Origin of the sequence: Streptomyces tendae, assembly GCF_014650435.1 — a bacterium.
Taxonomy (GTDB): domain Bacteria; phylum Actinomycetota; class Actinomycetes; order Streptomycetales; family Streptomycetaceae; genus Streptomyces; species Streptomyces tendae.
Genome location: NZ_BMUY01000018.1, coordinates 1 through 55243, shown reverse-complemented (window position 1 = coordinate 55243; position 55243 = coordinate 1). Strand labels below are relative to the sequence as shown.

At 72.3% G+C, this 55243-nt stretch carries 56 protein-coding genes, 1 pseudogene and 1 riboswitch (1 of these 58 cut by a window edge); of the genes and pseudogenes, 29 read left to right on the top strand and 28 right to left on the bottom strand.

Translation table 11 applies throughout. From position 1 onward, the window contains the following. The 3 genes from IE258_RS34860 to pitH form a co-directional block, all read right to left on the bottom strand. Positions 1 to 970, bottom strand: the 5' portion of a protein-coding gene (locus IE258_RS34860) for a cobalamin biosynthesis protein (RefSeq protein WP_189749825.1). The gene continues 20 nt to the left of window position 1, outside the view; only the first 970 of its 990 coding nucleotides appear in the window; the start codon lies at positions 968 to 970; its stop codon lies beyond the left edge, outside the window. Between the two features lie 107 nt (positions 971 to 1077). Beyond that, positions 1078 to 1219: riboswitch (cobalamin riboswitch) on the bottom strand. Positions 1220 to 1369: 150 nt separating this feature from the next. Then, positions 1370 to 1591: a hypothetical protein gene (locus IE258_RS34855; RefSeq protein ID WP_087810058.1), complete on the bottom strand. Its 222-nt coding sequence runs from the start codon at positions 1589 to 1591 to the stop codon at positions 1370 to 1372. Positions 1592 to 1625: 34 nt separating this feature from the next. Next, complete coding sequence (gene pitH / locus IE258_RS34850) at positions 1626 to 2882, bottom strand: low-affinity phosphate transporter PitH (RefSeq protein ID WP_159326473.1); 1257 nt, start codon at positions 2880 to 2882, stop codon at positions 1626 to 1628. Between the two features lie 224 nt (positions 2883 to 3106). Here pitH and IE258_RS34845 point away from each other — a divergent pair, with 224 nt between their 5' ends. From IE258_RS34845 to IE258_RS34835, 3 genes are all read left to right on the top strand, one after another. Further along, positions 3107 to 3760: a class II aldolase/adducin family protein gene (locus tag IE258_RS34845; protein WP_229892618.1), complete on the top strand. Its 654-nt coding sequence runs from the start codon at positions 3107 to 3109 to the stop codon at positions 3758 to 3760. Between the two features lie 124 nt (positions 3761 to 3884). Further along, a complete protein-coding gene (locus tag IE258_RS34840; RefSeq protein WP_189749822.1) occupies positions 3885 to 5012 on the top strand; it encodes an alpha/beta hydrolase in 1128 nt (375 codons plus the stop codon). Positions 5013 to 5220: 208 nt separating this feature from the next. After that, positions 5221 to 6639: a hypothetical protein gene (locus IE258_RS34835; protein ID WP_189749820.1), complete on the top strand. Its 1419-nt coding sequence runs from the start codon at positions 5221 to 5223 to the stop codon at positions 6637 to 6639. A gap of 33 nt (positions 6640 to 6672) precedes the next feature. Here the strand turns inward: IE258_RS34835 and IE258_RS34830 are convergent, their stop codons facing one another. Next, entirely contained in the window at positions 6673 to 7086 is a 414-nt protein-coding gene (locus IE258_RS34830) for a VOC family protein (protein WP_189749818.1), read from the bottom strand. Between the two features lie 205 nt (positions 7087 to 7291). Between IE258_RS34830 and IE258_RS34825 the strand changes: the two genes are divergently transcribed. The 3 genes from IE258_RS34825 (at position 7292) to IE258_RS34815 (ending at position 10408) form a co-directional block, all read left to right on the top strand. Beyond that, the gene (locus IE258_RS34825; protein WP_159326469.1) at positions 7292 to 8890 is read left to right on the top strand and encodes an ABC-F family ATP-binding cassette domain-containing protein; all 1599 of its coding nucleotides are present in this window, start codon (positions 7292 to 7294) and stop codon (positions 8888 to 8890) included. Between the two features lie 336 nt (positions 8891 to 9226). Next, positions 9227 to 9448, top strand: a complete 222-nt coding sequence (locus IE258_RS34820) for a helix-turn-helix domain-containing protein (RefSeq protein WP_003976983.1) — start codon at positions 9227 to 9229, stop codon at positions 9446 to 9448. A 156-nt stretch (positions 9449 to 9604) separates the two neighbouring features. Further along, positions 9605 to 10408 (top strand): enoyl-CoA hydratase/isomerase family protein, encoded by an 804-nt coding sequence (locus tag IE258_RS34815; RefSeq protein WP_159326468.1) that lies wholly within the window; start codon positions 9605 to 9607, stop codon positions 10406 to 10408. Positions 10409 to 10445: 37 nt separating this feature from the next. Here the strand turns inward: IE258_RS34815 and IE258_RS34810 are convergent, their stop codons facing one another. Continuing rightward, complete coding sequence (locus tag IE258_RS34810) at positions 10446 to 11261, bottom strand: nucleopolyhedrovirus P10 family protein (RefSeq protein ID WP_189749817.1); 816 nt, start codon at positions 11259 to 11261, stop codon at positions 10446 to 10448. An 87-nt stretch (positions 11262 to 11348) separates the two neighbouring features. Here IE258_RS34810 and IE258_RS34805 point away from each other — a divergent pair, with 87 nt between their 5' ends. The 5 genes from IE258_RS34805 to amaP all read left to right on the top strand — a co-directional run bounded on the left by IE258_RS34805 (position 11349) and on the right by amaP (position 13727). Next, positions 11349 to 11831, top strand: a complete 483-nt coding sequence (locus tag IE258_RS34805; RefSeq protein ID WP_159326466.1) for an Asp23/Gls24 family envelope stress response protein — start codon at positions 11349 to 11351, stop codon at positions 11829 to 11831. A gap of 69 nt (positions 11832 to 11900) precedes the next feature. Further along, positions 11901 to 12086 (top strand): hypothetical protein, encoded by a 186-nt coding sequence (locus IE258_RS34800; RefSeq protein ID WP_127896794.1) that lies wholly within the window; start codon positions 11901 to 11903, stop codon positions 12084 to 12086. Further along, positions 12083 to 12466 (top strand): hypothetical protein, encoded by a 384-nt coding sequence (locus tag IE258_RS34795; protein WP_159326465.1) that lies wholly within the window; start codon positions 12083 to 12085, stop codon positions 12464 to 12466. Before IE258_RS34800 ends, IE258_RS34795 begins: the two co-directional genes overlap by 4 nt. Beyond that, on the top strand, positions 12463 to 13143 hold the full coding sequence (locus IE258_RS34790; RefSeq protein ID WP_189749815.1) for a DUF6286 domain-containing protein: 681 nt from the start codon (positions 12463 to 12465) through the stop codon (positions 13141 to 13143). The genes IE258_RS34795 and IE258_RS34790 overlap by 4 nt, the downstream gene beginning before the upstream one ends. Next, entirely contained in the window at positions 13140 to 13727 is a 588-nt protein-coding gene (amaP, locus tag IE258_RS34785; RefSeq protein ID WP_189749814.1) for an alkaline shock response membrane anchor protein AmaP, read from the top strand. Before IE258_RS34790 ends, amaP begins: the two co-directional genes overlap by 4 nt. Positions 13728 to 13761: 34 nt before the next feature. On the opposite strand, the gene IE258_RS34780 is transcribed toward amaP, so the two are convergent. From IE258_RS34780 to IE258_RS34745, 8 genes are all read right to left on the bottom strand, one after another. Further along, a complete protein-coding gene (locus IE258_RS34780) occupies positions 13762 to 14517 on the bottom strand; it encodes an SDR family oxidoreductase (RefSeq protein WP_189749812.1) in 756 nt (251 codons plus the stop codon). 5 nt (positions 14518 to 14522) lie between these two features. Further along, complete coding sequence (locus tag IE258_RS34775; protein WP_189749811.1) at positions 14523 to 16310, bottom strand: glycoside hydrolase family 15 protein; 1788 nt, start codon at positions 16308 to 16310, stop codon at positions 14523 to 14525. Between the two features lie 64 nt (positions 16311 to 16374). Continuing rightward, positions 16375 to 17166, bottom strand: a complete 792-nt coding sequence (locus IE258_RS34770; protein WP_189749809.1) for an SURF1 family cytochrome oxidase biogenesis protein — start codon at positions 17164 to 17166, stop codon at positions 16375 to 16377. 68 nt (positions 17167 to 17234) lie between these two features. Beyond that, positions 17235 to 17468, bottom strand: a complete 234-nt coding sequence (locus tag IE258_RS34765; RefSeq protein WP_051777537.1) for a metallothionein — start codon at positions 17466 to 17468, stop codon at positions 17235 to 17237. A 96-nt stretch (positions 17469 to 17564) separates the two neighbouring features. Next, complete coding sequence (locus IE258_RS34760; protein WP_189749807.1) at positions 17565 to 18557, bottom strand: DEDDh family exonuclease; 993 nt, start codon at positions 18555 to 18557, stop codon at positions 17565 to 17567. 104 nt (positions 18558 to 18661) lie between these two features. Beyond that, positions 18662 to 19669, bottom strand: a complete 1008-nt coding sequence (locus IE258_RS34755) for a CopD family protein (protein WP_189749805.1) — start codon at positions 19667 to 19669, stop codon at positions 18662 to 18664. 50 nt (positions 19670 to 19719) lie between these two features. Continuing rightward, the gene (locus IE258_RS34750; RefSeq protein WP_189749804.1) at positions 19720 to 20283 is read right to left on the bottom strand and encodes a hypothetical protein; all 564 of its coding nucleotides are present in this window, start codon (positions 20281 to 20283) and stop codon (positions 19720 to 19722) included. A 93-nt stretch (positions 20284 to 20376) separates the two neighbouring features. Next, the gene (locus IE258_RS34745) at positions 20377 to 21915 is read right to left on the bottom strand and encodes a S8 family serine peptidase (RefSeq protein ID WP_189749802.1); all 1539 of its coding nucleotides are present in this window, start codon (positions 21913 to 21915) and stop codon (positions 20377 to 20379) included. A gap of 349 nt (positions 21916 to 22264) precedes the next feature. On the opposite strand from IE258_RS34745, the gene IE258_RS34740 reads away from it, so the two are divergent. From IE258_RS34740 to moaA, 3 genes are all read left to right on the top strand, one after another. Beyond that, positions 22265 to 22639 (top strand): DUF485 domain-containing protein, encoded by a 375-nt coding sequence (locus IE258_RS34740; RefSeq protein ID WP_159330285.1) that lies wholly within the window; start codon positions 22265 to 22267, stop codon positions 22637 to 22639. Further along, positions 22636 to 24270: a monocarboxylic acid transporter gene (locus tag IE258_RS34735; protein ID WP_109032050.1), complete on the top strand. Its 1635-nt coding sequence runs from the start codon at positions 22636 to 22638 to the stop codon at positions 24268 to 24270. The genes IE258_RS34740 and IE258_RS34735 overlap by 4 nt, the downstream gene beginning before the upstream one ends. 168 nt (positions 24271 to 24438) lie before the next feature. Continuing rightward, entirely contained in the window at positions 24439 to 25428 is a 990-nt protein-coding gene (gene moaA / locus IE258_RS34730) for a GTP 3',8-cyclase MoaA (RefSeq protein WP_229892616.1), read from the top strand. Positions 25429 to 25439: 11 nt separating this feature from the next. Here moaA and IE258_RS34725 read toward each other — a convergent pair whose 3' ends face one another. Then, positions 25440 to 25670: a hypothetical protein gene (locus IE258_RS34725; protein ID WP_189749800.1), complete on the bottom strand. Its 231-nt coding sequence runs from the start codon at positions 25668 to 25670 to the stop codon at positions 25440 to 25442. A 222-nt stretch (positions 25671 to 25892) separates the two neighbouring features. Further along, positions 25893 to 26291, bottom strand: a complete 399-nt coding sequence (locus IE258_RS34720; protein ID WP_189749799.1) for a DUF3099 domain-containing protein — start codon at positions 26289 to 26291, stop codon at positions 25893 to 25895. Positions 26292 to 26553: 262 nt separating this feature from the next. Between IE258_RS34720 and IE258_RS34715 the strand changes: the two genes are divergently transcribed. Further along, a complete protein-coding gene (locus tag IE258_RS34715) occupies positions 26554 to 26835 on the top strand; it encodes a GlsB/YeaQ/YmgE family stress response membrane protein (protein WP_003977004.1) in 282 nt (93 codons plus the stop codon). 88 nt (positions 26836 to 26923) lie between these two features. Here the strand turns inward: IE258_RS34715 and tyrS are convergent, their stop codons facing one another. The 3 genes from tyrS to IE258_RS34700 all read right to left on the bottom strand — a co-directional run bounded on the left by tyrS (position 26924) and on the right by IE258_RS34700 (position 31186). Continuing rightward, positions 26924 to 28192: a tyrosine--tRNA ligase gene (gene tyrS / locus IE258_RS34710; RefSeq protein ID WP_189749797.1), complete on the bottom strand. Its 1269-nt coding sequence runs from the start codon at positions 28190 to 28192 to the stop codon at positions 26924 to 26926. Between the two features lie 79 nt (positions 28193 to 28271). Then, positions 28272 to 29666 (bottom strand): metallopeptidase TldD-related protein, encoded by a 1395-nt coding sequence (locus IE258_RS34705; protein ID WP_189749796.1) that lies wholly within the window; start codon positions 29664 to 29666, stop codon positions 28272 to 28274. Continuing rightward, positions 29663 to 31186, bottom strand: a complete 1524-nt coding sequence (locus tag IE258_RS34700) for a TldD/PmbA family protein (RefSeq protein ID WP_189749795.1) — start codon at positions 31184 to 31186, stop codon at positions 29663 to 29665. The genes IE258_RS34705 and IE258_RS34700 overlap by 4 nt, the downstream gene beginning before the upstream one ends. A 275-nt stretch (positions 31187 to 31461) precedes the next feature. Here IE258_RS34700 and fabG point away from each other — a divergent pair, with 275 nt between their 5' ends. After that, a complete protein-coding gene (fabG, locus tag IE258_RS34695) occupies positions 31462 to 32166 on the top strand; it encodes a 3-oxoacyl-[acyl-carrier-protein] reductase (protein WP_061445492.1) in 705 nt (234 codons plus the stop codon). Positions 32167 to 32171: 5 nt separating this feature from the next. Further along, a complete protein-coding gene (gene fabI / locus IE258_RS34690; protein WP_159330297.1) occupies positions 32172 to 32939 on the top strand; it encodes an enoyl-ACP reductase FabI in 768 nt (255 codons plus the stop codon). Positions 32940 to 33026: 87 nt separating this feature from the next. Here the strand turns inward: fabI and IE258_RS34685 are convergent, their stop codons facing one another. Next, entirely contained in the window at positions 33027 to 33719 is a 693-nt protein-coding gene (locus tag IE258_RS34685; protein ID WP_189749794.1) for a FadR/GntR family transcriptional regulator, read from the bottom strand. Between the two features lie 58 nt (positions 33720 to 33777). Here IE258_RS34685 and IE258_RS34680 point away from each other — a divergent pair, with 58 nt between their 5' ends. The 4 genes from IE258_RS34680 (at position 33778) to IE258_RS34670 (ending at position 36396) form a co-directional block, all read left to right on the top strand. After that, positions 33778 to 35136 (top strand): CynX/NimT family MFS transporter, encoded by a 1359-nt coding sequence (locus IE258_RS34680; RefSeq protein WP_189749792.1) that lies wholly within the window; start codon positions 33778 to 33780, stop codon positions 35134 to 35136. A 142-nt stretch (positions 35137 to 35278) separates the two neighbouring features. Then, a complete protein-coding gene (locus IE258_RS41810; protein WP_037836969.1) occupies positions 35279 to 35395 on the top strand; it encodes an SGM_5486 family transporter-associated protein in 117 nt (38 codons plus the stop codon). Between the two features lie 183 nt (positions 35396 to 35578). Continuing rightward, positions 35579 to 35785 (top strand): hypothetical protein, encoded by a 207-nt coding sequence (locus tag IE258_RS34675; RefSeq protein WP_127896696.1) that lies wholly within the window; start codon positions 35579 to 35581, stop codon positions 35783 to 35785. Positions 35786 to 35877: 92 nt separating this feature from the next. Next, complete coding sequence (locus tag IE258_RS34670) at positions 35878 to 36396, top strand: SixA phosphatase family protein (RefSeq protein ID WP_159330301.1); 519 nt, start codon at positions 35878 to 35880, stop codon at positions 36394 to 36396. A 105-nt stretch (positions 36397 to 36501) separates the two neighbouring features. Here IE258_RS34670 and serB read toward each other — a convergent pair whose 3' ends face one another. Both serB and IE258_RS34660 read right to left on the bottom strand, forming a co-directional pair. Continuing rightward, positions 36502 to 37746 (bottom strand): phosphoserine phosphatase SerB, encoded by a 1245-nt coding sequence (serB, locus tag IE258_RS34665; RefSeq protein ID WP_189749790.1) that lies wholly within the window; start codon positions 37744 to 37746, stop codon positions 36502 to 36504. Positions 37747 to 38088: 342 nt separating this feature from the next. Then, on the bottom strand, positions 38089 to 40107 hold the full coding sequence (locus IE258_RS34660) for a streptophobe family protein (protein ID WP_189749789.1): 2019 nt from the start codon (positions 40105 to 40107) through the stop codon (positions 38089 to 38091). 240 nt (positions 40108 to 40347) lie between these two features. Between IE258_RS34660 and IE258_RS34655 the strand changes: the two genes are divergently transcribed. Then, complete coding sequence (locus IE258_RS34655; RefSeq protein ID WP_189749787.1) at positions 40348 to 42939, top strand: ABC transporter ATP-binding protein/permease; 2592 nt, start codon at positions 40348 to 40350, stop codon at positions 42937 to 42939. Between the two features lie 125 nt (positions 42940 to 43064). Here the strand turns inward: IE258_RS34655 and IE258_RS34650 are convergent, their stop codons facing one another. The 3 genes from IE258_RS34650 to IE258_RS34640 all read right to left on the bottom strand — a co-directional run bounded on the left by IE258_RS34650 (position 43065) and on the right by IE258_RS34640 (position 45972). Next, complete coding sequence (locus IE258_RS34650) at positions 43065 to 43784, bottom strand: transglycosylase SLT domain-containing protein (protein ID WP_189749786.1); 720 nt, start codon at positions 43782 to 43784, stop codon at positions 43065 to 43067. A 353-nt stretch (positions 43785 to 44137) separates the two neighbouring features. Then, positions 44138 to 45277, bottom strand: a complete 1140-nt coding sequence (locus IE258_RS34645; protein WP_189749784.1) for an S-adenosylmethionine:tRNA ribosyltransferase-isomerase — start codon at positions 45275 to 45277, stop codon at positions 44138 to 44140. Next, positions 45277 to 45972, bottom strand: a complete 696-nt coding sequence (locus tag IE258_RS34640; RefSeq protein WP_189749783.1) for an SDR family NAD(P)-dependent oxidoreductase — start codon at positions 45970 to 45972, stop codon at positions 45277 to 45279. Before IE258_RS34640 ends, IE258_RS34645 begins: the two co-directional genes overlap by 1 nt. Positions 45973 to 46190: 218 nt before the next feature. Between IE258_RS34640 and IE258_RS34635 the strand changes: the two genes are divergently transcribed. The 3 genes from IE258_RS34635 (at position 46191) to chpE (ending at position 48396) form a co-directional block, all read left to right on the top strand. Continuing rightward, positions 46191 to 47336, top strand: coding sequence for a GAF domain-containing sensor histidine kinase (locus IE258_RS34635; protein WP_159330309.1), 1146 nt, complete (start codon positions 46191 to 46193; stop codon positions 47334 to 47336). Beyond that, complete coding sequence (locus tag IE258_RS34630; RefSeq protein ID WP_189749781.1) at positions 47329 to 47970, top strand: response regulator; 642 nt, start codon at positions 47329 to 47331, stop codon at positions 47968 to 47970. The genes IE258_RS34635 and IE258_RS34630 overlap by 8 nt, the downstream gene beginning before the upstream one ends. 177 nt (positions 47971 to 48147) lie before the next feature. Next, complete coding sequence (gene chpE / locus IE258_RS34625; RefSeq protein ID WP_030184918.1) at positions 48148 to 48396, top strand: chaplin ChpE; 249 nt, start codon at positions 48148 to 48150, stop codon at positions 48394 to 48396. A gap of 170 nt (positions 48397 to 48566) precedes the next feature. On the opposite strand, the gene IE258_RS34620 is transcribed toward chpE, so the two are convergent. Beyond that, entirely contained in the window at positions 48567 to 49349 is a 783-nt protein-coding gene (locus tag IE258_RS34620; protein WP_189749779.1) for an Rv1486c family protein, read from the bottom strand. 153 nt (positions 49350 to 49502) lie between these two features. On the opposite strand from IE258_RS34620, the pseudogene IE258_RS34615 reads away from it, so the two are divergent. The 3 genes and pseudogenes from IE258_RS34615 to IE258_RS34605 all read left to right on the top strand — a co-directional run. Beyond that, positions 49503 to 50033 (top strand): annotated as a pseudogene (locus IE258_RS34615) (ABC transporter ATP-binding protein); the annotation flags it as partial. Positions 50034 to 50355: 322 nt separating this feature from the next. Continuing rightward, the gene (locus IE258_RS34610; RefSeq protein ID WP_052841785.1) at positions 50356 to 50787 is read left to right on the top strand and encodes an NfeD family protein; all 432 of its coding nucleotides are present in this window, start codon (positions 50356 to 50358) and stop codon (positions 50785 to 50787) included. Between the two features lie 192 nt (positions 50788 to 50979). Beyond that, positions 50980 to 51939, top strand: a complete 960-nt coding sequence (locus IE258_RS34605; RefSeq protein WP_189749776.1) for an SPFH domain-containing protein — start codon at positions 50980 to 50982, stop codon at positions 51937 to 51939. A gap of 134 nt (positions 51940 to 52073) precedes the next feature. Here the strand turns inward: IE258_RS34605 and IE258_RS34600 are convergent, their stop codons facing one another. From IE258_RS34600 to IE258_RS34590, 3 genes are all read right to left on the bottom strand, one after another. After that, positions 52074 to 52580 (bottom strand): HNH endonuclease, encoded by a 507-nt coding sequence (locus IE258_RS34600; protein WP_159330319.1) that lies wholly within the window; start codon positions 52578 to 52580, stop codon positions 52074 to 52076. Between the two features lie 156 nt (positions 52581 to 52736). Next, the gene (locus tag IE258_RS34595; RefSeq protein WP_189749774.1) at positions 52737 to 53276 is read right to left on the bottom strand and encodes a YbhB/YbcL family Raf kinase inhibitor-like protein; all 540 of its coding nucleotides are present in this window, start codon (positions 53274 to 53276) and stop codon (positions 52737 to 52739) included. A 50-nt stretch (positions 53277 to 53326) separates the two neighbouring features. Further along, on the bottom strand, positions 53327 to 54109 hold the full coding sequence (locus IE258_RS34590) for a sporulation protein (RefSeq protein ID WP_189749773.1): 783 nt from the start codon (positions 54107 to 54109) through the stop codon (positions 53327 to 53329). A 146-nt stretch (positions 54110 to 54255) separates the two neighbouring features. On the opposite strand from IE258_RS34590, the gene IE258_RS34585 reads away from it, so the two are divergent. Then, positions 54256 to 54897: a DNA-3-methyladenine glycosylase gene (locus tag IE258_RS34585; RefSeq protein ID WP_189749771.1), complete on the top strand. Its 642-nt coding sequence runs from the start codon at positions 54256 to 54258 to the stop codon at positions 54895 to 54897. The last annotated feature ends 346 nt before the right edge of the window (positions 54898 to 55243 follow it).

Below are 55243 nucleotides of genomic sequence, written 5' to 3'. Positions count from 1 at the left end.
TGACGCCCCGCTCCCGAATGGAGGCCGAGGCTCCGCGCGCGAGCAGCCGTGCGCCCGCGCACACCCCCAGCGCCAGCCAGCCCACACGCCGGGAGAGCCGTACCGCCCGGTCGATGTCGTCCGAACCGGCCCGGACGGCGCGTCCCGCGGCGCCGTTGAGTACCGGCCGGTGCTCGATTCGCCCGCCGTAGGAGAGCGTCCCGCCGAGCCGGACGCCCAGGGCGCCGGCGAACGTGGCCTCCACGGGCCCGGCGTTGGGGCTCGGGTGCTGTGCGGCGTCCGCGCGCCAGGCCCGTACGGCGCCCCGCGGATCGCCACCGGCGACGGTGGTCAGTACGGCGGTGAGGCGGGCGCCGGGCCAGCCCGCGAGGTCGTCCAGGCGGGCCGAGGCCCAGCCGTAGCGGCGGTACCGGGGCGACCTGTGGCCGACCATGGCGTCCAGCGTGTTGACGGCCCGGAAGCCGAGGAGTCCGGGCACGCCCGCCACGGCGCCCCACACCAGGGCGCCCACGACCGCGTCCGAGGTGTTCTCGGCGACGGACTCGACGACGGCCCTGGCGACGCCGTCGGCGTCCAGAGCCTGCGGGTCCCGCCCGCACAGGTGCGGCAGCCGCGCCCGCGCCGCCTCCACGTCCCCGGCCTCCAGGGCCCGGCCGATCGCGGCGGCCTCGCGGGCGAGCGAGGTGCCGCCGACGACGGCCCAGGTGGCCGCACCGGTCAGTGCGACGCGGGCGGCGGGGGAGCGGCGCACGGCGTGCGCGGCGGCCGTACCGAGGGCGGCGGCACCACCGGCGCACACGGCGGTGTGCAGGGCGCCCCAGCCCCGGTGGTCCCGCCACAGCACTCGTTCCACGGCGCCCGCGGCACGGCCGAACGCGGCGACCGGGTGTCCGCGGCGAGGGTCGCCGAGGAGGAGGTCGCCGAGGAGGCCGGCGGCGGCGCCGTACGCGAAGACGCGTCCGGCACGCACGGGTTCAGCCGGTCACACGGTCGGGGAGGCACCTGGTACGGGGTGTCGAGCGGTGGCGGCAGCCGGGCATCGCGTCATGTCCTCACTCAGGGTGTCCACGCCCTGGTTCGAAGAGTCCGGCGGTGAGAGTTCCTGGCTCCCGGGGTTCCTGTTCCCCGGTCACAGTGGCGGGACCGCGCCGGATTCGCACCGGGCTTCCTCTCCTGCCGCCGTAGATGGCTCCGGAAGTCCACCACGGCCCGCGAACACCCGTCAACCTGGCGTTGACCTGCGACGGGGGAGTGTGCGAAGGCCCACACACGAGTGGTGTGCGCCGGCACGCGAAAGGGCGGGGCGCGGAACGGTTCGAGTCCGTTCCGCGCCCCGCCCCGGCGAGTGCGCCCGTGAACCGGGCGGCGCTCAGGCGACGATGAGATAGATGCCGTAGCCCACCGCCGCCGTGCAGGCCGCGAAGCAGGCGTACGCACCGGTGACCGCGAGGGCCGCGGAGCCGCCCTCGGCGGCGGCCCGCTCCTGGCGGGAGAGGCCGACGATGCCGAGGGTGAACAGGCCCACCAGGGCCACCGTGGCCACGAGGCTGACGCCGAAGACGGAGCCCAGGGCTGCCCAGTCGATGCTCATGGAGGTTCGCTTCCTTCGTACCCGGGACGCGGGTTCAGACGGTGGTGGCGGCCGACGGGGCCTTGGGGTCGGGCGTGGTGGCCGGGGCCGGGACGGTGGCCGCCAGGTCCTCGGTCACGCCCGCCGGGGGCGGCGACACGGCGGCCATCGCCGTGGTGACCACACCGGCCGGCTCGGCGGCGCCCACCGTGTCGTCGTCGACGACGTTGGTGTGGTCGACGATCTCGCGGCGCGAGATCCGCCAGATCGCGAAGCTGGACGCGACCAGGAACACCGCGACGAGGGCCGTGCCCCAGTCGCCGAGGCGGCAGACCCACTCGGCGAGCGCGGCGACCAGGGCCGCGGCGGGCAGCGTCAGGCCCCAGGCGACGAACATCCGGGTGGCAGTGGACCACCGGACCACGCCGCCCTTGCGGCCGAGGCCCGCGCCCATCACCGCACCGGAGACCGAGTGCGTGGTGGACAGGGAGAAGCCGAGGTGGGAGGAGGCCAGGATGACCGTGGCGGCACTGGTCTGGGCGGCGAAGCCCTGCTGCGGCTGGAGGTCGGTCAGGCCCTTGCCCATGGTGCGGATGATGCGCCAGCCGCCCAGGTAGGTGCCGAGCGCGATGGCCAGGCCCGCGCCCAGGATGACCCACACGGGCGGGTCGGAGTCGGGGGCGAGCGACCCGCCGGCGATCAGGGCGAGGGTGATGATGCCCATGGTCTTCTGGGCGTCGTTGGTGCCGTGGGCCAGCGAGACCAGACCGGCGGAGGCGATCTGACCGGCCCGGTAGCCCTTCGCGGCGGCCTTGCCGTCGGCCTTGCGGCCCAGCGAGTACGTCATCCGGGACGCGAGCATCGCCGCGACGCCGGCCACGATCGGGGCGGCGATCGCGGGCAGGAGCACCTTGGTGACGAGCACGTCGCCGTTGACCGCGCCGATGCCGGCCGAGGCGACGGCGGCACCGATCAGACCGCCCATCAGGGCGTGCGAGGAACTGGACGGGAGCCCGACCAGCCAGGTCAGCAGGTTCCAGAGGATCGCGCCGACCAGTGCGGCGAAGATGACCTCGGGACGGATGCCGGTCTCGTCGACGAGACCCTTGGAGATCGTGTTGGCGACCTCCACGGAGAGGAAGGCGCCTACAAGGTTGAGGACGGCGGACATCGCCACCGCCACCTTGGGCTTGAGCGCACCGGTCGAAATGGTCGTTGCCATCGCGTTCGCGGTGTCGTGGAAACCGTTCGTGAAATCAAACGCGAGTGCGGTTACCACCACAATCGCGAGGATCAGCGAGAAGCTTTCCATTTACCCAGGCAATCGTTCGAGGTCGTTGGCGCGACGAACGTAGGTAACCAGGGTGAACGGAAGATGAACTGGGCAGGGCGTCACGGTGACCGGAAGTGGGGCCGGAACCTCCCTCTGCGTGCCCGCTTCGGCGCTCTCCGGAGACGTCCCTGGCAGGATCACCGCGAGGCCGTCCGTCGACGGGCCACGAGGGGCGCGCGGGCGTCCGGGAGGAGACGGTGACTGTGACGCGATCGAGCGAGGAAGCGGCCTGGGAGGAACTCGTCGCGACGGCCCGGCGGACGGTCGCGGACGGGCTGGTCGTCGGCACCTCTGGCAACGTCTCGGTGCGCGTCGGCGACACGGTCCTGGTCACCCCCTCGGGCGTGCCCTACGACCGGCTGACCCCGGGCGACGTGACCGGCGTCGACCTGGACGGCCGGCAGGTGCTCGGCGCCCTCGTACCGACCAGCGAACTGCCCATGCACCTGGCGGTGTACCGCGCCGACCCCGCGGCCCGGGCCGTCGTCCACACTCACGCCGTGCACGCGACGGCCGTCTCGCTGCTCGTCCCCGAACTCCCCCCGGTGCACTACATGACCGCCGCGCTCGGCGGCCCCGTCCGGGTCGCCCCCTACGCGGCCTACGGCACCGACGAACTCGCCCGCGGCATGCTCGACGCCCTCGCCGACCGCACCGGCTGCCTGCTGCGCAACCACGGCACGATCACCTACGGCACCCGTCTCGACCAGGCATACGACCGCACCGCCCAGCTCGAGTGGATGTGCCGCCTCTGGCTGACCGCCGCCTCGGTGCCGGGCCACTCGCCCTCCCTGCTGACACCGGCCCAGCTGACGGAGGTGGCCGAACGCCTGCGCGGATACGGGCAACGGAGCTGACGCGGGGGTGTCGGAGGTGCGTGCCGGACGACTGCCGGGGTACCGGCTACAGGACACGGAGGTCCCGTCACCCCCTGTCACCCGTCCACTGGCCGCCCGAGGACTGCACCAGGAGACTGGCCCCATGCGCACTGTCACCGCAACGGCAGCCGCCGTCACCGCAGCTCTGGCGACCGGAATCGCCGGCGTCGCCGCCGGCCGGCTCGCCAGCGACGCCGCGCTCAAGGCGCCCCCCGGCCGGCCCCTGCCCACCGAGCCCCGGCTCACCGTGCACGGCACCGCCGCCGGACAGATCACCCTCACCCGGGACCTGGCCGCACTGCGCCCCGGCCGGTACGGACTCGCCGGTGACGGCTCGCACGCGGTCGTCGGCCCGGTCCTCGACACCGCCGAGCACGGCGCCGACACCGTCGTACGCCGCCTCGAACGCGTCACGCACGGCACCCTCGCGACCGGCGACCGGGCCTGGTTCACCCCGAACCTGTACGTCGGGAACCCGGGCACGGCCCTCGACCTGGAGCACGCCGACGTCGAGGTCCCGGGGGAACTCGGTCCGCTCCCGGCCTGGTTCCTGCCCGGCGCCCGCCCGACCTGGATCATCGCCGTGCACGGCCTGGCCGCCACCCGCGAACACGCCCTGAACCTGATCACCCCCCTGCACCGCCGCAACGTGCCGGTGCTCGCCCTCGCCTACCGCGGCGACGTCGGCGCACCCCCCTCGCCCGACGGCCTGCACCACTTCGGCGAGACCGAGTGGCGCGACGTGGACGCGGCCGTCCGCTACGCCCTCGACCACGGTGCCCGCCAGGTCGTCCTGCTCGGCTGGTCCACCGGCGCCACCATGGCCCTGCGCACCGCCGCGCTCTCCGGCGTGCGCGAGCGCATCGCGGGTCTCGTCCTGGACTCGCCGGTGCTCAGCTGGGAGATCACCCTGCGCGCCCTGGCCGCCGCCCGCCGCACCCCCGGCCCGCTCCTGCCGCTCGCCGTCCGGGCCGCGCAGGGCCGTGCCGGGCTGCACGCCGACCGGGACCCCGGCACGGCCGGTCTGCACCGCCCGGCCGTGCCCACCCTGATCTTCCACGGCCCCGGCGACGAGGTGGCCCCCTGGCGCCTGAGCCGCCGCCTCGCCGACACCCACCCGCGCCTGGTCGCCCTGCACACCGTCCGGGACGCCCCGCACGGCGCCATGTGGAACGCCGACCCCGCGGACTACGAGGAGACCCTGCGCCGCTTCATGACCCCGCTGGTGTGACCCCGTCCCGCGACCCCCTCCGTCCGACGTCGCGGCACCCCCGCCCCCGCCCCCGTCCCTGCCCCCGGTGAACCGGTTCCGTTTCGCGCCGTACCACTGGCCCGATCCGATGCCCGGACAGGGCGCCCGACCCCGGCGTCCACCGTCCCGGGAGGCCGTCGGGGCATTCCGTTTGGGTTTTCGGACCGTCAACCGGAAGACTGCACCCGTGACGTCCCGTATCCCGCGCGACTCCAGGCTCCGACTCGTCCGCCCGCGACCCCTGGCCGCCGCCCCCCAAGCGATGAATCAGCGGCGTCCACGCCGCCCCGCACCGCGCCCCCCGGAAGGCACACCGGCCCGGTCCGAACTGGCCCGAATGGCGCGCTCCGGCCTTGCCGACGCGGCCCGCGTCGCCCGCTGGGCCGACTCCGCACTCGGCCCCGGACGCGGCAGCGCGACCGCCGACGGCAAGGCAACCCTGTCCGACGCCACCGCCGACCACGCGGCCCGCGAACTGGGCCTGGCCGTGGCCAAGGTCCGCGCCGACTGGGACACCGCCCGCCTCGCCGGACTGGTCGAGGTGCACGGCGGCACCGCCCGCCCCGGCTGGCGGCTGCGCGCCTGGAACCGCGACGACAGCGCCGTGCTGCGCGGCTGGGTCGCCCTCTTCGACGCCTGGTCGCTCGCCCACCCCGAGCCCGCCGGGCAGGAGCCCGCCGCCGTCGCCGAGGTCGTCTCCGCGATGCCCCAGGTGCTCTCCTTCCTCCAGCTGTCCGCCGGGCCCGTCCCCGTGGCGCAGCTCCTGGACCTGCTGGAGCAGCGCGTCACCGAACTGCGCACCGAGCGCTGCGAAGTGCCCTACGGCCCCCGGCTCGAACCCGGCACCCCGGGCGCCGAGCCGGACCCGGTCCCGGCCACCGACACCCCGCTCGCCCCCCTGCTCGACTGGGCCCTGCACGCCCTCGCCTCCGTCGGCGCCCTCACCTGCGGCGACGGACACGCCACGCTCACCCCGCTCGGCAGCTGGGCGGTCTGGGTCAAGCTGGAGCAGATCTGCGTCGCCGCGCAGAGCCCCGCCGGCAACATCGAGCAGTCGGCGGAGGACATGCTCCGCGGCTGCGCACAGCTGCGCCCCAACGCCGCCCGCGCCGAGTACCGCGCCTGGCTCGCCGCCCGCCCCGTCGGCAGCGCCGTCACCGAACTGCTCGGCGCCGCCCGCGGCGAGGACGCCCTGCTGCGCGGCCTCGCCTTCGAGGCGCTGCGCGTCGTCGGGGCCCCCGCCGAGCCCGACGTCCGCGGCGTCCTCGACGAGCCGACGCTCAGGCCGTACGCCCTGCTGTGGCTGGCCGAGCACGACGGCATCGACCCCGAGGACGCCCACGAGGTCCTCACCCGCCCGGAGGCCACCTGGCTGTGGGTCGACACCGCGGCCGCCGTCGCCGACCACGGGGAGGCCCCGCTGCTGGTGCGGCACCTGGAGTCGGCGGTGCAGGCCACCGTCCCGGCCCTGCTCGACGAGGTCCGCGCGGTCGGCCACCCCCGCACCGTGCAGGTGCTGGTGGCGCTCGCCGCCGCGCACCCGGACCCCGCCCTGGCCAAGGCCGTGCGCCGGGCGGCCTTCCAGGTCCACACCGGGGGCAGCTGACCGGGCCGGGCCCGACGGGCGGAGCGCCGGAGGCTACCCGCGTACCTCCGGCGCGTACGTCCCGAAGCTCCAGACGTTGCCCTCCAGGTCACGGGCCATGTAGTCCCGCGAGCCGTAGTCCTGGTCGGTCGGGGGCATCAGGATCTCCGCGCCGTGCTCCACGGCCCGCCGGTGGTGGGCGTCGACGTCCGCCACCACCACGTACACCCCCGTGGTGCCGCCGCTCCCCATCGCCTCGTCGAACCGGCCGCCCTTGCCCTTCGAACCGAGCATGACCGCGCCGTTGCCCTGGACCAGCTCGGCGTGGGCGACCGAGCCGTCCCCGTCCTCGTACACCGCGAGTTCGGTGAAGCCGAAGGCATCGGTGAGCTGCCGGACCGCCGCCTTGGCGTCCGCGTACTGGAGCGTCGGGTAGATGCTCGGGCGCCCGCCCGCGTCGTCTGCCATGCCGATCACTTCCTCGTGAGCCGGTGGCCCATGGTGCTTTGGGCCCGTTCGCCCAGTCTTGCACCGGCCGCTGACAACGCTCGCGGGGAAAAGTGGTTGCACGCCCCCGTTAGACTGGCCCCATGGCCATTCTCCTCGTGCACTAGAGCGGCGGGAACCTCCACAGCCGCCCACCCCGCCAATCCACCCGCCCAGGAGTCTGACCGTGATCTCCGCCTCCGGCATCGAGCTGCGCGCCGGTGCCCGCGTCCTCATCGAGAGCGCCACCTTCCGCGTCGCCAAGGGCGACCGCATCGGTCTGGTCGGCCGCAACGGCGCCGGCAAGACCACCCTCACCAAGGTCCTGGCCGGCGAGGGCCAGCCCGCCGCCGGTGCCGTCACCCGCTCCGGCGAGGTCGGCTACCTCCCGCAGGACCCGCGCACCGGCGACCTCGACGTGCTCGCCCGCGACCGCATTCTGTCCGCCCGCGGCCTCGACGTCCTGATCCGCAAGATGCGCGAGAACGAACAGCGCATCGCCACCGGCCAGGGCGCCACCCGCGACAAGGCGCTCAGGCAGTACGAGCGCCAGGAGACCGAGTTCCTCACCAAGGGCGGGTACGCGGCCGAGGCCGAGGCGGCCACCATCGCCGCCGCGCTGAACCTGCCCGACCGGGTGCTCGGCCAGCCGCTGCACACCCTTTCCGGCGGTCAGCGGCGCCGCATCGAGCTGGCCCGCATCCTGTTCTCGGACGCGGACACCCTGCTGCTCGACGAGCCGACCAACCACCTCGACGCGGACTCGATCATCTGGCTGCGCGACTACCTGAAGACCTACCGCGGGGGCTTCATCGTGATCTCCCACGACGTCGACCTGGTCGAGACGGTCGTCAACAAGGTGTTCTACCTGGACGCCAACCGCTCCCAGATCGACGTCTACAACATGGGCTGGAAGCTCTACCAGCAGCAGCGCGAGGCCGACGAGAAGCGCCGCAAGCGCGAGCGCGCCAACGCCGAGAAGAAGGCCGCCGCCCTGCACTCGCAGGCCGACAAGATGCGCGCCAAGGCCACCAAGACGGTCGCCGCGCAGAACATGGCCCGCCGCGCCGACAAGCTGCTCTCCGGCCTCGAGGCGGTCCGCCAGTCCGACAAGGTCGCCAAGCTCCGCTTCCCCGAGCCCTCACCCTGCGGCAAGACCCCGCTCACCGCCGAGGGCCTGTCCAAGTCGTACGGCTCCCTGGAGATCTTCACCGACGTCGACCTGGCCATCGACAAGGGCTCCCGGGTCGTCATCCTCGGCCTCAACGGCGCCGGCAAGACCACGCTGCTGCGCCTGCTCGGCGGCGTGGAGAAGCCCGACACCGGCCAGGTGATCGAGGGCCACGGCCTCAAGCTCGGCTACTACGCGCAGGAGCACGAGACCCTCGACCCCGAGCGCTCCGTCCTGGAGAACATGCGCTCGGCCAACCCCGACCTGGACCTGGTCGAGGTCCGCAAGACCCTGGGCTCGTTCCTGTTCTCCGGCGACGACGTCGACAAGCCCGCCGGTGTCCTCTCCGGCGGCGAGAAGACCCGGCTGGCGCTGGCCACCCTCGTGGTGTCCTCGGCGAACGTGCTGCTCCTGGACGAGCCCACCAACAACCTCGACCCGGCCAGCCGCGAGGAGATCCTGGGCGCGCTGCGCACCTACAAGGGCGCCGTCGTCCTCGTCACCCACGACGAGGGCGCCGTCGAGGCGCTCCAGCCGGAGCGGATCATCCTGCTGCCGGACGGCGTCGAGGACCTGTGGGGCGCCGACTACGCGGACCTCGTCGCCCTCGCTTGATCGAATGGATGATCCACTGGTTATGGATCATTCGGCCGATCCGTGATCCACCATCTGTGTGAGATCTCCTCATCAAGAGGTGTGTCCTACATCGATTTCACGGCCGGACCCCCATGTGCCGGGGGTCCGGCCGCGGTGCCTTTCTGACCTGGAACGACGTGGAGAAACCCGTTCGGTCGAAGGCGTCCAATTCTTTGGAATCACGGATTCCGTATGTGGGGAACCGCTCCTGTCGTCACAACCTTGTCTCATCGACCTTGCCGAATGGGTGGCCATGAGGGCCGGGAGGGGTGATCATGAGGAGTACCAGAGCGCACTTCCCATGAGGAGGCACGGGTGGCCGAGACTCTGAAGAAGGGCAGCCGGGTTACCGGCGCCGCGCGCGACAAGCTCGCGGCAGACCTGAAGAAGAAGTACGACGCCGGTGCGAGCATCCGGGCGTTGGCCGAGGAAACCGGCCGCTCGTATGGCTTTGTGCACCGCATGCTCAGCGAGTCGGGCGTCACGCTCCGAGGGCGTGGCGGGGCTACTCGGGGCAAGAAGGCCACGTCGGCCTGACGCCCCGGGCGGCCCCTCGGCTCCGAAAGTGACGGTGGCCACCCGGTCGGTCGTCCGACCGTCCGGGTGGTTACTGTGCAGTCACTTAGTCCTGCCGTCGCACGGCACCGCCCGGCGCGCGGCGGGGACGACGACCGCATCTTTCGGAGGCGCCCCATGGCTTCGCCCGTCCACGACCCCGGTCCCGCACTCGACCAGGACGGCGTGCGGCTCACCGTCGACGACGCCGTCGCCACGGTGACGCTGACCAACCCCGCCAAGCGCAACGCGCAGAGCCCCGCTCTGTGGCGGGCGCTCGCCGAGGCCGGTCGGCTGCTGCCCGGCTCCGTCCGCGCCGTGGTGCTGCGGGCCGAGGGCAAGTCCTTCTCGGCCGGGCTCGACCGGCAGGCGTTCACCCCGGAGGGCTTCGACGGCGAACCGTCGTTCATCGACCTCGCGCGGGGCGGCGACGCCGAGCTGGACGCGACCATCGCCGAGTACCAGGAGGCGTTCACCTGGTGGCGGCGCAGCGACCTCGTGTCGGTCGCCGCCGTGCAGGGGCACGCCATCGGGGCGGGCTTCCAGCTGGCCCTCGCCTGTGACCTGCGGGTCGTCGCGGACGACGTGCAGTTCGCCATGCGCGAGACCAGCCTGGGGCTGGTGCCGGACCTGACGGGCACGCACCCCCTGGTGTCCCTGGTCGGGTACGCCCGAGCGCTGGAGATCTGCGCGACGGGGCGCTTCGTCGCGGCCGAGGAGGCCGTGAGCACCGGCCTGGCCAACCTCGCCGTGCCCGCGGACCAGCTCGACCCCGCCGTGCACGACCTGGTCTCGGCGATCCTGGCCGCACCGCGCGACGCGGTCGTCGAGACCAAGGCGCTGCTCCAGGGCGCCCGGACGCGGGACTACGAGGCCCAGCGCACCGCCGAACGGGCCGCGCAGGGACGCCGGCTGCGCGACCTGGCGGGGCTCGGGGAGTAGGGGGAGCAGGCAGCGGGCGGGCCGGGACCGCGGCTGCTCAGTCGACGTCCGTCACCACCACGGCCACCGACGGACGGTCCGGCAGGGCCTCGGACACGACCTCGCGCACCCGCCGGGCCACCTCCACGGCCCGGTGGTCCGCGCGCACCGCAAGCTCCACCCGGACATGGCGGCGCGCCAGGGCCCCTTCCGGCGGGGGCGGCTCGGTCAGGTGCACCGGACGGCCCAGTACGCCCGTCAGCCGGGCCACGCCCGGCACCGCCGGCGCGACCCGGGTGACCCGCCCCTCGTCGCCGTCGCCGTCGCCTGCGGTGTCGGCACCGGTGTCGGGCACGCGGGCGCGGCCCGGCTCGGCAGCGGCGTCCGGCCCGGAGGCGGGGCCCGAAATGGAACCGGTGTCCGACTCGGAACGGGTGTCCGGCTCCGGGGCCGCCATCTCGTCGAGCAGGCCGGTCACCCGCAGGTCCACGTCCGCCACCACGAGGCCCAGCCGCCCGGTCGCCACCTGCGTCAGCACGGCACGCAGTCGCGCGGCCGTCGACGGCAGGGGTTCCGCGGCCGCGGCCGTCGGCTCCACGACCGCCGCGAAGCCGGCCGTCACCCGCAGCGGACCGGGCGGCAGCGCGCCCGGCGGAGGCGGCACGGCGGGCTCGCGGACGCCGTCCGGGTCGGCGGGTCCGATCCGCAGGTCACCCGGACGCACCCCCGCCACGTCCCGGGCCGCCGCCAGCAGCACCTCCCGTGCCGCACGCTCGGCGATCCACGCGCCGTCCTCCGGGCCGCCCAGCGGCAGCAGCCTGCCGAGACCCAACTGCTCCCGCACCGCCCGCGTCCACCTGTCCGCCGTCGTCATTCGTCCAGCCTGCCGCATCCATGGCGCGAGGCACCGCAACCCCGCCTAACGTGGGCACAGGACCACGACCGAAGGGGACGTACGGCGATGAGCGACATGGAGAGCCACCGGAGCGGGCAGGACACGATCGAGACCTCCGGGACGGCCAAGGGCCAGACGATGCGGCGCGGCGGCGGAGACCCCGGCACCCGGGGACGGACCACCATCGCCGACGGCGTCGTGGAGAAGATCACCGGAATGGCGGCACGGGACGTCGCCGGTGTGCACGCGATGGGCAGCGGGATGTCGCGCACCTTCGGCGCCGTGCGCGACCGGGTGCCCGGCGGGACCAAGTCCGGGGTGACGCGCGGGGTGAAGGCCGAGGTCGGCGAGAAGCAGACCGCCCTCGACCTGGAGATCGTCGTCGAGTACGGCGTGTCGATCGCGGACGTGGCCCGGGACGTGCGGGAGAACGTGGTGGCGGCGGTGGAGCGGATGACCGGCCTGGAGGTCGTCGAGGTCAACATCGCGGTCAGCGACGTGAAGCTGCCCGACGAGGAGGACGAGGAACCGGAGCCCCGGATCAGGTGACACGGACGACGGACGACGGACGAACGCTGACGGAACGGTGGATGAAACGGTGAACGAGGGGAGCGCGCCATGAGCATGGCCGTCGTCGGCATGATCGCCGGCATGGCACTGGGGTTCGCCGGATACTTCGGCGGATTCGGTGCCTTCCTGCTGGTGGCGGCCCTGGGGGCCGTCGGGTTCGTCGCCGGGCGCTTCCTCGAGGGGGACATGGACCTCGGTGACTTCTTCCGCTCCCGCGACGACCGGCGGCGGTGACCGGCGTGAGCGAGGGGGCCGGTGAGCTCCTCGAACCCCTGGCCCGCGTGGCGCCGGGCGAGCGCGGTGCCACGCGGATCGCCGACCGGGTCGTCGCCAAGGTCGCCGCACGGGCGGCGCGGGAGGCCCTCGGCCCGCTCCACCCGGACGCCGCACGGCCGTACGCCACCGTCGACGTCCACCACGACACCGCCAGGGTGCGGGTCCACCTGGAACTCGACTACCCGTGCGACATCGGCGCCCGCTGCGGCCGGGTGCGTCACCAAGTCGTCCAGCGGGTACGTGCGTTGGTGGGCATGGCGGTGCCGGAGGTCGCCGTCCAGGTGGAGCGGCTGCACCTGTCGGCGGAATACGGCGCGAGGCACGGGAGGACGCGATGAGCGAGCCCGGGGGCGCCGGGACCGGAGAGGGCAGCACCCAGCGGCTGCCCGTCGTGGAACGCGGCACGGAACCGGACGCGGGCCCTTCCCTGGAGAAGCACGGGCCCGACCTGCCGGCCGCGTCCGACGGCGGACGGGCCGGCCGCTTCTGGTCCGCGCGCCGGATCCCCGCCGGCCTCGTCGCGCTGCTGCTCCTGCTCCTCGCCGGGGCCTTCCTCTACGACGTCGTCGCCGTGCGCGCCGGCCGGTCCGCGCTCGGCTGGCGCCGCGACCTGGCCCGGCAGCTCGCCGAACGGCCCGTCGACGACACCTGGGTGCTGGTCGGCGCGGGAGTCGCCGCTGCCCTCGGGCTCTGGCTGCTCCTGCTGGCCCTCACCCCCGGGCTGCGCCGGGTGCTGCCGATGCGCCGCACCCACCCGGACGTACGCGCCGGGCTGCACCGGGACGCCGCCGCCACGGTGCTGCGCGACCGGGCCATGGAGGTCGCCGGGGTGCAGTCCGCGCGGGTGCGGGTGCGCCGCCGCAGGGCCCGCGTACGGGCGCTGTCGCACTTCCGGGAACTGGACGACGTACGGACCGATCTCGACGGCGTGCTCGACGACGCGGTACGCGGCCTGGGCCTGGCCCGGCCGCCCAGCGTGTCGTTGCGGGTGGTTCGTCCCGGACGGAAGGGGTGAGTGCGGTGCTCAGGACCGTGAACCGGGTGCTGACGGGACTGGCGGGTCTGGTGCTGCTGGGGATCGGCGGTGCGGTGCTGGCCGTCGGGTTCGACGCGCCCGCGCCCTCCTGGTGGGTCCACCAGGGGCCGCACGACGTGCTGCTGAGCAACGCAGAACGGACCCGGTGGCGGGACGCGGGCTGGTGGTGGCCGGTCGTCATCGCGGCACTCGCCGTCCTGCTGCTGCTCGCCCTGTGGTGGCTGGTCGCGGTGGTACGCCGCCGCAGGCTCACCGAGGTCCTCGTCGACACCGGGGACGGGGAGGGCGCCTCGCTGCGGGGCCGGGCGCTGGAGGACGTCCTCGCCGGCGAGGCGGACCGGGTGGACGGGGTCGAACGGGCCGGTGTCCGGCTCACCGGCCGCCGCGACGCCCCGGCGGCCCGCGTCCGGCTGCTGCTCGCCCCCCACGTGGACCCCGGCACCGCCCTGCACGACCTCACCACCCGGGCCCTGGCCCACGCCCGCCAGTCGGCCCACCTCACGTCCCTCCCCGCGGAGGTCCAGCTCCGGGGCGTCAAGCACGGGGCGGAGCGGGTCAGCTGAGGGCGAGGGCGCCCGGGTCCCCGTCCGGTCGGTCCTAGAACCCGTGCCGCACGCCGCCGTCCACCGGCAGCATCACGCCGGTGATGTACGACGCCGCGGGGGAGAGCAGGAACGCGGACGCGCGGCCGAACTCCTCCGGCGCACCGTAGCGGCGCAGCGGGATGCGGGACTCGGCGGCCGCCCTGGTCGCCTCCGGGTCGGCGGACAGCCCGTCCAGCTCGCGCACCCGGTCGGTGTCGACCCGGCCCGGCAGCAGACCGACGACGCGGATGCCGCGCGGGCCCAGCTCGTCGGCGAGGGACTTGGCGAAGCCCGCGAGCCCGGGACGCAGGCCGTTGGAGATGGTCAGACCGGGGATCGGCTCGTGCACCGAGCCCGACAGCACGAACCCGATCACCCCGCCGTCCGCCAGCTCGGCCGCCGCCGTCCGGGCCAGCCGCACCGCGCCGAGGAACACCGACTCGAACGCCGCCTGCCACTGCTCGTCCGTGGTGTCGGCGGCGAACCCGGGCGGCGGCCCGCCCACGCTGATCAGTACGCCGTCGAAACGGCCGAAGCGCTCCCGCGCGGTTGCGATCAGCCGCCCGGCGGCCTCCGGGTCGGCGTTGTCCGCGGCGACCCCGACCGCGTCCGGGCCCAGCTCCGAGGCCGCCTCGGCGACGCTCTTCTCGTCCCGCCCCGTGACGACCACCTTCGCCCCGTCGGCGACCAACTCGCGCGCGGCGGCGTTGCCCAGTCCCCGGGTGGCACCCGTGACGACGTACACCCGGTCCTTCAGTCCAAGATCCATGGCCCCTATCCTGCCCCCTCGTCCCCGAACAGGGCGAGGGCCGTGTTCACCAGGCCGACGTGACTGAATGCCTGCGGGAAGTTGCCGAGCTGGTGGCCGGAGACCGGGTCGTACTCCTCGGCCAGCAGTCCCACGTCGTTGGCGAGGCCCACCAGCCGCTCGAACAGCTCCCGGGCCTCCTTCGTCCGGCCGGTCGCGTGCAGCGCGTCCGCGTACCAGAACGAGCACACCAGGAACGTCCCCTCGCCGCCCGGCAGGCCGTCGACCTGGCGGCCCTCGGTGCTGTAGCGGCGGACCAGGCCGTCCCGGGTCAGCTCCGCGCCGATCGCGTCGACCGTGCCGACCACCCGCGGGTCGTCCGCCGGCAGGAAGCCCACGCGCGGCACGAGCAGCAGCGAGGCGTCCAGCTCCCGCGAGCCGTAGTACTGGGTGAAGGTGTTGCGCACCGGGTCGTAGCCCTTCTCGCACACCTCGCGGTGCACCTCGTCGCGCAGCGCCCGCCAGCCGTCGAGGTCGCCGCCGCCCAGCTCGGGATGCTCCTTGAGCGTGCGCACCGCCCGGTCCAGGGCCACCCACGTCATCACCTTCGAGTGCACGAACTGCCGCCGCCCGCCCCGCACCTCCCACAGCCCCTCGTCCGGCTCCCGCCACACCGTGGCCAGGAAGTCCATTAGGGCGCACTGCAGCTCCCACATCTGCGGCCTGGGACGCATCCCCGCCAGCCGGGCCAGCGACAGGGAGTCCATGACCTCGCCGTACACGTCCAGCTGGAGCTGGTTCACCGCGTCGTTGCCGATGCGCACGGGTGCGGAACCGGCGAAGCCGGACAGCCACGGCAGCTCGGACTCGGGCAGCCGCCGCTCGCCCGCGACGCCGTACATGATCTGCAGGTCCGCCGGGTTGCCCGCGACCGCGCGCAGCAGCCAGTCGCGCCAGGCCTCCGCCTCCTCCAGGTAGCCCGCCGACAGCAGGGCGCCCAGGGTGAGCGTGGAGTCGCGCAGCCAGCAGAAGCGGTAGTCCCAGTTGCGCACGCCGCCCGGCTCCTCGGGCAGCGAGGTGGTGGGGGCGGCCACGATGCCCCCGGTGGGCCTGTACGTGAGTGCCTTCAGCGTGATCAGGGAGCGGACCACGGCGTCCCGGTGCGGACCCTCGTACCGGCAGCGCGCCGCCCACTCGCGCCAGTCCTCGACGCTGTGCTCCAGCGACATGTACGGGTCGATCAGCGGCGGCCGGGGCTCGTGCGAGGGGTGCCAGGTCAGCACGAACGCGACCTTCTCACCCGCGGCGACCGTGAACTCGGCGTGCGTCCCGAAGTCCTGGCCCCAGCTGCGCACCTCGGGCTCGCTGCGCAGCCACGCCGAGTCGGGCCCGGCGACGGCCACCCGATGCCCGTCGGCCCTGCGCACCCACGGCACGATCGAGCCGTGGTCGAAGCGCAGCCGCAGCACGCTGTGCACGGTGACCTCACCGCTCAGACCCTCCACGATGCGGACGAGGTCGGGGGCCCGGTCGCGCTGGGGCATCAGGTCGGTGACGCGGACCGCACCGTCCTCGGTCTCCCACTCGGTGTCCAGGACGAGGGTGTCCCGCCGGTAGGCACGCCGCGTGCAGCGCTCCGCACCCTTGGGGGCGATGCGCCAGTGGCCGTTCTCCTCGTCGCCGAGCAGCTTGGTGAAGCAGGCGGCCGAGTCGAAGCGGGGCAGGCAGAGCCAGTCCACGGAGCCGTCCGTGGAGACCAGGGCCGCGGTCTGCTGGTCGCCGATGAGCGCGTAGTCCTCGATGTGGGGGTGCACGGGTTGACCTCTTCCCGGCCGGAGCCGGAGCAATCGGGTCCGCCCGCGCCCTCCCGCCGCGTGGCTACACCGTCGCGGGTTCCGGCTCCGCGGGCTCCACGTCCTCGACGGTCTCCCGGTCGCGCTTCTCCCGGCGGACCAGGAACCACCAGCCGACCGGTACGGCCGCGGCGAACAGCCACCACTGGATCGCGTACGCGAAGTTCAGCGCGGCGTTCTCGTTGCCGGGCTTGCCGATCGCCTTCGGGGTGTCGTTCTTCGGCTCGGGAGTCTTCAGGACCACGTACCCGCCGAGCACCCGGGCGTCCAGGCGCTCGGCCTGCTGCTCGCTGTTGATGAGCATGATCTGCCGGTCAGGGAGGCCCTCGAGGTCCTTGATGCCGCTCGCCTCGGTCGTCTCGTCGGGCATCAGCCGTCCGGTGAGGGTCAGCTCGCCCCGGGGCGGCGCGGGGATCTTCGGGAACGCGGTCTGGCTCGGGCCGTCCGAGGGGATCCAGCCCCGGTTGACCAGCAGGACCTTGCCGTCGTTCAGCACGAACGGGGTCAGTACGTGGTAGCCGATGTTGTCGTCGCCGTCGGTGCGGCGGCGGACGACGACCTCGCGGTCCGTGTCGAAGCTGCCCTTCGCGGTGACGGTGCGGTACCGCTCACGCGTGGTGATCTTCTTGCCGGGCGCGGTCAGCGACTCCACGGGCACCGGTGACGCCTCGAGCGCGTGCGCGACCAGGTCGTTCCGGGCGGTGCGCTCCTCGTAGCGGTGCATCTGCCAGAAGCCCAGCTTGATCATCGTGGGGATGAGCAGCACGGCGACCAGCGTGAGGATCACCCACTGGCGGGACAACAGGAAGCGGTACACCCCATGACCGTACAACCGGGTCATGGGGTGCGATGCGGCGGGTATGCGCTCACGCCCGGCGGGCGCGCTCAGACCTTGTCGACGATGCCCGCCCTCCCCTCCGCGCGGGCGCAGTGGGCGCCGCAGAACCAGTGGCCGTCGACCTCGACGCCCTGGCCGATGATCTGCACCCGGCAGTGCTCGCAGATCGGGGCCATCCGGTGGATCGCGCAGGAGAAGCAGTCGAAGACGTGCACCGCTCCCTGGGCGTGGACCTCGAAGGACATTCCGTAGTTGTTGCCGCAGACTTCGCATGTCGCCATGCGCCACAGGGTGGGCCGTCGCCGCGGACGCGGGCCGGTGGGCGCCGGGCGAGTCGCCCGGAATCACCCGTCCGCACGGCCCCGCGGCCCGCGCCCTCAGGGCTTGGCGTCCGCGGGCTCGACGTCCGCGAGCAGCTGCCCGAAAGCCGCCTCGTCCACCACCGGCGTGCCGAACTGGCGGGCCTTGACCACCTTGGACGTCCCAGAGTCCGGGTCGTTGGTGACCAGCAGGCTGGTCAGCCGGGACAGGCTGGTCGCGACGTGCAGCCCCGCCTCCACGGCGCGGTCCTCCAGCAGGTCGCGCTCGACGGAGGTGTCACCCGAGAAGGCGACCCGCATGCCCTGCTTGAGTCGTTTGCCCTCTTCGTACCGGCCGGGGTTGGGATAGGGGCATGCGGGCCTTTTGCGGGAGGGGCGCCAACTGCTCGGCCGGTAGCTCCCGTAGCCCGCCTGCTGCCCGATCCGGAGCGCGGGCCGGTCCGACCACTCGGTCAGCGGCCGGCACTCGTGCAGCGGCAGCCGCACATCCCCGGCCGCCGCGGCCAGCAGGCTCGGCCGGAACGCCTCCGCCAGCACCCGCGCGTCGTCCAGCGCGTGGTGCGCCCGCTGCTGCACGACGCCGAAGTGCGCGGCCAGCGACTCCAGCTTGTGGTTGGGCAGCGGCAGGTCCAGGGCCTTGGACAGCGCGATGGTGCACAGCCGTTGACGCACCGGCGCCTCGCGCTCCGCGCGCGCGTACTCGCGGGCGATCATCTGCCAGTCGAAGACCGCGTTGTGCGCGACGAGGACGCGCCCGTCGAGCCGGGCCGCGAACTCCTCGGCGACGTCCGGGAACAGCGGCGCGTCCCGGAGCACCTCGCTCGTCAGACCGTGTATCCACACCGGCCCCGGATCGCGCTGCGGATTGACCAGGGTGTACCAGTGGTCCTCGACCTCGCCGCGGGCGTCCAGCCGGTAGACGGCCGCCGAGATGATGCGGTCGTCGCGGGCCAGGCCGGTGGTCTCCACGTCGACGACCGCGTACCCCTGGGGATACGCGGTCGGCCACGCCGTGGCGGACGGCGCTGCGGTCGTGCGGTCTTCGAGCATGGTCAATGAGGATACGGGCCGGGACCGACACTCCGGTCCCGCAGGGGCCCCGCGCCGTCAAGTTCCGGGCACCGAGGGAGCGTTGCGGCACCCCGTGCGCGCGCTCACCACCGGATCGGCACCGGAAGGGCCGTCAGAAGCCCCGACACCGCGACCACCACGCCCAGCGCGGCGACCTCCGCGCGCGCGGGGGAGCAGGCGGTCAGCGGATCGGCCGCGCGGCCCAGCCGGATCCTGGCCCACAGCGCGAGGACGGCGACGGCGGCCACCAGGAGCACCTTGGCGAGCAGGACCCGCCCGTACGCGGTGTCCGTCAGCTGGTCCAGGATCGTGCCCGCCGGCATCCGGCGCAGCGAACTGCCCACCCCGGTGGCCGTGAGGAGCGCCAGCAGGACGGCCGCCACGCGCGCGTAGAGCCCCAGCAGGGCCGGCCCCGCCTCGGCACCCCGCCACCGCCGCAGGGTCCGCAGCGCGTACAGCAGACCGCCCACCCACAGCGAGGCGCACGTCAGATGGACGAGGGTCAGACCGGAGCCGAGCAGCGGACTGTACTCGGTCGTGGGGTGCGCGCGGAGCGCGTCCGCGACGATCACCGCGGCCAGCGGCCACACCTGGAGTCCGGGCCGGCGCGAGGTCGCGCACAGCCAGGCGGCGAGGAATCCGTTGACCTCGAGGAGCGCCAGCTTGCCGTCGCGGGAGGCGTAGAGACCGCCGACGTCGATGTCGGCGGCGGAGCCCGGCACCAGGTTGCCCGTGGCCACCACCGAGGCCAGCCCGAGGGCGGCGACGAAACCGGCGGCGGCCGCGTACGGCGACCAGCTGCGGGGCCGGTCCGCGGGAGCGCCGGGCAGTGACCGGGCCAGGCGGTTCACGAAGAGTTCGCCGAGCGGAACGCTCAGCGCGGCGAAGAGCACCGTGCGCAGCAGGGCGATGCCGCCGGTGCCGGGTGCCTCGGCCTCCCCGGTGCCGTGCAGGGCGGGGGACGGACCGAGCACGGGTATCAGCGCGCCCAGCGCCACCAGCACGAGTACGGCGACCGTCCGGCCGGTGCCGGAGGGCCGCGAGTGGCGTCCGGCGTCGGTGGTCCGGGACGGGGGTCGTATCGAGGTCACCCCAGGATCTTCACCAAGTCACCAGATCCGGGCAAGTTCCGCCCTCGCCCTCACGAGTCCCCTGCCGTGTCGGTCACGGACGCGTCCTGCGGGCGGGAAGCGGCCGACCACCACAGCCGCACCTCCTTGCGCACGTCCGTGGGCCGCAGCTCCCACCCCTGGGCGAGGGCGACTTCGGCGACGTACCGTCCGCCGACGCCGCGGTAGACGCGCCGGGGTATCTCGCACTCCACGGGCGGCCGCGCCTTCTTCGGCTCGCGCGGGGCGGATGCCTGCTTGGTCCAGTTGCCCACTGCCTTGTCGACCCGCGCCCGGTAGTAGGCGGCATCCCCCTCGTGCCGCAGCTCGGGCCACGTCACACACCAGGAGCCCAGCCGGGCGATGCCACCGAGGACGTCGTCCATGAACCTCATGTAGCCGCGCCCGAAGCTCTCACTGACCGCCGCGATCGCGTCGGCGAACAGACCCACCACGAAGAGCACCGCTGCCACTGCCAGCCAGAACGCGCACAGCAGCGGGAAGAACAGCAGAGTCGCGACGAACCTCAGGGCCAGCGACCAGCGGGGGCGCACCGGTTCGGGCCCCCAGGTGGCGGGATCCTCGTAAGTGTCCATGGCGAAGATACTGCCGCACGACGACGACGGGGGCGGCGGACCCGGTGGGAACCGGGCCGCCGCCCCCGCGTCACGTACGGGTACGCGTACCGGCTACCAGGTCACCGCGTCCAGTGCGTCGGCCATGCCCCAGCCGTAGAAGCCGTTGCGGTTCTTCGGGCCCTCGCACACCGCGTCGACCTTGCCGTCGCCGTCGATGTCGTACGGCTTGGTGCACGCCGTGGCGTCGGCCTCGGCGTACAGCAGGGCCTTCACCATGGCGGGGGAGGCGTGCGGGTGCGTCGACTTGATGAGGGCGGCGACGCCCGCGACGTGCGGCGAGGCCATCGACGTACCGGCCATGTAGCCCCACTTGCCGCCGGGCAGCGTGCCCAGGATCAGACCGCTGGTGGCGGGCGGCTCCGGGGTCTGGTAGGCCGTCGAGTCGCCGCCGGGCGCGGCGATGTCGATGACGCCGAGGCCGTGGTTGGAGAAGGACGACTTGAGGCCCTTCGCACCGGTCGCCGCGACCGTCACGACACCCGGCAGCTGGGTCGGGATGTCCAGGCACTTCGACGGGTCGACGGTCCGGTCGCCGGGCGTGGTGTCGTTGGGCGAGGACGGGTCGGTGATCTCGTCGGAGCTGAGGTCGTAGTTCTCGTTGCCGGCCGCGGCGACGTTGACCGCGCCCTTCTTCTCCGCGTACCGGGAGGCCCGCGAGACGGCCTCGACGAGCGCCTTCTGGTCCGGGTCGTCCTTGCAGTTGAAGTACCACGGGTCGGTGTAATAGCTGTTGTTGGTCACGTCGACGCCGTGCTCGGCCGCCCACATGAAGCCGCACACCACGGCCTCGGTGTAGAAGAAGCCGTCGGGGTTGGAGACCTTGATGCCGGCCACCTTCACCCCGGGTGCCACGCCGGTCATGCCGACGCCGTTCTTGGCGGCGGCTATCTCCCCGGCCACGTGGGTGCCGTGCGGGCTCTCCGCCGCGCTCGGCCGCCAGGCGCCGTCGGCGGTGTCCGGCTTGCCCGCCACGCAGTTGACCGACGCCTGCCGGTCGAAGTTCGGGGCGATGTCCGGGTGGGTGTCGTCGACGCCGGTGTCGATGACGGCGACGGTCACCTTCTTGCTGCCCAGCGTCTTCTCGTGCGCCTTGTCCGCCTTGATGGCGGGCAGGTCCCACTGCAGCGACTCCAGCGGGTCCTGGCCCGCGGCCTTCGCGGAGGCGGCCTTTGCGGCGGCCAGTTCCTCGCCGCCGAGCACCTGCGGCGCGCCCGTGTCGGTGGTGGCGGCCGAGGGCAGCGGCGCGGTGCGGGTGGCACCGGCCGACTGCACGCCGCGCACCTTGCGGACGGTCTTGGCGAAGTCGGGGTTGGCGGAGTGGACGACGATCACGCCGATCCGGTCGTACGACGTGACGATCGTGCCGCCCGCCTTGGCTATCGCCCGCCGCACGGTGGCCGAAGGACGGTGCCCGGAGGCGACGTTGACGACGTAGCTGAGCGAGGTCGCGTCCGCCGCCGTCGAGGGCGCGGCCTCGGCCGCGGGGGTCGCGGCGGCCGGGGTGCCCGGCAGGAACGCGAGCGACGCGGCCACGGCCAGGCCCGCCGGAATCGCGAGTGCACGGCGGTGACGCGAGAGGGGAGCGGTCATGCGTGGTGTCTCCAGTCCGTCGGGAAAACTCGGGAAACGAGCCGGCGTCTGGAGCGCGGATCGCGCGCGAAACGCAGATGATCCATGGGTTCTCCACATCATCCGGCAGAACGGCACCTGCCCGGACACGGGTAATCGGGCAGGTACATGACGTAGTGGTGCAGGGTGAAGCTATCCCCCGAAGTCCCTGGCCAGCAATGACCCGCCGAGGACGACTTCGGAAAGTGCCACGGGTGTTGAACCGGTCCCCGCGGGGCGCCGTGTCGTTGGACAGGGAGCCCGAGCACGATCAGCCCCCTGCGAGAACACCGAGGTCCAAGCCGTCATGTCCGTCGTACGAGGAGACTCCGTGGCCACCGACGCACCGCCCCCCTCCAAAGAGGAGCCCCCCTCGCAAGAGGAACACCGACTCCCCTCCGCCGAGGAGTTCTCCGAAGTGCAGCAGAGCGCCGAGTTCGCCGAACTGCGCCGCTCCTTCCGCTCCTTCGCGTTCCCGCTGACCGTCGCCTTCGTGGCCTGGTACCTGCTCTACGTGCTGCTGTCGAACTACGCAGGCGACTTCATGGGCACCAAGCTGTTCGGCAACATCAACGTCGCGTTCGTCTTCGGCATCGCCCAGTTCGTCACCACGTTCCTCATCGCCTGGTGGTACTCGCGGCACGCCGCCGCGAAGCTCGACCCCAAGGCCGAGGCCATCAAGACCCGGATGGAGGGCGGCGCATGAGCCCCGCACAGTCCGTTTTCGCCGCCGAGCTGGCCGCCAACGAGGCCAGCGAGCACCGGCCGCTCATCATCACGCTCTTCGCGGTCTTCGTCCTCGCCACGCTCGGCATCACCGTCTGGGCCGGCCGCCAGACCAAGGACGCTGCCGACTTCTACGCGGGCGGCCGCCAGTTCAGCGCCTTCCAGAACGGCCTCGCCGTCTCCGGCGACTACATGTCGGCGGCGTCCTTCCTCGGCATCGCCGGCGCCATCGCCCTCTTCGGCTACGACGGCTTCCTGTACTCCATCGGCTTCCTGGTCGCCTGGCTGGTCGCCCTGCTCCTGGTCGCCGAGCCGCTCAGGAACTCCGGCCGCTACACGATGGGCGACGTCCTCGCCTACCGCATGCGCCAGCGCCCGGTGCGCACCGCCGCCGGCACCTCCACGATCGTCGTCTCGATCTTCTACCTGCTGGCCCAGATGGCGGGCGCGGGCATCCTGGTCTCGCTGCTGCTCGGCATCACCTCCGACGCGGGCAAGATCCTCATCGTCGCCCTCGTCGGCATCCTGATGATCGTGTACGTCACCATCGGCGGCATGAAGGGCACCACCTGGGTCCAGATGGTCAAGGCCGTGCTGCTGATCGGCGGCACCATCCTGATCACCTTCCTGGTGCTGCTGAAGTTCGACTTCAACATCTCCGACCTGCTCGGCAAGGCCGCCGAGAACAGCGGCGCCGGCTCCGCCTTCCTGGAGCCCGGCCTCCAGTACGGCGCGAACGGCACCTCCAAGCTCGACTTCATCTCCCTGGGCATCGCCCTGGTGCTCGGCACCGCCGGCCTGCCGCACATCCTGATCCGCTTCTACACGGTGCCCAACGCCAAGGCCGCCCGTAAGTCGGTGAACTGGGCCATCGGCATCATCGGCGCCTTCTACCTGATGACCATCGCCCTCGGCTTCGGCGCCGCGGCGCTCGTCGGCAAGGACGAGATCATCGCGTCCAACCCGTCCGGCAACACGGCGGCGCCCCTGCTCGCGCTGCACGTCGGCGGCGTCGACTCGGCCTGGGGCGCGATCCTGCTCGCCACGATCTCGGCGGTGGCCTTCGCGACCATCCTCGCCGTGGTCGCGGGCCTCACCCTCGCCTCGTCCTCGTCCTTCGCGCACGACATCTACGCCAACGTCATCCGCAAGGGCCAGGCCACCGAGAAGGAGGAGATGCGGGCGGCCCGCTGGGCGACCGTCTTCATCGGCATCGTCTCCATCGCGCTCGGCGCCCTCGCCCGGGACCTGAACGTGGCCGGTCTGGTCGCCCTGGCCTTCGCGGTCGCCGCGTCCGCCAACCTGCCGACCATCCTCTACAGCCTTTTCTGGAAGAGGTTCACCACCCAGGGCGCCCTGTGGTCGATCTACGGCGGCCTGATCGTCGCCGTCGGCCTGGTGCTGTTCTCGCCCGTCGTCTCCGGCGACCCGAAGGCGATGTTCCCGGACGTCGACTTCGCCTGGTTCCCGCTGAAGAACCCGGGCATCATCTCGATCCCGTTCGGCTTCCTGATGGGCTGGCTCGGCACGGTCCTGTCGAAGGAGGAGCCCGACAAGGCGAAGTACGCGGAGCTGGAGGTCCGGTCCCTGACCGGCACCGGAGCCCACTGACCGCCCCCGCCCGACCCGTACCGGCGCGGCCGCTCGTAGATCCCTACGACGCGGCCGCGCCGCGCGTCGTGGGTTCGGGCCGATGTCGATGTCCGACCGGTCACGTAGGCTCGACGGTGTCGGAGGAGAGAAGTGCTCCGCCGATCCGCGTCGAGGGAGGGGGCCCACGTGCTCATCGACACCTACGGCCGAGTGGCCACCGACCTGAGGGTCTCGCTCACCGACCGTTGCAACCTGCGCTGCACCTACTGCATGCCCGAAGAGGGCCTCCAGTGGCTGGCCAAGCCCGACCTGCTCACGGACGACGAGATCGTCCGCCTCATCGACATCGCGGTCACCTCCCTCGGCATCGAGGAGGTCCGCTTCACCGGCGGCGAGCCGCTGCTGCGCCCCGGTCTGGTCGGCATCGTCGAGCGCGTGGCGGCCCTCGAGCCCCGCCCCCAGATGTCGCTCACGACCAACGGCATCGGCCTCAGGCGCACGGCCACGGCCCTGAAGGCGGCGGGCCTGGACCGGGTCAACGTCTCGCTGGACACCCTGCGCCCGGACGTCTTCAAGACCCTCACCCGCCGGGACCGCCACAAGGACGTCCTGGAGGGCCTGGCGGCCGCCCGCGAGGCCGGACTCACCCCGGTCAAGGTCAACAGCGTCCTGATGCCGGGGCTCAACGCCGACGAGGCCCCCGACCTGCTCGCCTGGGCCGTCGAGAACGACTACGAACTGCGCTTCATCGAGCAGATGCCCCTGGACGCCCAGCACGGCTGGAAGCGCGAGGGCATGGTCACCGCCGGTGACATCCTGGCCTCCCTGCGGACCCGCTTCGAGCTGACCGCCGAGGGCTCCGAGGAGCGCGGCTCGGCCCCCGCCGAACGCTGGCTGGTGGACGGCGGCCCGCACCGCGTCGGCGTCATCGCCTCCGTCACCCGCCCGTTCTGCTCGGCCTGCGACCGCACCCGCCTGACCGCCGACGGCCAGGTGCGCACCTGCCTGTTCGCCACCGAGGAGACCGACCTGCGCGCGGCCCTGCGCTCCGACGCCCCCGACGAGGAGATCGCCCGCATCTGGCGCCTGGCCATGTGGGGCAAGAAGGCGGGCGCGGGCCTCGACGACCCGACCTTCGTCCAGCCCGACCGCCCGATGTCGGCGATCGGAGGCTGATCGAGCCGGTACTAGGACCTGCCCGAGTCCTCCGGGGCTTCCCACTCGGCGAGCGGGACCACGTCCTTCAGGAAGTTCCGCACCCCGAGGAACTGGGACAGGTGCTCGCGGTGCTCGTCGCACGCGATCCACGTCTTGCGCCGCTCCGGAGTGTGGACCTTCGGGTTGTTCCACGCCAGCACCCACACGGCGGGGGTGCGGCAGCCCTTGGCGGAGCAGATCGGGGTGGTTTCGTCACTCACGGTTTCGTCTCGCAGATCCAGGCACAGGGCCCGCACACAAGGCGACGCCGAGCAGCCACGGGGGGAGCTGCCCGGCGTCGGTCCGTCGCTCCGACGGGGGATGCGGAGCGCGTACGAAGTATGTCACGGCTCACCCATCGCCCGGCACCGGAACAACACGATTCATCTGAGCATTTCTTCGGCCTGGCGCGGAATCGACGCCGCCGCGCAGGGGCGTTGCGGTCACGGTCGGCCGCGCGGCTCACCGGCCGCACCCGGCCCCGAATCGGCGGTCGCGCCCTCCGGGACGGATTCCGCCGCACCGTTCCCGGCCCGCGGCGGCATGATCATCGGCGGGGTCGGCGCCGTCACGAACGTCGACGGCAAGGATGGCGCGTTCTCACGCCCGGCGTTGGCGATCACGACCGCGATGTACGGCAGGGCGGCCCCGAGGATCAGCGCCACGATCGCGACGTGCCGTTCCACGTTCCACAGGCAGACCGCGAGGATCACCGACGCCGTACGGATCGACATCGAGATGACGTACCGCCGCTGCCGCCCGCGCACGTCCTCCTGGAGGCCCGTCCGGGCCCCGGTGATCCGGAACACCTCGGGACTGCCGCCGGCACTCTGCTTCCGCATCTGGTTCCACCATCCGCCCGCATCGGACTCTCCCCGCCCCGCTCTCGTCCGCGGCCGCTCGGGGACTCCGGTCCCGGACAACTCTCCACGTTACGCCGCGCCTGCGCCGCTCACGAGACCGGGGCACCCCCGGTCCGGCCGTACCACGTGCGCCTTCCGGCCGGGCGCCGGTCCCCCGTTCGGCGGTACGCGGCATGCGCCGTACGCCGTACGCCCGAACACTGGTGGCATTGCTCGCGTAGAGCCGGACGAGGAGGCAGCCATGGGCTGGTTGTGGGCGATCATCGTGGGATTCGTGCTCGGCTTGATCGCCAAGGCGATCATTCCCGGCAAGCAGCACATGCCGCTGTGGCTGACCACCATCTGCGGCATGATCGGCGCGATCATCGGCAACGCGATCGCCCGCGCGGCCGGCGTCGAGGCGACGGCCGGCATCGACTGGTGGCGGCACCTGTTCCAGCTGGTGGCGGCGATCATCGTGGTCGGCCTCGGCGACGCGGCCTACGCGTCGGTACGCGGCAACCGGCGCCGCGAACGGGCCTGAACCCGCTCCGGGCCCGCCCCGTACGGCGAAGGGGCGTGCTCCGGCAGCCGTGCGGCGCCGGAGCACGCCCCTCGCGTGTGTCGTCCGCTCAGGCGCCGGTGACCTCCACCGCGGCCAGGTTCTTCTTGCCGCGGCGCAGCACCAGCCAGCGCCCGTGCAGCAGGTCCTCCTTGGCGGGGACGGCGTCCTCGCCGGTGACCTTGGCGTTGTTCACGTAGGCGCCGCCCTCCTTCACCGTGCGGCGCGCGGCGGACTTGCTGGCCACCAGACCCACCTCGGCGAACAGGTCGACGACCGGGGCCGGCTCGGCGACCCGGACGTGCGGCAGCTCGGAGAGGGCCGCGGCCAGCGTGCGCTCGTCCAGCTCCGCCAGCTCGCCCTGACCGAAGAGGGCCTTGGACGCGGCGATCACGGCGGCCGTCTGGTCGGCGCCGTGAACCAGCGTCGTCAGCTCCTCGGCCAGCGCGCGCTGCGCGGCCCGCGCCTGCGGACGCTCCTCGGTCTGCCGCTCCAGCTCCTCCAGCTCCTCGCGGGAGCGGAAGGACAGGATGCGCATGTACGTCGAGATGTCCCGGTCGTCCACGTTCAGCCAGAACTGGTAGAACGCGTACGGCGTCGTCATCTCCGGGTCGAGCCAGACGGCGCCGCCCTCGGTCTTGCCGAATTTGGTGCCGTCCGCCTTGGTCATCAGCGGCGTCGCGTAGGCGTGCACGGACGCGTCCGGCTCGAGGCGGTGCAGCAGGTCGAGGCCGGCCGTGAGGTTGCCCCACTGGTCGCTGCCGCCCTGCTGCATCGTGCAGCCGTACCTCCGGTAGAGCTGGAGGAAGTCCATCGCCTGGAGCAGCTGGTAGCTGAACTCCGTGTAGCTGATGCCCTCGGAGGACTCCAGGCGCCGGGCGACGGAGTCCTTGGTCAGCATCTTGTTGACCCGGAAGTGCTTGCCGATGTCCCGCAGGAACTCGATCGCCGACAGGCCCTCGGTCCAGTCGAGGTTGTTGACCATCACCGCGGCGTTCTCGCCCTCGAAGGACAGGAACGGCTCGATCTGGCCGCGCAGCCGCTGGACCCAGCCCGCGACGGTCTCCGGCGAGTTCAGCGTGCGCTCCGCGGTCGGACGCGGGTCGCCGATCTGGCCCGTGGCCCCGCCGACCAGCGCCAGCGGCCGGTGCCCGGCCTGCTGGAGCCGGCGCACGGTGAGCACCTGCACCAGGTGCCCCACGTGCAGGGACGGCGCGGTCGGGTCGAAACCGCAATAGAACGTGACGGGACCGTCCGCGAGCGCCTTGCGCAAAGCGTCCTCGTCGGTGGACTGGGCGAACAGCCCGCGCCACTTCAGCTCGTCGACGATGTCCGTCACGGTTCTCGTGTCTCCTTGACTGGTCCTGTATCGAGACGTACTGAGACGTATCGAATGGTCTCGCAAATCAGGTACGAGGTTATACGCCCTGGCTGACAGAGCTCATATTGAAATCGGGGACCCGCAGCGCTGGCATCGCGGCCCTGGTGAACCAGTCGCCCCACTCCCTGGGCAGCGTCTTCTCCGTCCGCCCGGCCTCCGAGGCCCGCCCCAGCAGGCCCACCGGCGACTCGTTGAACCGGAAGTTGTTCACCTCGCCGACGACCTCGCCGTGCTCGACGAGGTAGACGCCGTCCCGGGTCAGCCCGGTCAGCAGCAGCGTCGCCGGGTCGACCTCACGGATGTACCAGAGGCAGGTCAGCAGCAGCCCCCGCTCCGTGTCGGCGACCATCTGGTCCAGGGACCGGTCGGGGTCGCCGCCGTCCAGGATCAGGTTGCCGACCGCCGGTGCCACCGGCAGCCCGGTCAGCCCGGCGCTGTGCCGGGTGGTCGTCAGCCGGTGCAGCTCGCCCGCGCGGATCCAGTCGGTCGCCGCCACCGGCAGCCCGTTGTCGAACACCGACTGGTCGCCGCCCGACGAGTGCGCGACCACGAACGGCGCGCTCTCCAGCCCCGGCTCGTGCGGATCACTGCGCAGCGTCAGCGGCAGCGCGCCCAGCCGCTCGCCGACCCGGGTGCCGCCGGGCTTGGAGAACACCGTGCGCCCCTCGACCGCGTCCCGCCCGGACGCCGACCAGTACTGGTAGATCAGCAGGTCCGCGACCGCGGTCGGCGGCAGCAGCGTCTCGTAGCGCCCCGCGGGCAGCTCCACCCGCCGCTCGGCCCAGCCCAGCCGTACGGCCAGCTCGGCGTCGAGGGCTGCCGGGTCGACGTCCTTGAAGTCCCGCGTGGCCTGCCCCGCCCACGCCGACCGGGTACGGTCCGGCGACTTGGCGTTCAGCTCCAGCGTCCCGTTCGGCTGGTCGTGCCGCAGCCGGAGCCCCGTCGAGGTGCCGACGTAGGTCGAGGTCATCTCGTGGTTCGCGAACCCGTACAGCTCCCGGCCGCCCGCACGCGCGCGGGCGAACGCCTCCCCGAGGGCCGGCGCGAAGTCGGCGAACACCGCGGACGAGGTCTCGGCGGGCGCGTCGGTGAAGTCCGGCGCCGCCGGCCCGCCCGTGACCAGCGGCTGCGCGTCCTCCGCCGGTCCCGCGCCCCGCGCGGCGGCCTCGGCGGCCCGCACCAGGGGCTCCAGCTCGTCCACGGTCACGGCCGAGCGCGACACCACCCCGGACGCCGTGCCCTCCCGTCCGTCCACGGTGGCGACGACCGTCAGCGTGCGCCCGCGCGTGACACCGTTGGTGGTGAGCGCGTTGCCCGCCCAGCGCAGGTTGGCGGTGGACTCCTCGTCGGCGATGACGACGCACCCGTCGGCCCGGGACAGCTCCAGCGCCCGCTCGACGATCTCGTGCGGCTTGTTGGTGCGGACGCTCATCGACCGGCCTCCTGCGTGGTGTTCAGAATGTTGACTCCCTTGAAGAGGGCGGACGGGCAGCCGTGCGAGACGGCCGCGACCTGGCCCGGCTGGGCCTTGCCGCAGTTGAAGGCGCCGCCCAGGACGTACGTCTGCGGGCCGCCGACGGCCGCCATCGACCCCCAGAAGTCGGTGGTCGTCGCCTGGTACGCCACGTCCCGCAGCTGACCGGCGAGCCGCCCGTTCTCGATCCGGAAGAACCGCTGACCGGTGAACTGGAAGTTGTAGCGCTGCATGTCGATGGACCAGGACCGGTCCCCGACGACATAGATCCCGCGGTCGACGCCCCCGATCAGGTCCTCGGTCGACAGCCCGCCCGGATCCGGCCGCAGCGACACGTTGGCCATCCGCTGCACCGGCACGTGCGCGGGGGAGTCGGCGTAGGCGCACCCGTTGGACCGTTCGAACCCGGTGAGCCTCGCGATCCGCCGGTCGAGCTGGTAGCCCACCAGCCTGCCGTCCTTCACCAGGTCCCAGGACTGACCCTCGACGCCCTCGTCGTCGTACCCGACGGTCGCCAGTCCGTGCTCGGCGGTGCGGTCGCCGGTGACGTTCATCAGCTCGGAGCCGTAGCGCAGCTTGCCGAGCTGGTCGAAGGTGGCGAAGGAGGTGCCGGCGTAGGCGGCCTCGTAGCCGAGGGCGCGGTCCAGCTCGGTGGCGTGCCCGATGGACTCGTGGATGGTCAGCCACAGGTTCGACGGGTCGACGACCAGGTCGTACAGTCCCGCCTCGACGCTCGGCGCCCGCATCTTCTCGGCCAGCAGCTCCGGGATCTCGGCCAGCTCGGAATCCCAGTCCCAGCCGGTCCCGGTCAGGTACTCCCAGCCCCGCCCGGCCGGCGGCGCCAGCGTGCGCATGGAGTCGAACTCGCCGCTGGAGTCGTCCACAGACACGGCGGTGAGCACCGGGTGCAGCCGTACGCGCTGCTGCGTCGTCACGGTCCCGGCGGTGTCGGCGTAGAACTTGTTCTCGTGCACGGTGAGCAGCGAGGCGTCCACGTGGTCGACCCCGTCCGCCGCCAGCAGCCGCGCGCTCCAGTCGGCCAGCAGGGCGGCCTTCTCCGTGTCCGGCACGGAGAACGGGTCGATCTCGTACGCCGAGATCCAGGACTTGTCGGCGTGCACGGGCTCGTCCGCGAGTTCCACCCTCTCGTCGGACCCCGCCGCCTTGATCACCCGCGCCGACAGCTTCGCCATCGCCACCGCCTGCGAGGCGACCTTGGCGGCCGCGTCCAGGGTCAGGTCCACGCCGGACGCGAACCCCCACGTGCCGCCGTGCACCACCCGCACCGCGTATCCGAGGTCGGTGGTGTCCGAGGACCCGGCGGGCCTGGCGTCCCGCAGCCGCCAGGACGCGCTGCGCACCCGCTCGAGGCGGAAGTCGGCGTGCTCCGCACCGAGGGCACGCGCACGGGCGAGGGCGGCGTCGGCGAGGGCGCGTAGGGGGAGTGCCGTGAAGGCTTGGTCGATGCTGTGAGGCACCTGCGTCTCTTTCTGTCGACGTGACCGGTCGTCTGCCGCGACACCGGGGGCTGCGCCGCATCATGTCGCGTCGGGGATCCGGCGACCACACCTTTCCCGCCGCGCCGGGGACCGGTTCTGTAGGGATCCGACAGACAGCCCCGTAAGCCACTGTGGGTGCCCGAGTCTCTGCGGGAGGCCGGGGACCGATAGATTTTCGAGGAAGCCGCCTGCCGTCGCCGCCCGCCGTACGGGTGAACGGACGGGTGGACGACCGCTAGGGAAAGGGTGATCCGTTGAGCCGCTCGGTTCTCGTCACCGGAGGAAACCGGGGCATCGGCCTCGCCATCGCCCGCGCTTTCGCCGATGCCGGCGACAAGGTCGCGATCACATACCGCTCGGGTGAGCCGCCGGAGGGCTTCCTGGCCGTCAAGTGCGACATCACCGACACCGAGCAGGTGGAGCAGGCCTACAAGGAGATCGAGGAGACACACGGTCCCGTCGAGGTCCTGATCGCCAACGCCGGCGTCACCAAGGACCAGCTCCTGATGCGCATGTCGGAGGAGGACTTCACCTCCGTCCTCGAGACCAACCTCACCGGCACCTTCCGCGTCGTCAAGCGCGCCAACCGCGCCATGCTGCGCGCCAAGAAGGGCCGCGTCGTCCTCATCTCGTCGGTGGTCGGTCTGCTCGGCTCCGCGGGGCAGGCGAACTACGCCGCCTCCAAGGCCGGTCTGGTCGGCTTCGCGCGTTCCCTCGCCCGTGAGCTGGGATCGCGCAACATCACCTTCAACGTCGTCGCGCCCGGTTTCGTCGACACCGACATGACCAAGGTGCTCACCGACGAGCAGCGGGCGAACATCGTGTCGCAGGTGCCGCTGGGGCGGTACGCGCGGCCGGAGGAGATCGCCGCGACGGTGCGGTTCCTCGCCTCGGACGACGCCTCGTACATCACTGGAGCCGTCATCCCCGTTGACGGCGGACTGGGAATGGGTCACTGATCACCATGAGCGGAATTCTCGAGGGCAAGCGCGTCCTGATCACCGGCGTGCTGACGGAGTCCTCCATCGCCTTCCACGCCGCCAAGCTGGCCCAGGAGCAGGGCGCCGAGGTCATCCTGACCGCGTTCCCCCGGCCCACCCTGACCGAGCGCATCGCCAAGAAGCTGCCGAAGCCCGCCAAGGTCATCGAGCTGGACGTCACCAACGAGGAGCACCTCGCCCGCCTCGCCGACGTCGTCGGTGAGGAGCTGGGCGGCCTCGACGGCGTCGTGCACTCCATCGGCTTCGCCCCGCAGGACGCCCTCGGCGGCAACTTCCTCAACGCGCCGTTCGAGTCGGTCGCCACCGCCATGCACGTCTCGGCGTACTCCCTGAAGTCGCTGACCATGGCCTGTCTGCCGCTGATGCAGAACGGCGGTTCGATCGTCGGCCTCACCTTCGACGCGCAGTTCGCCTGGCCGCAGTACGACTGGATGGGCCCCGCCAAGGCCGCGCTGGAGGCCACCAGCCGCTACATGGCCCGTGACCTGGGCAAGCAGAACATCCGCTGCAACCTGATCTCGGCCGGCCCGATCGGTTCCATGGCCGCCAAGTCCATCCCGGGCTTCAGCGAGCTGGCCTCCGTGTGGGACACCCGCTCCCCGCTGGAGTGGGACCTGAAGGACCCGGAGCCGGCCGGCCGCGGCATCGTCGCGCTGCTGAGCGACTGGTTCCCGAAGACCACGGGCGAGATCGTCCACGTCGACGGCGGTCTGCACGCCATCGGCGCCTGACCCGGCACCTCGTCCGAGGGCCCGCATCCCGTACGGGGTGCGGGCCCTCGCGCCGTCACCGCAGGCGGGTCGCCGCAGTGGCGCGGGTCAGTCGCCCGAGGGCGGGGCGAACAGCGCCGGACGGCACACGAACGGATAGGACGCCGCCTCCTCGGCCGCCGTCGCCGCGTCGCCCGCCCGGATCGCGTCCACCAGCCGGGCGTGGTCCATGTGCATCGCCGGGGACATGCCCTCGCCCACGTCGCCGCGCAGCCAGTCCCGCATCACCTCGCCCAGGTCCGCGTACATCGCCGTCATCACGTCGTTGTGCGAGGCGGCCACGACCGCCAGGTGGAACGTGGCGTCCGCCGACACGAACGCCTCCGCGTCACCCGACTCCCAGGCTTCCTCCCGGCGCAGCAGCAGGCCGTCGATCTGCTTGAGGTCCCTCTCCGTGCGCCGCTCGGCGGCCAGGCGCGCGGCGGCCGACTCCAGCGTGGAACGCAGCTCGGCGATGTGCCGGGGGTCGGCGTCGGCGAAGCGGCGCTGCATCACGCCGGCCAGCTCGCTGGTCGCCACGACGTACGTGCCGGAGCCCTGGCGGATGTCCAGCAGACCGTTGTGGGCCAGCGCGCGGACGGCCTCGCGGACCGTGTTCCGGGCGACGCCGAGCTGCTCGACCAGTTCGGGCTCCGTGGGGATGCGGGAGCCGACCGGCCACTCGCCCGAGGCGATCTGCTGCCGCAGCGCCGCGATGACCTGCTCGGACAGTGCCGAACGACGGGGATGGTTCAGCGGCATGGCACACCTTCGCACACGGGTGGACGAGCGAGTGGACAAGCAATCATCCCATGATTCTATGATGGGTCTCATGGCTAGTGACGAAACCCGGACGGAGACACGTACGGAGGCCCCCACCGAGGCACGCGTGCAGGCGCGCGTCGGCAGTGGTGCGCCCGAGGTACCCGGCGAGGCGCCCGCCACGCGCGCGTGGACGACGTGGACGACCCGGCTGCTCATGCTCGGCATCGTCCTGGCCGCGGTGAACCTGCGTCCCGCCATCACGAGCCTGGGCGCGCTCCTGGAGGAGGTCCGCGACGGCCTCGGCATGAGCGGCAGCATCGCCGGACTGCTCACCTCCGTGCCCCCGCTCTGCTTCGCCGTCTTCGGGGTCACCGCCCCCCGGCTGGCCCGCCGCTTCGGCCCCGGCGCGGTGGTCTGCGCCGGCATGGTCGCCATCACCGCGGGCCTGCTGATACGCCCGTACGCCGGCGGCACGGGCGGCTTCCTGGCCGCCACCGCCCTGGCCCTGATGGGCATCGCGGTCAGCAACGTCCTGATGCCGGTCATCGTCAAGCGCTACTTCCCCGACCGCGTCGGTTCCATGACCGGCCTGTACTCGATGGCCCTGGCCTTCGGCACCTCCGTCGCCGCCGCGGCGACCGTGCCCCTGACGGACGCGCTGGGCGGTCACTGGCAGCCCGGCCTCGCGGTCTGGGCCGTGCTGCCCGCGCTGGCCGTCCTGCCCTGGATTCCGTTCGTGAGGAACCGGCAGGCGCCGACCGCCACGGTGCCGTCCACGCCGTCGCCGGGGCCGGGGTCCCAGGGCGAGAAGCCCGCGGAACAGGGCCCGCTGCGCATCACCCGCAGCCGCACGGCCTGGGCGCTCGCCGTCTTCTTCGGTCTCCAGGCCACCGCCGCCTACATCACGATGGGCTGGATGGCGCAGATCTTCCGGGACTCGGGCGTCTCCGCCGGCACCGCCGGCCTGCTGCTCGCCGTCATCATGGTGATGGGCGTGCCGCTCGCCTTCGTCATCCCCCGTGTGGCGACCCGCCTGCCCCACCAGGGTCCGATCGTGGTGGTCCTGGGCGTGTGCGGGCTCGCCGGATACGCCGGTCTGTACTTCGCGCCGGTCGGCGGCGCCTGGGCCTGGGCCCTGCTGCTCGGTGTCTCGAACTGCGCCTTCCCGCTGGCGCTGACCATGGTCGGGATGCGGGCCAGGACCGGGGCGGGCGTCGCCCAGCTGTCCGCCTTCGCGCAGAGCACCGGCTACCTCATCTCCATCCCGGGCCCCCTCCTGGTGGGCGTGCTCTACCAGCACAGCGGCGGCTGGGGGCTGCCGATCGCCCTGATGAGCGCGCTGATGGTGCCGCAGATCGTGGTGGGCGTCCTGGCCGGGCGCAACCGCACGGTGGAGGACGAGGCCGCCCGCTGACCGGTTGGGCGGCGCGCCGGTCCCGGTCGGTGGCGCCGCCTGGTCCCGGTCGGTGGCGTCGCAGGTCTCGGTAGGTGGCGGCGCAGGTTCCGGTCGGTGGCCCGCCGGGAGCGGCCCGCGCGGGGGATGCGAGACTTGCCGTATGCCAGTCCTCGACCCGAACCCCCAGCACGGCCAGAAGAAGATGCTGATCGTCTTCGGCTCCTTCCTCGCGATCTTCGTGATCATCGGCGTCATCGCGACCATCGCCTCGCCGTGACCCCGCCCCCGCCGGCCGGATGGTGGGGTTAACCCCCCGTCCCCTAGGGGGTGAGGGTCAGGGTCAAGTGGGTGGACCTCCGGATGGGTTGGGCCCCGTGAGTTCCGTACCTTCGAGATGTGCCCGCGACAGGCGGGCCGCGGAGCACGGACCAGGGACGCCCGAAGACCAGCGGAGGCACTCATGTCGGCCCCTACCTACACCAGGCCTCCCCGGTCGACCCGGGGCGGCGTCGACATCCGGCTGCCCTGGTGGGCCCTCGCCCTGCCCGTGCTCGCCTTCGTCGCGCTGCTCCTGCTGATACTCAATCCCGCCGACGCCCACGCGGCCGCGGAGCAGCCCGCGATCAGCCACCTTCTGGAGCGGCTGGAGCAGCTGACCGCGCGCTGAGCGCCGACCGCGGACTCCCACCCGCGCCCCGTGGCGGGCCCGCATGTCAACTCCCAGAGCCCCATGGCCTGTTTCATGCGAAGCTGGATGACATGAGCGTCGCAGAACCCCGCAGGATTGTTCTCTTCCGGCATGCGAAAGCCGACTGGCCACAGGTGACCGACCACGAGCGACCGCTCGCCGACCGGGGCCGCATGGACGCCGCGGAGGCCGGGCGTCGGCTGGCGGACACCGGCGTGCCCTTCGACCAGGCCCTGTGCTCCACCTCGGCCCGGACCCGCGAGACCTGGAAGCTCGCCGTGCAGGAGTTCCCGCACCGGCCGAAGACCGTCTACGAGGAGCGGATCTACGAGGCCTCGCCGGGCGAGCTGATCGCCGTGCTCAACGAGACCCCCGACGACCTGCGGAACGTGCTGGTGATCGGCCACAACCCGGGCATGGAGGCGCTGACCGAGATCCTGGCCGGCTCGGCCGAGGACGAGGTCCGCGAACGGATCAACCGCCGGGGTTTCCCGACCGCCGCCTTCGCCGTCCTGACCTTCACGGGCTCCTGGAAGGACGTGGAGCCCGGCCGGGCCGCCCTGGTCGACTACTGGGCGCCGACCGACTGACCCGGCCCCCTTCGACGTGACAGGGCCCGGGACCTTCGCGGTCCGGGCCCTCGTCGTTCGGGGCGTCCCCTGTTCCGGCGTCCGCTGTTCCGGGCGTCCGCCGGGTCAGGACCGCCCAGTGAGCAGACCGGGGCCGTCGCCGGGACCCTCGTCCAGCGTGTCCGCGGCCTCGACCTCCTCGCGGGTGATGCCCAGCAGATAGAGCACCGTGTCCAGGAAGGGCACGTTCACCGCGGTGTGCGCCGCCTCGCGCACCACCGGCTTGGCGTTGAAGGCGACCCCCAGCCCGGCCGCGTTCAGCATGTCCAGGTCGTTGGCGCCGTCACCGATCGCCACGGTCTGCGACAGCGGAACGCCAGCCTCCGCGGCGAACCGGCGCAGCAGCCGCGCCTTGCCCGCCCGGTCCACGATCTCGCCGGTGACCCGGCCGGTCAGCCGGCCGTCGACGATCTCCAGCGTGTTGGCCTGGGCGAAGTCCAGCCCCAGCTGCTCCTGCAAGGCGTCGGTGACCTGGGTGAAGCCGCCGGAGACGACGCCCACCTGGTAGCCGAGCCGCTTCAGCGTGCGGATCAGGGTGCGGGCACCCGGCGTCAGCCGCACCTCGGCACGCACCTTGTCCACCACCGAGGCGTCGAGACCCGCCAGCAGGGCCACCCGCGCGTGCAGCGACTGCTCGAAGTCCAGCTCCCCGCGCATCGCGGCCGCCGTCACCTCGGCGACCTCGTCCTCGCACCCGGCGTGCGCGGCGAACAGCTCGATGACCTCGTCCTGGATCAGCGTGGAGTCCACGTCCATCACCACCAGGCGCTGCGCCCTCCGGTGCAGTCCCGCCGCGACGACCGCGATGTCCACGCCGAGCGCGGCGGCCTCGGTGGCCAGTGCCGTGCGCAGCGGTTCGGTCTCCACGCCGGAGACCGCGAACTCGACGGCGGTCACCGGGTACTTGGCCAGCCGGAAGATACGGTCGATGTTGCTCCCGGACTCGGTGATCCGGGCCGCTATGGCGGCGGTGGCCTCCGCGGTGAGCGGGTGCCCGAGCACCGTGACCAGGGAGCGGCCGAGGCCGCGCGGCCGGTTGTCGCCGATGCCGGAGATGATCTCCGCTTGCAGCTTCAGCGACTCCGCCCAGCTGTGGACGGTGGCCCGCAGATCGCCCTCCAGACCACGGGGCGGCTCGGTCACGAGCGCGCACAGCACGATCCGGCCACGGGTGACGACCTGCTCGATGTCGACGACATCGACGGAGTACGCGGCGAGAGTGTCGAACAGGCCGGCCGTGATGCCGGGCCGGTCCTTGCCGAAGATCTTGACGAGAAGAGTGGGAACGTCAGAGGTCTGCGAAGCGCTCATGGTGTTCCCACCGTATCCGGCACCCGGTGCCGCCCGCCCCCGAGGTCCGACTGGCGGACAGGAGCCACGGGGGAAGGACATGAGCAGTCCCGGGCGGAGGTTGGGACTCCGCCCCGGTGGGCCACGGCCGGGGCGCTTCGGACGCGCGGAGACCGCCCAGCGAGCCGGGTCGTCCTCCGTCCCGGTGGCCCGCACCGCCAAAGTCTGCCCTACGGCCGTCCCGGCGGTCCGCACCACCGGAGTCGGCCCCTACGGCCCCACCGCGCGCGCCCGCGTGGCACTGCGGAGCCTGCCCGGGCGCGGTGGCGAAGCCTGCGCCTGCCCGGCGTCAAACACGGGGACTCACTGCCCGTCCCGGGGGCGCCGGGGCGGCGCGGGGGGTGGGGGCGGAGGCGGCGGAGGGCCCTCGCCCCAGGGCCGGGACGGTGGCCGTTCTCCCGGCCGCCGCGGGCGTCGCGGCGGCTTTCCCGGGGGCGGCTCCAGCGGCCCGGCCACCGTAGGGGCGCCGTACACGTCGTCGTCGGACCAGGGGCCTGCCCCGCCGTCCTCCCGGCCCGCCTCGGCGCCGTACTGCCCGGGACCGTGGCCCTCATGGCCCGCGCCACTTCCTCCCCGTTGGTGTGCCTGCCCCTGCCCCTGCCCCGGGCCCGCGGGCGGCTGTGCCCCCGACGCCGTATGGCCGGGCCCCGGCGGCAGCCCGGCGTCGCGCCTCGCCGGAGGCGTTCCCGCCGGACGGGCGTCCTCGGGCTCCGCCAGGGGTTCTCCCGCGCCCGGCGCCGGGACGTCTCCGGACCACGGCCCCTCCCGCCACCGCAGGTAGGGGTTGGTGTCCGGACGGGGCGGCCGGTGCGGCGTACCCGGCCGGTACGGCCCGGAGGACGAGCCCGCATACGGCGGACCGCCCGCGACCGCGCTCCCCGTCACGGCCGTCGTCCCCACCCCCGGCGCCGCCTCGGCACTGCGTGCCAAGCCCGACGCCCGCGTCCCGGCCGCCCCGCTCACCCGCGCCAGCAGCGCCCCCGCGGCTCCCGCACCCGCGCCCCAGGCGGCACCCAGCAGCAGGGCCGCGCCGAGATGCCCGCGCAGGTCGATGCCGGCCCCGAAGGCGTCGATGCCGAGCACCGACAGGGAGGCGTCCACGGACACCTCGGTGAGCAGGGCCGACAGCGGCAGCGCAACCGCGGTGGCGACGCCCAGCCGCAGCGCACAACGCCCGGCGAAGACCAGGGGACGCGCGTCGCCGGGCCCGACCGGCGTCCGTACCGCCGTGAGCACCCCGGCCAGCAGCATCATCAGCGCCGCGGCCACGCCCAGCAGCCACACCCGCCCGTCCAGCTCCGCCAGCCGCCCCAGCGTGACCGGCTCCTGGGCGCCGGAGCCGAGCAGGTCGTCGAGGGGAGCCGGGAGCACCCCGACCAGCGCACCGGTGGCCCGCCCGTCCCACGTCACGAACAGACCGAGCGGGACGCCGAGCCAGACCCCGTTCGGCGCGCCCAGCAGCGCGGCCCCCGCGATCCGCCGGGGATGGTCGTCGCCGATCGCCGCCCAGGTGGCAGCCGCGAGGCCGGCCGCCACCGCCGTCAGCGCCACCGTGACCAGGGCGGACACGGCCGGCCGCACCACCCGGTGCAGGGTCTCGCACCCGCGCGGCAGGGGAGTGCGGCGGGAGGCCAGCAACGCGATCAGCAGCACCCCGGCGGACCAGACGAGACCGCCCAGCAACGTCGGCGCGGTGTCCACGGTGAACCCGACGGCGGCTCGGGCGTCCACGAGGTCACCGACCCGGTCGGGCAGCAGCCCACCGATGTCGCCCACGTCGCCGAGCCCGGGAATCTCCAGCCCGCCGCCACCGCCGTCACCGCCGCCGGGCAGGTCGTCGAGTCCGAGCGAGGCGCCGTCGATCGTGACGACGTCGTGACCCGCCCAGGCCAGTCCGCCCGTCATCGCCACGAACAGCGCGACCACCGCGCCCACGCGCGCGAGGAGTTCGGCGGGGGCGACGACAACTCCGGCCGCCCGCAGGGACCGCAGGAAGAAGAACGACAGGAACAGCGCCCCGACCAGGCCCACCCCCAGTGGCGTGATCTCGATGGCCGTGTGTGCCTCGGCCCCTTTCAGACCGAACGAGGACACATCACCCGCCGGTGTGACCGAACCGCCCGCCCCGAGCGCCACGACCGCCGCGGTCATCGGCCCGAGTGCGCCCGCCGCGTCCGCATCCAGCAGGTGCAGGCCGAGCGCCGCCGTTCCGGCCATGCCGATCAACGCCCAGCTCACGGAGGCGATCGCGGACAGCAGTACGTCGCCCCACGGCACACCGGTGCCGTATCCCTTGGTTCCGACGCTCGTGGACGCGTTCATGGCAGACCCCCCGATCCGCTGCGCGGTCAGGTTGCCGCGCATGTCCCCCTCGCGTGGAATACCACTCTCCGGGCAGGTTTCAACCCCGTCAACGGGAACGGCCGAAGGGTGCCTACGCACTTTTCACAAGGCCCGACTTTCGGTCAGGGCCCCGAGCCTGAAATAGTTCCCCCCGATGTTCGACATCCCTAGACTCCCCGCGACGGGAGCACATCGGGGGACAACTCAGTGGGGCATGGAGTGCCGGAACTCGTACTGGAATCCAATGGACGGACCTGGACGCTCGATCCGTCCCGGTCATACGCGCTAGGACGCGATCCGCAGGGGGAGCTTGTTTTCGACGACGCCAGGGTCTCCTGGCGGCATGCCACGATCAGTTTCAACGGCCGCAGTTGGGTGGTCCAGGACCACGGCAGCACCAACGGCACCTTCGTGCACGGACAGCGGGTCCAGCAGCTGGAGCTCGGCGCCGGCGCGGTGCTGAACCTGGGCAACGCGACCGACGGACCGCGCGTGAGCCTGACCGGCGCACAGGCCCCGGCCGGCACGCCGCAGGCCCAGCCGCAGCAGCAGCCGTACGCCGCGCAGGGCGCGAACGCGGGCTGGGCCCAGCAGGCGCCGCCCGCGCAGGACCCGTTCCAGCAGCAGGCACCGCCTCAGCAGGCTCCGCAGCACCAGGCCCAGCAGGCTGGCTGGCAGCAGCAACAGCCGCCGCACCAGCAGCCCGTGCCGCAGCCGCAGCAGGCCGCGCCACACTTCCCCCAGCAGCAGGGACCAGGCGGCGCGGCGGGGGCGCCACCGGTCCACGGGGACCGCAGCCCGACCACGTTCCACCAGTTCTCGCTCGGCCGCGTCATGCGCATCGGCCGTGCCCTGGAGAACGACCTGGTCGTCTCCGACCTCCAGGTCTCCCGCAACCACGCGGAGTTCCACTCGACGCCCGACGGGCGCATGGAGATCCGCGACCTCGGCTCGCACAACGGCACGTACGTCAACGGCCAGCCGATCGCCAAGGGCGGCTCCCAGCTGCTCGGCCCGACCGACATCGTCGGTGTCGGCCACTCGACGTTCCAGATCGTCGGCGACCGGCTCGAGGAGTTCGTCGACACCGGTGAGGTCTCCTTCTCCGCCCGTCACCTGACCGTCACGGTCGACGGCGGCAAGCAGATCCTCAAGGACGTCTCCTTCGGCGTGCCCGAGAAGTCGCTGATCGCGGTCATCGGTCCGTCGGGTTCCGGCAAGTCCACCCTGCTCAAGGCGCTCACCGGCTACCGGCCGGCCGACCAGGGCGAGGTCCTCTACGACAACCGGAACCTGTACAAGCAGTTCGCCGAGCTGCGCCAGCGCATCGGTCTGGTCCCGCAGGACGACATCCTGCACAAGGAGCTGACCGTCAAGAAGGCGCTCAAGTACGCGGCGAAGCTCCGCTTCCCGGCCGACACCACGGCCGCCGAGCGCGACGCCCGCATCGACGAGGTGCTGCGCGAGCTGAAGCTGGACATCCACAAGGACAAGAAGGTCACGTCCCTGTCCGGCGGCCAGCGCAAGCGCGTCTCCGTCGCCCTGGAGCTGCTGACCAAGCCCTCGCTGATCTTCCTGGACGAGCCGACCTCCGGTCTCGACCCGGGCATGGACCGCGACGTCATGCAGCTGCTGCGCGGCCTCGCCGACGACGGCCGCACCGTCCTCGTCGTCACCCACTCGGTGGCCGAGCTGGCGACCTGCGACAAGCTCCTCGTGATGGCGCCGGGCGGTTCCGTGGCCTACTTCGGCCCGCCCGAGGAGGCGCTGAACTTCTTCGGCTACGACACCTGGGCCGACGTCTTCTCCGCCTTCGAGAACTACCGCGACTACGACTGGGCGGGCCGCTGGAAGGGCTCGCAGCACTACCAGATGTACGCCGCGGACCTGGACGCCGTCGCCCCGCAGTCCGTACAGGTGCCGCCGATGCAGGCGATGAAGCCGCCGAAGCCGCAGGGCTGGATGTCGCAGTTCGTCACGCTGGTGCGGCGCTACACGTCGGTGATCGCCTCCGACAAGGGCTTCCTGGCCCTGATGGTGATCCTGCCGGCCGTGCTGGGCGCGGTGAGCCTGCTCATCGACGCGGACAAGGGCCTGCTGCCCAACCCCGCGAACCCGCAGACCGGCCGGATCATCCCGAACGGCACCGCCACCACGGTGCTGCTGATCCTCGCGGTCGGCGCCTGCTTCGCCGGTGCCGCGAACTCGGTCCGTGAGCTGATCAAGGAACGGGTGATCTACGAGCGGGAACGCGCCACCGGCCTGTCCCGGTCCGCGTACCTGATGTCCAAGGTCTTCGTGCTCGGCCTGATCACGGTGTTCCAGGGCCTGCTGGTCGGCGTGATCGGCTTCGCCAGCCGCGAGATCCCGGAGGAGGGGCTGGTCCTCGGCGGGATGACACTGGTCGAGCTGTCCCTGCCGATCATGGCCCTCGGCTTCACCTCGATGATGTTCGGCCTGGTCATCTCGTCGCTGGTGAAGACCGCCGAGAAGACCATGCCGCTGCTGGTGATGTTCGCGATCATCCAGGTCGTCTTCACCGGCTGTCTCTTCGCCCTGAACGGCGCGGTCGGCGTCAACCAGTTCTCGTACCTGATGCCCTCGCGCTGGGCGGTCGCGGCGGCCGGTGCCACGCTGGACTTCAACAAGATCAGCCCGCCCGAGAAGGGCGCCGAGGCCGATCCGCTGTGGGAGCACACCGTCGGCGCCTGGGGCATGGACATGGTCGCGCTGATCGTCCTCGGCGTGATCTGCGGCTTCTTCGTCGCCCGCTTCCTGCGCCGGCACGAGCCCGAGGTCATGCGCAAGTAGGCCGACGTCCGGCGGGCCCGAGGCCCGGCCCGCACGCCCCGAAGGGCGGCACCCCGTCAGGAGGGTGCCGCCCTTCGGCGTTGCGGTGCGGCGTCGGCGACGTCGTGAAGAGGTCCGCGCCGACCTCAGTACGCGCTGTCGACGTTGTCCATGGTGCCGTACTTGTCCGCGGCGTAGTTGCACGCGGCGACGATGTTGGCGACCGGGTCGTAGATGTTCTTGGAGGTCCCGGGGACGTGGTAGGCCGCGAACGTCGGCGGGATGACCTGGAGCAGGCCCTTCGACGGGATGCCGTTGATGGCGTTGATGTCCCAGTCGTTGATGGCCTTCGGGTTGCCGGAGGACTCCCGCATGATGTTGCGGTGGATGCCCTCGTAGGTGCCGGGGATGCCGTGCTTCTTCATGATGGCCCGGGCCTCGCGGATCCAGCCGTCGAGGTTGTTCGGGTAGGACTTCGGCGCGGCCTTCTTGACCTCGGTGCGCTGCGCGGAGCGGCTGGTGGACTCCTTGGCCTCACGCTTGGCAGCGGCCTTCTTGGCGGACGCCTTCTGCTCGGCGGTCGCCTTCTTGGCGGCCGCCTCCTGCTTGGCCTCGATCGCGGCGACCTTCTGGCTGGCGCCGGCGAGCTGGCCGGTGACACCGGCGTGCACGTCCTGGATCTGCTTGGTGCTGTACGCCACCTTGGCCGTCGGAGCGGCCTCGCTCGTGGTCGTCGTCTGGCCGCTGGCCGGGACGGCGGTGAGGGCGACGGCGGCGGCGCCGAGCGCGCCGACACCGGCGATCGCGGCCTTCTGGGTGCGGTTCAGGGAACGACTGCGACCACGGGGAAGGATGTTCTTGAGCATGGCGGGATAGACCTCTTCGAATAGCGCGGAGGTCGCTCTCGTCCGGTGGGGACAGTTGGTGCTTCCGGCACAAACGCCGCGGGGGAGAACCCACGGCGCTGAGCGACGAGAGCAATTCTTAGCGGCCGCAAAATTCGGAGGCAAAGGTGTGACGTACGATCCTGGATAGTGGATCAGGGAACGACAAAGCGGGGCAGATTGGACCATCTGCCCCGCTCAAAACGGACGAGTCGTTCTCCTACTCCCCTTCGTACGTGACGTGCGCCCTATGCCCGGGCTCACATCCACCCCCCACCTTTCTCACTGCTAGTTGCTGGAGCAATGCAAAGTGTGAGTGGGTGTGCGGTGCCCTCCTACGGCAGGAGGAGATGGACGTCCCCGAACTCGTGCCACAGGTAGCGCCCCCGCACCGCCGCCTCGTACCCGCGGTCGATCGCCGCCCGCCCCGCCACCGCCTCCAGCATCAGCAGATGCGAGGCCTCGGGCTCGTGCAGCCCCGTCAGCAGGCCCTCCACCACCCGCACCCCGCGCTCCGGCGTCACCACCAGATCCGTCCACCCGGCCCGCGCCCGTACGACCCCGTCGGCACCGGCCGCCGACTCCACCGCCCGTACTGCCGTCGTCCCCACCGCCACCACCCGCCCATCACCGGCCCGCGCGGCGTTGATCAGCCGCGCCGACGCCTCCGGCACGGCGAACCGCTCCGGACAGGGCGGCTCGTGCGACTCGGCCGAGGCCACCCCCGTGTGCAGCGTCACCGGCGCGAACTGCACCCCGCGGCTCACCAGCTCCGCCACCAGCCCCGCCGTGAAGGGCCGCGCCGCGCTCGGCATCTCCGCACTGCCCGTCCCGTCCGCGTACGGCAGCGCGAACACCGTCTGGTAGACGGACAGCGGCTGGTCACGCTCCGTGTAGGAGTAGCGAATGGGCCGCCCGTGCTCCCGCAGCAGCGCGGGCACCCCCGCCCCCGACACCCTCGCCCACCACAGCCGCTCCCCGCGCGCACTCAGCGGCTCCTCCAGCACCAGCCGGGCCCCACCCGGCAGCCGCACTCGCGTCCCCGCCAGGCCACCGCACCCGCGTCCCTCCACTCCCTCCCCTTCTTCCGCACGCGCGCGCGGGACGCCCGTCACCTCCGTACGCGCGTGCCTGGTGCCCGCCATCTCCGTACGCGCGCGCGTGGTGCCCCTTCCGTCCGGTTCCCGCAGCTCCACCGCCCAGCGGCCGTCGTCCCCGCGCGTGGAGAAGTGCACCACCACGCGCGCGTGCCCGACCCGGCCGTCCACGGCGGCGGCCAGCGTGGGCGAGGTGTTGACCACCAGCAGATCACCGGCCCGGAGCAGCCCCGGCAACTCGGCGAAGGCGTGGTGCGACACCTCGGTGCCGCGCGACACCAGCAGCCGTACACCGTCCCGGTCGAGCCCCGGTTCCCGCTGCTCGACCGGCACCCGCGCCGACAGCTCCTCCGGGACCCCCACCGCCAGCGCCGGCATCACCGCGCCTCCAGCAGCGCCGGAGCCCCGTAGCGCCCGCTCGCCGGACGTTCGTCCAGCAGCCGCAGCAACGCCGGCACCACACTCGCCGGATCCGGCCGCGGGTCGTCGTCGTCCGGCACGGCGGCCGCGTACAGATCCGTGGCCATGTCCCCCGGATCCACCGCCCAGACCCGCAGCCCCGGCTCCTCGGCGCCCAGCACCGCCGCCAACTGGTCCAGAGCCGCCTTGGACGCCCCGTAGCCTCCCCACGTCTCGTACGCCTCGGCGGCCGCGTCCGAGCTGATCGTCACCACCGCGCCCGCGGAGGCCGCCCGCAGCAGCGGCAGCGCCTCACGGACCAGGCCCAGCGCGGCCACCACGTTCACCTCCAGAGCCCGCCGCAGCCCCTCCAGGGGCAGCTCCGCCAGCCGCACCAGCGGTTCCGCGCCCAGCGCGCTCGCGTTGCTGACCAGCAGATCCACGCCGCCCAGCCGCCGGGCCTCCGCCACCAGCCCCGTCCGGTGCCAGGAGTCGGTGACGTCGCCGGGCGACGCCGTCACGCGCGTGCCGTATGCCTCCAACGCCGTCGCCGTCTCCTTGAGCACCTCGGCATTCCTGGCGTCGAGCACCAGGTCCCACCCCCGTGCCGCCAGGGCCTCGGCGAGCGCCCGGCCCAGTCCCTTGGACGCCCCCGTGATGATCGCAACCGGCATGACACACGTCCCCTTCGTCGTCCCCGCCGTCCGTTCGGCCGGCGTGGTCCTCAACGTAGGAACGGGCCCCCGCCCCTCGCCTCGGGCACGGGCCTCAACCGCCCAGGGCCCTTCGCCCTAGGCCCGATGGGCGGGACCCCGGACCTAGGCCCACCGCCCTAGGCGACGCCCGTCACCGGGCCGATCCCGCCCGCAACCCCCGCGGGTACCGTGAGGACATGAGCCACGGCCCCCGGTCCGGCCTCACCGCGGTGAGTTCCGCGCTGCTGGCCATGAGCAGGCACCTCGAGGTGCGCGACGTCCTCAAGACGATCGTCGCCTCGGCTCGCGAGCTGCTCGACGCGCAGTACGCCGCCCTCGGCGTCCCCGACGACCACGGCGGCTTCGCCCAGTTCGTGGTCGACGGCGTCAGCGACGAGCAGTGGAAGGCCATCGGCCCGCTGCCGCGCCAGCACGGCATCCTCGCCGCGATGCTCCACGAGGCCACCCCCGAGCGCCTCGGCGACGTACGCAAGGACCCGCGCTTCGGCGGCTGGCCCTCCGCCCACCCCGACCTGGTCGACTTCCTGGGCCTGCCGATCCGCGACGGCGACGAGGTGCTCGGGGCCCTCTTCCTCGCGAACAAGAACTGTGAGAAGCCCGCGGGCGGCTGCGGCTTCACCGCGGACGACGAGGAACTGCTCGGCATCCTCGCCCAGCACGCCGCCATCGCCCTCACCAACGCACGCCTCTACGAGCGCAGCCGCGAGCTGACCATCGCCGAGGAGCGCTCCCGCCTCGCCCACGAACTGCACGACGCGGTCAGCCAGAAGCTCTTCTCCCTGCGCCTGACCGCCCAGGCGGCCACCGCCCTGGTCGACCGCGACCCCGCGCGGGCCAAGGGTGAGCTGCACCAGGTCGCCACCCTCGCCGCCGAGGCCGCCGACGAACTGCGTGCCGCCGTCGTCGAGCTGCGCCCCGCCGCGCTGGAGGAGGACGGCCTCGTCGCCACCCTGCGCACCCAGATCCAGGTCCTCGACCGCGCCCACGGCGCGCGCGTCACCTTCACCGGCCGCGGGGTCAAGGCCCTGCCGGCCGCCCAGGAGGAGGCGATGCTGCGCGTGGCCCAGGAGGCCCTGCACAACGCCCTGCGCCACTCCGGCGCGGACCACGTCGACGTGACCCTGCACCGGCGGGGTTCCGGAACCGTCCTGCGGATCACCGACGACGGCGGCGGCTTCGACCCGCGCACGGTACGCCGCGCCGGCCGCCACCTCGGCCTGGTCTCGATGCGCGACCGGGCCAGCGGCACCGGCGGCCGACTGACCGTGCGGTCCGCGCCCGGCGAGGGCACCACGATCGAGATGGAGGTTCCCGGTGGCTGACGCGATCAGGGTGCTGCTCGTCGACGACCACCAGGTGGTCCGCCGGGGACTGCGCACCTTCCTGGAGGTGCAGGACGACATCGAGGTGGTCGGCGAGGCCGCGGACGGCGCCGAGGGGGTCGACCGCGCCCAGGAGCTGAAACCCCACGTGATCCTCATGGACGTCAAGATGCCGGGCATGGACGGCGTCGACGCGCTGCGCAGACTCCGCGAGCTGGACAACCACGCGCGTGTGCTGGTCGTCACCAGCTTCACCGAGCAGCGCACCGTGGTCCCGGCCCTGCGCGCGGGCGCGGCCGGGTACGTCTACAAGGACGTCGACCCCGACGCGCTGGCCGGCGCCATCCGCTCCGTCCACGCCGGGCACATCCTGCTCCAGCCCGAGGTCGCGGGCGCCCTCCTGAGCCAGGAGGAGAGCAGCTCCGGGCCGGGCCGGGGCGGGTCCCTCACCGAACGGGAGCGCGAGGTGCTGGGCCTGATAGCGGACGGCCGCTCCAACCGGGAGATCGCGCGGGCGCTGGTCCTCTCGGAGAAGACGGTGAAGACCCACGTCTCGAACATCCTGATGAAACTCGACCTGGCGGACCGCACCCAGGCCGCCCTGTGGGCCGTACGCCACGGCATGACCGGCTGACCGGCCGGTCCCGGCCGACTGCCCCGGTACGCGGCGAGGCGGCGGAGGGTTCCCCTCCGGTCGGAGATTCATACCGTCGTGGGAATGTCCCCCATATGGCGCATCCTTCGAGGGGTCCGGCCGTTCTCCAGTGCGCACCACGGCGACTGCCGCGGTGATCGCAAGGAGGGCTTGTAAGTGAAGAACCTGAAGAAGGCAGCGGCCGTGACGATGGTGGCCGGCGGACTGATCGCCGCCGGTGCGGGCATGGCCTCCGCCACCGACGGCGGCTCCCACGCCCACGGCGAGGCCATCGGCTCCCCGGGCGTCGCCTCCGGCAACCTGGTCCAGGCACCGATCCACATCCCGGTCAACGCCGTCGGCAACAGCGTCAACGTCATCGGCGTCCTGAACCCGGCCTTCGGCAACCTGGGCGTCAACCACTGACCCCGGTCGCAAACGATGCCTGCGGCCTTCCGGGACTACTGGGAGGCCGCATCGGCATCATCCAGCCCGTCCGGCGTTTGAGGACGAGGCCGTTCAGGCCGAAAGCGGGGGTCTGGGGGCGCAGCCCCCAGGTCGGGCACACCAACGCGGGGAGTGAGCCGGAGAAGCGGTCACCGCATCCCCCGCTCCACCACAACGGAGTTGTACGCCGCGACCTGCGCCCGCCGAGCCACCCGCTCCACCGGCCTGAGCGCATCCCCCCGCGCAGCCATCTCGGACGCGCTCACCGCACCCCCGTGCCCGTTCTCGGACGCCAGCGACACCAGCATCCCCACCCGCTGCGCCAACTCCAGCACCCGCACCGCCCGCGGCGGATACCCCGGCGCCAGCACCTCCCGCCCGCGCTCCGCCCGCGCCCGGTACGCCGCGACCGCCGCCTCCGCCACCGGCCCCGACCCGGCCACGTCCAGCCGCGTCAGCACCTCCGTCGCGTCCCGCAGCGCCTCCGCCAACTCCCGCTCCGCCTCCCCGAGCGAGGGCACGTCCGCCGGCGGCGCCTCCCGCACCGGCAGGCAGTGCCACACGACCTCGACGTGCACATCACCCTCGGGCCCCGCCTCGTACACCTCCGGCACCAGCCCCAGCGCGGCCCCCTCGCAGATCACCGCCTCCTCGGCCTCCAGCGCCCGCGCGTTGAACTCCGGCGGCCCGCTCAGCCCCAGCGGATGCCCCGGCGCGGGCAGCGCGACCCGCAGCCCACTCGCCCCGAGCGCCCGCAGCCGCCCGAGCGCCAGGGTGAGACCCACCGGCGCGTCCTCACCCGGCAGCCCTTCCACCCGGTGCACGGCGTCGTCGCCCACGATCGCGACCGCGGCGTCGTCCGGCGAGACCATATGGGCAATCAGGGCATTTCCCCAGGCGGCAAGGCGCCCTGCGCGTGGTTCCGAGAGCATCCCCCCACCCTAAGGACAGGACCGATGGAACGGTGACGCCGACCGGTGGCGTAGATTTCCTGGAGGGGCCTGCGCCCACCGGCGCCGCGGCCCGAGTCACAGGTGTACGCGACAGCCGAGACCGGCCACAATGCAAGGGGAGACAACGCGCTCATGAGCGATGTTCTGGAGCTTCAGGACGTATCCGTGGTCCGCGAGGGCCGGGCTCTGGTGGACCAGGTCTCCTGGTCGGTCAAGGAGGGCGAGCGCTGGGTCATCCTCGGCCCCAACGGCGCCGGCAAGACCACCCTCCTCAATGTCGCGTCCAGCTACCTCTACCCGAGCACCGGCACCGCCACCATCCTCGGCGAGACCCTCGGCAAGCCCGGCACCGACGTCTTCGAACTGCGCCCGCGCATCGGCGTCGCCGGCATCGCCATGGCCGACAAGCTGCCCAAGCGACAGACCGTCCTGCAGACCGTGCTGACCGCCGCGTACGGCATGACCGCCGGCTGGCAGGAGGAGTACGAGGACGTCGACGAGCAGCGCGCCCGCGCCTTCCTCGACCGCCTCGGCATGACCGAGTACCTGGACCGCAGGTTCGGCACCCTCTCCGAGGGCGAGCGCAAGCGCACCCTGATCGCCCGCGCCCTGATGACCGACCCCGAGCTGCTCCTCCTCGACGAGCCCGCTGCCGGCCTCGACCTCGGCGGCCGCGAGGACCTCGTCCGCCGCCTCGGCCGCCTCGCCCGCGACCCGATCGCGCCCTCGATGATCATGGTGACCCACCACGTCGAGGAGATCGCCCCCGGCTTCACCCACGTCCTGATGATCCGTCAGGGCAAGGTCCTCGCGGCCGGCCCGCTGGAGCTCGAACTCACCTCCCGCAACCTGTCCCTGTGCTTCGGACTCCCGCTCATCGTCGAGCAGGCCGGGGACCGGTGGACCGCGAAGGGGCTCCCGCTGTCCTGACCCGCCCCCACGTGCGCCCTGTCCCCGGCGTGCCCGGCGGACCTACCATGACAGCGTGAACGACATCGACGCATGGGTGTGGTGGCTCGTCGCCGCGGCAGCGCTCGGAATCCCGCTCGTCGTGACCGCGATGCCGGAGTTCGGGATGTTCGCTGTCGGCGCGGTCGCCGCCGCCGTCGCCTCCGGACTGGGTGCGGACCTCGTCGTCCAGGTACTCGTCTTCGTCATCGTCTCGGTCGCCCTCATCGCCGTCGTACGGCCCATCGCCGCCCGACACCGCTCCCAACAGCCCCAACTGGCCACGGGAGTGGACGCCCTGAGAGGCAGACAGGCCGTCGTGCTGGAACGGGTGGACGGCTCGGGCGGCCGGATCAAACTGGCCGGGGAGGTCTGGTCGGCACGCGCCCTGGACACCGGGCGTGCCTTCGAGCCCGGTGAGGAAGTGGACGTCGTGGAGATCGATGGCGCCACGGCGGTCATCATGTGACCCGACCACGCACAACTGGCCCGAACGCCCCCCGAGGCGTGCAACGGTCTGTCAGACTCGACCAGCAAGATCCTCAACAGCCGTAAGATCAGCAGGAGTCAGGGTCAGTCAGGTCAACAGGACCTGCTCAACAAGATCTGGTCAATAGGATCTGCCAGAGCGCCGAGGCGGAGAAGGGGACGGACACCCACGATGGAACCGGTCATCATCGTCCTGATCATCCTGGTGGTGTTGGTCTTCATCGCCCTGATCAAAACCATCCAGGTCATCCCACAGGCCAGCGCCGCCATCGTCGAGCGCTTCGGCCGCTACACGCGGACACTCAACGCGGGCCTCAACATCGTGGTCCCGTTCATCGACACCATCCGCAACCGCATCGACCTGCGCGAACAGGTCGTCCCCTTCCCGCCGCAGCCGGTCATCACCCAGGACAACCTGGTCGTCAACATCGACACCGTCATCTACTACCAGGTGACCGACGCCCGCGCCGCGACCTACGAGGTGGCCAGCTACATCCAGGCCATCGAGCAGCTCACCGTCACCACCCTGCGCAACATCATCGGCGGCATGGACCTGGAGCGGACCCTGACCTCCCGCGAGGAGATCAACGCGGCCCTGCGCGGCGTCCTCGACGAAGCCACCGGCAAGTGGGGCATCCGCGTCAACCGCGTCGAGCTCAAGGCCATCGAACCGCCCACCTCCATCCAGGACTCGATGGAGAAGCAGATGCGCGCCGACCGCGACAAGCGCGCCGCGATCCTCCAGGCCGAAGGTGTCCGGCAGTCCGAGATCCTGCGCGCCGAGGGCGAGAAGCAGTCCCAGATCCTGCGCGCCGAAGGTGAGGCCAAGGCCGCCGCCCTGCGCGCCGAGGGCGAGGCCCAGGCCGTCCGTACGGTCTTCGAAGCCATCCACGCCGGCGACCCGGACCAGAAGCTGCTCTCCTACCAGTACCTCCAGATGCTCCCCAAGATCGCCGAGGGCGACGCCAACAAGCTCTGGATCGTCCCCAGCGAAATCGGCGACGCCCTCAAGGGCCTCTCCGGCGCCATGGGCAACATCGGCGGCCTGGGCGGCGGTTCAGGCAGCGGAGGCGGCAACGGCGGCGCAAGCGTCCCAACCCAGGAACGCCGCGAGAAGCCGACGATCGACTAGCGGTATCCCTGGACGCCGGGCGAGTGGGGTTCAGGGGCGCGGGACCGTGTCGATGTGCGGCTCCGCCGCGTGGGCGCGACCAGCCACGGACCGCCCGCACCCGGGCACGCCCCCGAACCCCTACGGCGAACCCTTTACGCAGCGTCCAGAACCAACCAACCCGGCAGCGCCTCAAAGTCGTCCCTGGCCAGCGCCAGCAACATCGCATCCGCAGGCGTCGGCTCGAACGGCTCCCGAAGCAACGGCATCCCCGCCTGCTCCGGCGTCCGGTTCGCCTTGCGGTGATTGTCCTGCGCACACGAGGCCACCGTGTTCAGCCATGTGTCCTGTCCGCCGTGCGACCGCGGCACCACGTGGTCGACGGTCGTCGCCCGCCGCCCGCAGTACGCGCACCGGTGCCGGTCCCGGACCAGCACCCCCCGCCTCGACCACGGGGCGCGTCTTCGGAACGGCACCCGTACGTATTGGCACAGCCTGATCACCCGTGGCGCCGGTATGTCGAGCGCGGCTCCGCGCATCCGCAGCGAGGGGTGGGCCTGCTCGACGACGGCCTTGTCCTGAAGCACCAGAACGACGGCTCGGTTCAACGTCACCGTCGACAACGGCTCGAAGCTCGCGTTCAGCACCAGCGTGTCCCGCATACCAGCCCACCTCCCGTGCGCACCGGCCCACCCCCTGGCGGGCTGGGATCAACTCTGGCCGGGCACGCCGAGATGGACAACGCAATATAAAGATGCCCGCCCCTGATCCATTCCAAGACCAGGGGCGGGCAAACGTTCCATGAACGCTCAGCTGGGTCAGCTGTCGGCGGGCACCTCGTACTCACCGATCAGCTGGGCGCGCGCGATCGTGTGGAACCGCAGATTGAAGCCGACGAACGCCGGAGTGCCCTCCGCGTCGGGACCGAGCTTCTCCTGGTCCACCGCGTACACCGTGAACACATACCGGTGCGGGCCGTCCCCGGCCGGCGGCGCGGCCCCGCCGAAGTCCTTGGAGCCGTAGTCGTTGCGCGCCTGTACGGCACCCTGCGGCAGCCCCTCGAAGGTGCCGCTGCCCGCCCCCACCGGCAGCTCGGTCACCGAGGCCGGGATGTCGAACACCACCCAGTGCCAGAACCCGCTGCCCGTCGGGGCGTCCGGGTCGTAGCAGGTCACGGCGAAGCTCTTGGTCTCGGCCGGGAAGCCCTCCCACCGCAGCTGCGGCGAGGTGTTCCCGGCCGCGTAGACCTGAGCGTCCTTGAGCGTCCCGCCCTCCCGGACGTCGTCGCTCGTGACGGTGAACGACGGCACGGGCGGGTGGAAGTCATGGGGGAGCGGACGCCGCTTCAGCTCGGTCACCTCGGTACCTCCTGAATCGTCTGGTGCAGAGATGACCGAGCCTAGATCTTCTAGAACCAGTTGCGCTTGCTGCCGACCTCGGAGAGCCACTGGTTGAGGTACGCCGTCCAGTCGGTGCCCTGGAAGTCGTTCAGCCCGACCTTGAAGGAGCGGAACGTGTCGCTGCCCTCGCTGAACAGCCCGGGCTTCTTGTCCATCTCCAGAACGACGTCCATGGCCTGCGCATCTGCCACGAAGCTCAGCTCGACCTGGTTCAGCCCGCGGTACTGCTGCGGCGGGAAGAACTCGATCTCCTGGTAGAAGGGCAGCTGCTGGCGCGTCCCCCGGATGTGGCCGCGCTCCATGTCCGCGCTCTTGAAGCGGAAGCCCAGGCCGATGAACGCGTCCAGGATCGCCTTCTGCGCCGGCAGCGGGTGCACGTTGATGGCGTCCAGGTCACCGGAGTCCACGGCGCGCGCGATCTCCAGCTCCGTGGTGACACCGATGTTCATCCCGCGCAGCGCCTGCCCGTCGATCATGGTGATCGGCGTCTCCCACGGGATCTCGAGCCCGAAGGGCACCGCGTGCACCACGCCGGCCTTCAGCTGGAAGGCCCCACCGAGCCGCACCTTGGTGAACTCGATGTCCTGCTTGTACTCCTGGTCGCCGCTCTCCACCTCGACCTTGGCCTGGAGCCCGACCGACAGCCCCTCGATCTCCTGGTCGACGGACCCTCCCTGGATCCGCACCTCACCCTGGACGACACCCCCCGGTACGACGTTGACCTCGTGCAGCTCGGTCTCGACCGAGGCCCCGCCGGCCCCCAGGCTCGCGAGCAGCTTCTTGAACGCCATGTCTCTCCCTCTCCAGGCTTACGTGTGGATCCTCGATCCCTACAAACGCGATCCGGCCTTGGCCGGTTCCGCGCCCCACACCCTGGCAAGGCGGGCGCTCCCTGACCACCCCGCGCACGGTCCTGGCTGCGTTACGCTCGGACGGCATGATCGCGAGCCCTGACAGTACGCCCTTGCCCAGGGATTTCTTCGACCGCCCCGTTCTCGAGGTGGCCCCCGACCTCCTGGGCCGCATCCTGGTGCGTACCACCCCGGACGGTCCGATCGCCCTCCGCCTGACGGAGGTGGAGGCATACGACGGTCAGAACGACCCCGGCTCCCACGCCTACCGCGGTCGCACCCCCCGCAACGACGTGATGTTCGGTCCCCCCGGACACGTGTACGTCTACTTCACCTACGGCATGTGGTTCTGCATGAACCTGGTGTGCGGCCCCGAGGGCAGGTCGAGCGCGGTCCTGCTCCGCGCCGGGGAGATCATCGAGGGAGCCGAGCTGGCGCGGACCCGTCGGCTCTCCGCCCGTAATGACAAGGAACTGGCCAAAGGACCGGCCCGCCTCGCCACCGCCCTGGGCGTGGACCGCGCCTTGAACGGCACGGACGCGTGCACCGCGGAGGAGACCCCGTTGCGCATCCTGACCGGCGCCCCCGTACCCGGTGACCAGGTACGCAACGGGCCCCGGACCGGAGTGGCCGGCGAAGGCGGCGTGCACCCTTGGCGCTACTGGGTCGCCGACGACCCGACGGTCAGCCCGTACCGGGCGCATGTCCCGAGGAAGCGCCGAAGTTGACTCTCCTTTGGGAGACGCGTAACGTAGCCCGAGCCGCTTGACCCGGGTACGGCAATCGCCTGCAGCCGGAAGCGGCCAACCCACTACCTACGACTTCCCTCAGCGGGAGTGAATTCGGCATGTCTGCATGCCTGAATTCAAACTCGCGGGACTCGATTATGAGTCCACGGAGAGATCGGCTAACGTAGTGAATGTCGAAAGGCCGACGAGCGAAAGCGCGAAGCCGATCGGCAAATCCCGCCGACGGGGAATCGGATCGAAAAGGATCTGATAGAGTCGGAAACGCAAGACCGAAGGGAAGCGCCCGGAGGAAAGCCCGAGAGGGTGAGTACAAAGGAAGCGTCCG

Bases quoted from the DNA above. Each gene is read 5' to 3' on its own strand.
- IE258_RS34780 (WP_189749812.1), bottom strand. From the start codon at position 14,517: ATGGATCTTGGACTGAAGGACCGGGTGTACGTCGTCACGGGTGCCACC.
- IE258_RS34790 (WP_189749815.1), top strand. From the start codon at position 12,463: ATGAGCGAGCCCGGGGGCGCCGGGACCGGAGAGGGCAGCACCCAGCGG.
- IE258_RS34805 (WP_159326466.1), top strand. From the start codon at position 11,349: ATGAGCGACATGGAGAGCCACCGGAGCGGGCAGGACACGATCGAGACC.
- IE258_RS34585 (WP_189749771.1), top strand. From the start codon at position 54,256: ATGATCGCGAGCCCTGACAGTACGCCCTTGCCCAGGGATTTCTTCGAC.
- IE258_RS34830 (WP_189749818.1), bottom strand. From the start codon at position 7,086: ATGGCAGACGACGCGGGCGGGCGCCCGAGCATCTACCCGACGCTCCAG.
- IE258_RS34715 (WP_003977004.1), top strand. From the start codon at position 26,554: ATGGGCTGGTTGTGGGCGATCATCGTGGGATTCGTGCTCGGCTTGATC.
- IE258_RS34620 (WP_189749779.1), bottom strand. From the start codon at position 49,349: ATGCTCTCGGAACCACGCGCAGGGCGCCTTGCCGCCTGGGGAAATGCC.
- IE258_RS34840 (WP_189749822.1), top strand. From the start codon at position 3,885: ATGCGCACTGTCACCGCAACGGCAGCCGCCGTCACCGCAGCTCTGGCG.
- pitH (WP_159326473.1), bottom strand. From the start codon at position 2,882: ATGGAAAGCTTCTCGCTGATCCTCGCGATTGTGGTGGTAACCGCACTC.
- IE258_RS34685 (WP_189749794.1), bottom strand. From the start codon at position 33,719: ATGCCGCTGAACCATCCCCGTCGTTCGGCACTGTCCGAGCAGGTCATC.
- IE258_RS34650 (WP_189749786.1), bottom strand. From the start codon at position 43,784: ATGCTCAAGAACATCCTTCCCCGTGGTCGCAGTCGTTCCCTGAACCGC.
- IE258_RS34645 (WP_189749784.1), bottom strand. From the start codon at position 45,277: ATGCCGGCGCTGGCGGTGGGGGTCCCGGAGGAGCTGTCGGCGCGGGTG.
- IE258_RS34750 (WP_189749804.1), bottom strand. From the start codon at position 20,283: ATGGACACTTACGAGGATCCCGCCACCTGGGGGCCCGAACCGGTGCGC.
- IE258_RS34675 (WP_127896696.1), top strand. From the start codon at position 35,579: ATGTCGGCCCCTACCTACACCAGGCCTCCCCGGTCGACCCGGGGCGGC.
- IE258_RS34680 (WP_189749792.1), top strand. From the start codon at position 33,778: ATGATGGGTCTCATGGCTAGTGACGAAACCCGGACGGAGACACGTACG.
- IE258_RS34605 (WP_189749776.1), top strand. From the start codon at position 50,980: ATGGAACCGGTCATCATCGTCCTGATCATCCTGGTGGTGTTGGTCTTC.
- IE258_RS34810 (WP_189749817.1), bottom strand. From the start codon at position 11,261: ATGACGACGGCGGACAGGTGGACGCGGGCGGTGCGGGAGCAGTTGGGT.
- IE258_RS34815 (WP_159326468.1), top strand. From the start codon at position 9,605: ATGGCTTCGCCCGTCCACGACCCCGGTCCCGCACTCGACCAGGACGGC.
- fabI (WP_159330297.1), top strand. From the start codon at position 32,172: ATGAGCGGAATTCTCGAGGGCAAGCGCGTCCTGATCACCGGCGTGCTG.
- IE258_RS34760 (WP_189749807.1), bottom strand. From the start codon at position 18,557: ATGCTCGAAGACCGCACGACCGCAGCGCCGTCCGCCACGGCGTGGCCG.
- IE258_RS34855 (WP_087810058.1), bottom strand. From the start codon at position 1,591: ATGAGCATCGACTGGGCAGCCCTGGGCTCCGTCTTCGGCGTCAGCCTC.
- IE258_RS34590 (WP_189749773.1), bottom strand. From the start codon at position 54,109: ATGGCGTTCAAGAAGCTGCTCGCGAGCCTGGGGGCCGGCGGGGCCTCG.
- IE258_RS41810 (WP_037836969.1), top strand. From the start codon at position 35,279: ATGCCAGTCCTCGACCCGAACCCCCAGCACGGCCAGAAGAAGATGCTG.
- IE258_RS34735 (WP_109032050.1), top strand. From the start codon at position 22,636: ATGAGCCCCGCACAGTCCGTTTTCGCCGCCGAGCTGGCCGCCAACGAG.
- IE258_RS34745 (WP_189749802.1), bottom strand. From the start codon at position 21,915: ATGACCGCTCCCCTCTCGCGTCACCGCCGTGCACTCGCGATTCCGGCG.
- IE258_RS34660 (WP_189749789.1), bottom strand. From the start codon at position 40,107: ATGAACGCGTCCACGAGCGTCGGAACCAAGGGATACGGCACCGGTGTG.
- IE258_RS34705 (WP_189749796.1), bottom strand. From the start codon at position 29,666: ATGAGCGTCCGCACCAACAAGCCGCACGAGATCGTCGAGCGGGCGCTG.
- IE258_RS34635 (WP_159330309.1), top strand. From the start codon at position 46,191: ATGAGCCACGGCCCCCGGTCCGGCCTCACCGCGGTGAGTTCCGCGCTG.
- IE258_RS34670 (WP_159330301.1), top strand. From the start codon at position 35,878: ATGAGCGTCGCAGAACCCCGCAGGATTGTTCTCTTCCGGCATGCGAAA.
- serB (WP_189749790.1), bottom strand. From the start codon at position 37,746: ATGAGCGCTTCGCAGACCTCTGACGTTCCCACTCTTCTCGTCAAGATC.
- IE258_RS34800 (WP_127896794.1), top strand. From the start codon at position 11,901: ATGAGCATGGCCGTCGTCGGCATGATCGCCGGCATGGCACTGGGGTTC.
- IE258_RS34640 (WP_189749783.1), bottom strand. From the start codon at position 45,972: ATGCCGGTTGCGATCATCACGGGGGCGTCCAAGGGACTGGGCCGGGCG.
- IE258_RS34765 (WP_051777537.1), bottom strand. From the start codon at position 17,468: ATGGCGACATGCGAAGTCTGCGGCAACAACTACGGAATGTCCTTCGAG.
- IE258_RS34720 (WP_189749799.1), bottom strand. From the start codon at position 26,291: ATGCGGAAGCAGAGTGCCGGCGGCAGTCCCGAGGTGTTCCGGATCACC.
- IE258_RS34600 (WP_159330319.1), bottom strand. From the start codon at position 52,580: ATGCGGGACACGCTGGTGCTGAACGCGAGCTTCGAGCCGTTGTCGACG.